This is a genomic window from Shewanella sp. 125m-7 (genome assembly GCF_052977045.1).
Genome location: NZ_JBRILQ010000028.1, coordinates 1 through 57,671, shown reverse-complemented (window position 1 = coordinate 57,671; position 57,671 = coordinate 1). Strand labels below are relative to the sequence as shown.

Annotated in this window: 50 protein-coding genes, 2 tRNA genes and 2 pseudogenes (1 of these 54 running past the window's edge); 43 read left to right on the top strand and 11 right to left on the bottom strand. The window is 44.7% G+C overall.

All coding sequences use genetic code 11. From position 1 onward, the window contains the following. A protein-coding gene (gene nhaC, locus ACVBIL_RS13590; RefSeq protein WP_447167504.1) for a Na+/H+ antiporter NhaC crosses the window boundary here: on the top strand, positions 1-861 show its 3' portion. It extends 669 nt beyond the left edge of the window; the window shows 861 of its 1,530 coding nt (coding positions 670-1,530); its start codon lies off the left edge, out of view; it ends in the stop codon at positions 859-861. 394 nt (positions 862-1,255) lie between these two features. On the opposite strand, the gene ACVBIL_RS13585 is transcribed toward nhaC, so the two are convergent. Genes ACVBIL_RS13585 through ACVBIL_RS13575 form a run of 3 tightly spaced genes read right to left on the bottom strand, consistent with a single transcriptional unit; the run spans position 1,256 to position 4,252 of the window. Continuing rightward, complete coding sequence (locus ACVBIL_RS13585; RefSeq protein WP_447167503.1) at positions 1,256-1,840, bottom strand: TlpA family protein disulfide reductase; 585 nt, start codon at positions 1,838-1,840, stop codon at positions 1,256-1,258. Further along, positions 1,833-2,279 (bottom strand): cytochrome c-type biogenesis protein, encoded by a 447-nt coding sequence (locus ACVBIL_RS13580; protein WP_447167502.1) that lies wholly within the window; start codon positions 2,277-2,279, stop codon positions 1,833-1,835. The genes ACVBIL_RS13585 and ACVBIL_RS13580 overlap by 8 nt, the downstream gene beginning before the upstream one ends. Continuing rightward, the gene (locus ACVBIL_RS13575) at positions 2,276-4,252 is read right to left on the bottom strand and encodes a heme lyase CcmF/NrfE family subunit (protein ID WP_447167501.1); all 1,977 of its coding nucleotides are present in this window, start codon (positions 4,250-4,252) and stop codon (positions 2,276-2,278) included. Before ACVBIL_RS13575 ends, ACVBIL_RS13580 begins: the two co-directional genes overlap by 4 nt. 555 nt (positions 4,253-4,807) lie before the next feature. Between ACVBIL_RS13575 and ACVBIL_RS13570 the strand changes: the two genes are divergently transcribed. The 11 genes from ACVBIL_RS13570 to ACVBIL_RS13520 all read left to right on the top strand — a co-directional run bounded on the left by ACVBIL_RS13570 (position 4,808) and on the right by ACVBIL_RS13520 (position 16,280). Next, positions 4,808-6,838, top strand: coding sequence for a multiheme c-type cytochrome (locus ACVBIL_RS13570; protein WP_447167500.1), 2,031 nt, complete (start codon positions 4,808-4,810; stop codon positions 6,836-6,838). Positions 6,839-6,904: 66 nt separating this feature from the next. Continuing rightward, positions 6,905-7,333 carry a rhodanese-like domain-containing protein gene (locus ACVBIL_RS13565; RefSeq protein ID WP_447167499.1) on the top strand — a complete coding sequence of 143 codons (429 nt, stop codon included), beginning with the start codon at positions 6,905-6,907 and terminating at the stop codon, positions 7,331-7,333. Between the two features lie 38 nt (positions 7,334-7,371). Next, positions 7,372-8,175 (top strand): FKBP-type peptidyl-prolyl cis-trans isomerase, encoded by an 804-nt coding sequence (locus ACVBIL_RS13560; protein ID WP_447167498.1) that lies wholly within the window; start codon positions 7,372-7,374, stop codon positions 8,173-8,175. 31 nt (positions 8,176-8,206) lie between these two features. After that, entirely contained in the window at positions 8,207-8,932 is a 726-nt protein-coding gene (locus ACVBIL_RS13555; protein WP_447167497.1) for a tetratricopeptide repeat protein, read from the top strand. 87 nt (positions 8,933-9,019) lie between these two features. Then, positions 9,020-9,727 (top strand): 4Fe-4S dicluster domain-containing protein, encoded by a 708-nt coding sequence (locus ACVBIL_RS13550; RefSeq protein ID WP_447167496.1) that lies wholly within the window; start codon positions 9,020-9,022, stop codon positions 9,725-9,727. Positions 9,728-9,729: 2 nt separating this feature from the next. Continuing rightward, a complete protein-coding gene (gene nrfD, locus ACVBIL_RS13545; RefSeq protein ID WP_447167495.1) occupies positions 9,730-10,677 on the top strand; it encodes an NrfD/PsrC family molybdoenzyme membrane anchor subunit in 948 nt (315 codons plus the stop codon). A 359-nt stretch (positions 10,678-11,036) separates the two neighbouring features. After that, the gene (locus ACVBIL_RS13540) at positions 11,037-11,525 is read left to right on the top strand and encodes a nitrous oxide reductase accessory protein NosL (RefSeq protein WP_447167494.1); all 489 of its coding nucleotides are present in this window, start codon (positions 11,037-11,039) and stop codon (positions 11,523-11,525) included. Between the two features lie 54 nt (positions 11,526-11,579). Further along, positions 11,580-12,959, top strand: coding sequence for a nitrous oxide reductase family maturation protein NosD (nosD, locus tag ACVBIL_RS13535; RefSeq protein WP_447167510.1), 1,380 nt, complete (start codon positions 11,580-11,582; stop codon positions 12,957-12,959). Further along, on the top strand, positions 12,959-13,924 hold the full coding sequence (locus tag ACVBIL_RS13530) for an ABC transporter ATP-binding protein (RefSeq protein ID WP_447167493.1): 966 nt from the start codon (positions 12,959-12,961) through the stop codon (positions 13,922-13,924). Before nosD (ACVBIL_RS13535) ends, ACVBIL_RS13530 begins: the two co-directional genes overlap by 1 nt. A gap of 1 nt (position 13,925) precedes the next feature. Further along, on the top strand, positions 13,926-14,771 hold the full coding sequence (locus ACVBIL_RS13525) for an ABC transporter permease (RefSeq protein WP_447167492.1): 846 nt from the start codon (positions 13,926-13,928) through the stop codon (positions 14,769-14,771). Between the two features lie 225 nt (positions 14,772-14,996). After that, positions 14,997-16,280, top strand: coding sequence for a winged helix-turn-helix domain-containing protein (locus ACVBIL_RS13520; protein ID WP_447167491.1), 1,284 nt, complete (start codon positions 14,997-14,999; stop codon positions 16,278-16,280). Positions 16,281-16,344: 64 nt separating this feature from the next. Here the strand turns inward: ACVBIL_RS13520 and ACVBIL_RS13515 are convergent, their stop codons facing one another. Further along, positions 16,345-16,620: a hypothetical protein gene (locus ACVBIL_RS13515; RefSeq protein ID WP_447167490.1), complete on the bottom strand. Its 276-nt coding sequence runs from the start codon at positions 16,618-16,620 to the stop codon at positions 16,345-16,347. Between the two features lie 289 nt (positions 16,621-16,909). On the opposite strand from ACVBIL_RS13515, the gene ACVBIL_RS13510 reads away from it, so the two are divergent. The 24 genes and pseudogenes from ACVBIL_RS13510 (at position 16,910) to ACVBIL_RS13395 (ending at position 43,782) form a co-directional block, all read left to right on the top strand. Then, a complete protein-coding gene (locus ACVBIL_RS13510; RefSeq protein ID WP_447167489.1) occupies positions 16,910-17,743 on the top strand; it encodes a DUF2971 domain-containing protein in 834 nt (277 codons plus the stop codon). A 543-nt stretch (positions 17,744-18,286) separates the two neighbouring features. After that, positions 18,287-18,532: pseudogene (locus ACVBIL_RS13505) on the top strand (transposase); the annotation flags it as partial. Between the two features lie 86 nt (positions 18,533-18,618). Next, the gene (locus ACVBIL_RS13500) at positions 18,619-19,596 is read left to right on the top strand and encodes a transposase (RefSeq protein WP_447167488.1); all 978 of its coding nucleotides are present in this window, start codon (positions 18,619-18,621) and stop codon (positions 19,594-19,596) included. Between the two features lie 345 nt (positions 19,597-19,941). Continuing rightward, complete coding sequence (locus ACVBIL_RS13495; RefSeq protein ID WP_447167487.1) at positions 19,942-21,372, top strand: leucine-rich repeat domain-containing protein; 1,431 nt, start codon at positions 19,942-19,944, stop codon at positions 21,370-21,372. 62 nt (positions 21,373-21,434) lie between these two features. Further along, positions 21,435-21,560, top strand: a pseudogene (locus ACVBIL_RS13490) (IS4 family transposase); the annotation flags it as partial. Positions 21,561-21,767: 207 nt separating this feature from the next. Further along, positions 21,768-21,944 (top strand): hypothetical protein, encoded by a 177-nt coding sequence (locus tag ACVBIL_RS13485; protein WP_447167486.1) that lies wholly within the window; start codon positions 21,768-21,770, stop codon positions 21,942-21,944. A 234-nt stretch (positions 21,945-22,178) separates the two neighbouring features. Next, a complete protein-coding gene (locus tag ACVBIL_RS13480; protein WP_447167485.1) occupies positions 22,179-25,022 on the top strand; it encodes a hypothetical protein in 2,844 nt (947 codons plus the stop codon). A 731-nt stretch (positions 25,023-25,753) separates the two neighbouring features. After that, the gene (locus ACVBIL_RS13475) at positions 25,754-27,784 is read left to right on the top strand and encodes a multiheme c-type cytochrome (RefSeq protein WP_447167484.1); all 2,031 of its coding nucleotides are present in this window, start codon (positions 25,754-25,756) and stop codon (positions 27,782-27,784) included. 73 nt (positions 27,785-27,857) lie between these two features. Beyond that, complete coding sequence (locus tag ACVBIL_RS13470) at positions 27,858-28,286, top strand: rhodanese-like domain-containing protein (protein WP_447167483.1); 429 nt, start codon at positions 27,858-27,860, stop codon at positions 28,284-28,286. 60 nt (positions 28,287-28,346) lie between these two features. Next, positions 28,347-29,132 (top strand): FKBP-type peptidyl-prolyl cis-trans isomerase, encoded by a 786-nt coding sequence (locus ACVBIL_RS13465; RefSeq protein ID WP_447167482.1) that lies wholly within the window; start codon positions 28,347-28,349, stop codon positions 29,130-29,132. A gap of 72 nt (positions 29,133-29,204) precedes the next feature. After that, positions 29,205-29,918 (top strand): tetratricopeptide repeat protein, encoded by a 714-nt coding sequence (locus tag ACVBIL_RS13460; protein WP_447167481.1) that lies wholly within the window; start codon positions 29,205-29,207, stop codon positions 29,916-29,918. Positions 29,919-29,980: 62 nt separating this feature from the next. Further along, a complete protein-coding gene (locus ACVBIL_RS13455; RefSeq protein WP_447167480.1) occupies positions 29,981-30,691 on the top strand; it encodes a 4Fe-4S dicluster domain-containing protein in 711 nt (236 codons plus the stop codon). A 2-nt stretch (positions 30,692-30,693) separates the two neighbouring features. Next, the gene (gene nrfD / locus ACVBIL_RS13450) at positions 30,694-31,641 is read left to right on the top strand and encodes an NrfD/PsrC family molybdoenzyme membrane anchor subunit (protein WP_447167479.1); all 948 of its coding nucleotides are present in this window, start codon (positions 30,694-30,696) and stop codon (positions 31,639-31,641) included. Between the two features lie 171 nt (positions 31,642-31,812). Further along, on the top strand, positions 31,813-32,301 hold the full coding sequence (locus ACVBIL_RS13445; RefSeq protein ID WP_447167478.1) for a nitrous oxide reductase accessory protein NosL: 489 nt from the start codon (positions 31,813-31,815) through the stop codon (positions 32,299-32,301). A 128-nt stretch (positions 32,302-32,429) separates the two neighbouring features. After that, positions 32,430-33,674, top strand: a complete 1,245-nt coding sequence (nosD, locus tag ACVBIL_RS13440; RefSeq protein WP_447167509.1) for a nitrous oxide reductase family maturation protein NosD — start codon at positions 32,430-32,432, stop codon at positions 33,672-33,674. Between the two features lie 87 nt (positions 33,675-33,761). Further along, a complete protein-coding gene (locus ACVBIL_RS13435; protein ID WP_447167477.1) occupies positions 33,762-34,670 on the top strand; it encodes an ABC transporter ATP-binding protein in 909 nt (302 codons plus the stop codon). 1 nt (position 34,671) lies between these two features. Further along, positions 34,672-35,499, top strand: a complete 828-nt coding sequence (locus tag ACVBIL_RS13430) for an ABC transporter permease (RefSeq protein WP_447167476.1) — start codon at positions 34,672-34,674, stop codon at positions 35,497-35,499. A gap of 275 nt (positions 35,500-35,774) precedes the next feature. Continuing rightward, positions 35,775-37,058: a winged helix-turn-helix domain-containing protein gene (locus ACVBIL_RS13425; RefSeq protein WP_447167475.1), complete on the top strand. Its 1,284-nt coding sequence runs from the start codon at positions 35,775-35,777 to the stop codon at positions 37,056-37,058. A 693-nt stretch (positions 37,059-37,751) separates the two neighbouring features. Continuing rightward, entirely contained in the window at positions 37,752-38,171 is a 420-nt protein-coding gene (gene rbsD / locus ACVBIL_RS13420; protein WP_447167474.1) for a D-ribose pyranase, read from the top strand. A gap of 17 nt (positions 38,172-38,188) precedes the next feature. Beyond that, a complete protein-coding gene (gene rbsA, locus ACVBIL_RS13415; protein WP_447167473.1) occupies positions 38,189-39,694 on the top strand; it encodes a ribose ABC transporter ATP-binding protein RbsA in 1,506 nt (501 codons plus the stop codon). Next, on the top strand, positions 39,691-40,665 hold the full coding sequence (gene rbsC, locus ACVBIL_RS13410; RefSeq protein ID WP_447167472.1) for a ribose ABC transporter permease: 975 nt from the start codon (positions 39,691-39,693) through the stop codon (positions 40,663-40,665). Before rbsA ends, rbsC begins: the two co-directional genes overlap by 4 nt. A gap of 86 nt (positions 40,666-40,751) precedes the next feature. Continuing rightward, on the top strand, positions 40,752-41,651 hold the full coding sequence (gene rbsB, locus ACVBIL_RS13405) for a ribose ABC transporter substrate-binding protein RbsB (protein WP_447167471.1): 900 nt from the start codon (positions 40,752-40,754) through the stop codon (positions 41,649-41,651). 124 nt (positions 41,652-41,775) lie between these two features. After that, entirely contained in the window at positions 41,776-42,693 is a 918-nt protein-coding gene (gene rbsK, locus ACVBIL_RS13400; protein ID WP_447167470.1) for a ribokinase, read from the top strand. 84 nt (positions 42,694-42,777) lie between these two features. Next, positions 42,778-43,782, top strand: coding sequence for a substrate-binding domain-containing protein (locus ACVBIL_RS13395; protein WP_447167469.1), 1,005 nt, complete (start codon positions 42,778-42,780; stop codon positions 43,780-43,782). 91 nt (positions 43,783-43,873) lie between these two features. Here ACVBIL_RS13395 and fre read toward each other — a convergent pair whose 3' ends face one another. Both fre and ubiD read right to left on the bottom strand, forming a co-directional pair. Then, positions 43,874-44,584 carry an NAD(P)H-flavin reductase gene (fre, locus tag ACVBIL_RS13390; RefSeq protein WP_447167468.1) on the bottom strand — a complete coding sequence of 237 codons (711 nt, stop codon included), beginning with the start codon at positions 44,582-44,584 and terminating at the stop codon, positions 43,874-43,876. Positions 44,585-44,692: 108 nt separating this feature from the next. Beyond that, positions 44,693-46,174 carry a 4-hydroxy-3-polyprenylbenzoate decarboxylase gene (gene ubiD, locus ACVBIL_RS13385; protein WP_447167467.1) on the bottom strand — a complete coding sequence of 494 codons (1,482 nt, stop codon included), beginning with the start codon at positions 46,172-46,174 and terminating at the stop codon, positions 44,693-44,695. Positions 46,175-46,407: 233 nt separating this feature from the next. Between ubiD and ACVBIL_RS13380 the strand changes: the two genes are divergently transcribed. Both ACVBIL_RS13380 and ACVBIL_RS13375 read left to right on the top strand, forming a co-directional pair. Beyond that, positions 46,408-46,938, top strand: coding sequence for a hypothetical protein (locus tag ACVBIL_RS13380; protein ID WP_447167466.1), 531 nt, complete (start codon positions 46,408-46,410; stop codon positions 46,936-46,938). A gap of 131 nt (positions 46,939-47,069) precedes the next feature. Then, complete coding sequence (locus tag ACVBIL_RS13375) at positions 47,070-47,615, top strand: hypothetical protein (protein WP_447167465.1); 546 nt, start codon at positions 47,070-47,072, stop codon at positions 47,613-47,615. 67 nt (positions 47,616-47,682) lie between these two features. Here ACVBIL_RS13375 and ACVBIL_RS13370 read toward each other — a convergent pair whose 3' ends face one another. Further along, a complete protein-coding gene (locus ACVBIL_RS13370) occupies positions 47,683-48,207 on the bottom strand; it encodes a GNAT family N-acetyltransferase (RefSeq protein ID WP_447167464.1) in 525 nt (174 codons plus the stop codon). Positions 48,208-48,237: 30 nt separating this feature from the next. Continuing rightward, a complete protein-coding gene (locus ACVBIL_RS13365) occupies positions 48,238-48,729 on the bottom strand; it encodes a TlpA family protein disulfide reductase (protein WP_447167463.1) in 492 nt (163 codons plus the stop codon). Between the two features lie 540 nt (positions 48,730-49,269). Here ACVBIL_RS13365 and tyrP point away from each other — a divergent pair. The 3 genes from tyrP to ACVBIL_RS13350 all read left to right on the top strand — a co-directional run bounded on the left by tyrP (position 49,270) and on the right by ACVBIL_RS13350 (position 51,367). Next, positions 49,270-50,472: a tyrosine transporter TyrP gene (gene tyrP, locus ACVBIL_RS13360; protein ID WP_447167462.1), complete on the top strand. Its 1,203-nt coding sequence runs from the start codon at positions 49,270-49,272 to the stop codon at positions 50,470-50,472. A gap of 163 nt (positions 50,473-50,635) precedes the next feature. Next, positions 50,636-50,726: transfer RNA gene (locus tag ACVBIL_RS13355), tRNA-Ser, on the top strand. 550 nt (positions 50,727-51,276) lie between these two features. Continuing rightward, positions 51,277-51,367 (top strand) — tRNA-Ser (locus ACVBIL_RS13350). A 393-nt stretch (positions 51,368-51,760) separates the two neighbouring features. Here ACVBIL_RS13350 and ACVBIL_RS13345 read toward each other — a convergent pair. Further along, positions 51,761-53,962: an EAL domain-containing protein gene (locus ACVBIL_RS13345; RefSeq protein ID WP_447167461.1), complete on the bottom strand. Its 2,202-nt coding sequence runs from the start codon at positions 53,960-53,962 to the stop codon at positions 51,761-51,763. Between the two features lie 8 nt (positions 53,963-53,970). Then, the gene (locus tag ACVBIL_RS13340; RefSeq protein WP_447167460.1) at positions 53,971-54,798 is read right to left on the bottom strand and encodes a PstS family phosphate ABC transporter substrate-binding protein; all 828 of its coding nucleotides are present in this window, start codon (positions 54,796-54,798) and stop codon (positions 53,971-53,973) included. Between the two features lie 449 nt (positions 54,799-55,247). On the opposite strand from ACVBIL_RS13340, the gene gdhA reads away from it, so the two are divergent. Further along, entirely contained in the window at positions 55,248-56,591 is a 1,344-nt protein-coding gene (gene gdhA / locus ACVBIL_RS13335) for an NADP-specific glutamate dehydrogenase (protein ID WP_447167459.1), read from the top strand. A gap of 115 nt (positions 56,592-56,706) precedes the next feature. Here gdhA and ACVBIL_RS13330 read toward each other — a convergent pair whose 3' ends face one another. Next, positions 56,707-56,832 (bottom strand): hypothetical protein, encoded by a 126-nt coding sequence (locus ACVBIL_RS13330; protein ID WP_447167458.1) that lies wholly within the window; start codon positions 56,830-56,832, stop codon positions 56,707-56,709. A gap of 36 nt (positions 56,833-56,868) precedes the next feature. Between ACVBIL_RS13330 and ACVBIL_RS13325 the strand changes: the two genes are divergently transcribed. After that, positions 56,869-57,207, top strand: coding sequence for an aspartate/glutamate racemase family protein (locus ACVBIL_RS13325; RefSeq protein ID WP_447167457.1), 339 nt, complete (start codon positions 56,869-56,871; stop codon positions 57,205-57,207). Positions 57,208-57,671: the final 464 nt, after the last annotated feature.

Here is a 57,671-nt window from a genome sequence, read left to right as displayed (position 1 = left end):
ATAATCGCTATGATTGGCTTTTTAATCTTAGGCTTTAACACTGAAGTGGGAGTCGATAATAATAACTTTGAAACAACCTTATCGCTGATTGATACCCAATTTAATCCAGGTATTCACTTGCTATTGCCGCTACTGGTGGTGTTGATCTTGGCTTGGAAAAAAATTCCCGCTTTTCCAACTGTGATCATCGGTACTATTGCCGGTGCAGTATGCGCGGCACTGTTTCAGTTTGATAATGTGGTCAAGTTTGCCGATGATGCCAGCCTAACGCCTGTAGTTGCACTGGTGAAAGGAATTTGGGTTGCAATGTTTAATGGCTACACTGCGAGTACAGGTGATGAGGTGTTAGATAATCTTCTTAGCCGCGGTGGTATGAGCACCATGATGAATACCGTCTGGTTAATTCTATGCGCCATGACCTTTGGCGGCATTATGGAGGTGACGGGGTTGCTCAAGCGAATATTAAAAAGTATTTTAGGCTTGGTTAAATCCAGTGGCAGCTTAATTTTAACGACGCTTGCCAGTGGTATCGGCGCCAACTTGATTACTGCCGATCAGTTTATTGCCATCGTGCTACCTGGACGCATGCTTAAAGTGGAATACGCTAAGCGCGGCTTAGCCCCTGTTAATCTAAGTCGTGCGCTAGAAGACTCAGCCACGATTACCAGTCCGCTTATTCCGTGGAACACTTGCGGCGCCTACATGGCCAGTACTCTAGGGGTGGCAACGGTGGCATATCTGCCTTATGCCTTCTTTAACTTAGTCTGCCCGTTGATTAGTGCAGCCTATGCTAAATACGATTTTAAAATCGAGCGTTTACCTGAGGCTGAAGTGCCGCAGGCACAAGAGGCCGTTGCTTAGGCAGGCGTAAGACAATCATAAGATAAAAAAGCCTTGTCGGTTAGGAGTCGACAAGGCACTTGGCGTAGCTATTAATCGAATTATTAATAAGCCAAGTTTCACCATGGAGAGGTGAAAATCATTTTAGGACCTAGGACCTAGGACCTAGAACCTAGAACCTAGAGCACTCGCATACTCCTTTCGAGGACGCTTCGCGGCTAGAACGGACTTCGTCCTGCTATACAGTCAAAAGACGGCATAAATGCCGACCTACAAAAGACTTTGATGGCGGCAGTTCTAACTTTTTCCTACAGTTTCGGCTTTTATCGTCTTGGCCTGTTCCGTCTCAGCTCCTATCGGCAGTATCGTCTTCGTTAGGACCTAGGACCTAGGACCTAGAACCTAAAGCCTACAACTAACGCTTCGCGTATTTTGCCGTTAGCTTTTCAAGGTACGGCTGCACCTCTTTGTCACCCCAATCAAGATAACCACGCAAGAAACCAATAAGGTTGCCTGAACCGTCAAATACATAAGTGGCTGGCACCACGTCGGCAGGCATAATTTGGTCGATGGTTTTCTTGGGATCTAACCAGGTTTGATAGTGGCCAAGTTCATGACGTTCTAAAAAGGCCTGCACCTTGTCACTTTCTTCATCAATAGAGATAGGCACTACCACCAAGTCATTATTTTTGTTCACTTGACGGATATTTTCCATCTGTGGAATTTCTTTAATACAAGGTGCACACCATGTTGCCCACAGGTTCACTAACACTAGCTTACCTTTATATTGCTTGAGGCTGATCTGCTCGCCTTTGGTGTCGGTAAACATCACCTCAGGTACTGAACGCGCCGACTGCATTTCAATAAAACGCGACATAATCAGCGGCTTTTCGATGGCCTTGCCAGTGTTATAAACCTTGGTTGAGGCGACTTGAGCTTGTGCTGGTATGAGCAAGGATGAGAAAACCAATAAGCAGCTCAGTAAATGTGTTTTATTCATAGGTGTTAGCCTTAATATTTTGAGGTTTACGTTGTTCGCGGATCCAAATCGCCGCGAAGGCGATAATGCCGAATAGCAGAATTAATGGTCCGAACCAAAGCACAGCTGTCGCGGCTGAAAGGCTCGGTTGGTAACGAATTTTTTCACCATAGCGCTGCACTAAAAAATCAATAATGGTCTGCTTAGACTCACCTTGCTCGAGCATCAAAAAAATCTGTCCTTTCAGCTCACTGGCAATCGGTGCCCCTGAGTCAAATAGATTCTGGTTTACTGACATTGGGCAGCGCAGTTCGTGGGCGATTTCAAATCCTAAATCGCGAATTTGGTCTTGGGTGTAATGGATTTTGTCGCTAGCGGCTTGGGCTGTAACGCTGATGCATAATAAGATGGCAAAACCTGCCAGTAAGCGTGTTAGTGTTGCTGTGTAAGCTTTGCTCATGCTAATTCTCCAGCTTTACAAGCCGTTGCTGTATATGGCGCATTAGCAGTTTGTGTACGTCGTTGACGCAGTTGGTATAAAGCTGATATCGCTGCCATCGCGCCGCCGAGCATCATCATCAGGCCGCCAATCCAGATCCAGCAAGCTAACGGTTTATGGCTTATGCGCACTAAGTATTCTGTTTCACTCAGCTGCTGGCCGCTCGATACATACAGGTCGCGCACTAGATTGCGCATAATACCTGCTTGAGTTGTCTCCATGGCGTTAGTCTTAAAGGTCTGGCGCTGCGGTGTAATGTAACCAACAAAGTTGTCATCGCTATCTGTGACGCGAATATTAGCTTGAATCGCGGTATAGCTTTTGGCGTCGACATCAACCGTATCTTCATACACAAAGGTGTATCCAGCCACGACTTTACCTAGCCCAGGTCCCATTCTTAATAGCTCTTGGGTTTCAAAGTTAGATACCGCAGTTGCACCAATAATCGTGACGGCGACACCTAAGTGCGCAACCATCATCGCCGATTTTTTAGCTATTACAGCCGCGCCTTGTTGGCGCAAGTTAAAGATTAAGTAGCCTAATGTCAGCACCACCCAGCTTGCCGCGGTGGCACCAAGCCAAACCCAAGGGTTAAAGCCATCGCGAGTTTGCACCGCAACCAGTACACCGCTCACCGCAGCGACAGCAAATAACCCCAATAACGGGTACAAGCGATTTGATGATTGCTGCTGCCACTTAATCAATGGCGCAGCGCCCATCAGTAGTACGGCGATGAAGGTTAGTGGCACAAAGATACTATTAAAATAAGGTGCGCCGACCGACAGCGTGCCTAAATTAAGTAGCTCAAATAACAGTGGATAGAAGGTGCCAAGTAGTACTGAAATAGCTGCGACCACCAATACGATATTGCCTAGTAGCATCACAGTATCGCGTGATAGTAGCGCAAACTCAGATTTCGACTTAATCAAGTTAGCTTTTAAGGCAAATAACGTTAGCGCGCCACAAACAAATACCCCAAGTAAAAACAGAATCGACATGCCGCGAGTCGGATCTGATGCAAAAGCATGCACCGATTGCACTATGCCTGAGCGCACCAAGAAGGTGCCTAATAAGCTCAGTGAGAAAGCGAGTAAACACAGTAATAAGGTGGCAATCTTAAAGCTGCCACGTTGCTGACTGAGTACTACGCTGTGCAGCAAGGCTGTGGCTACAAGCCAAGGAATGAACGAGGCGTTTTCTACCGGATCCCAGAACCACCATCCACCCCAGCCCAGCTCGTTATAAGCCCACCAAGAACCAAAGGCATTGCCGCCGGTTAAAAATACCCATGCCATAAGCGCCCAAGGGCGCAGGTAACTCGCATGCTGCTGAGTAAATTGACCGCCAAGCAGTGCGGCAATAGCAGCAGCAAAAGTGACGGTTAACCCCACGTAACCTAAAAACAGCATAGGTGGATGGAAGATAAGCCCTATGTCTTGCAAGATGGGGTTAAGGTCGCGGCCTTCTATAGGGAAGTTAGGAAGCAAGCGGGCAAAAGGGTTAGAGGTGAACAGCATGAATAAGTTAAAGCCGGCAATCACAAACGCTAATATGGCAATCATGCGACCAATAAAGAGTGGGTCTTGATAGCGCGATGAGAACACGATTAAGCAAGCCCAAATAGCAATCGAGACGACCCAAAATAGCATTGAGCCTTCATGGCTTCCCCATACCGCAGCGACCTTATATAAGGTCGCGAGTTGGGTATTAGAGTGGTTAGCAACATAGGCAACTGAGAAGTCATTAACTAAAAACGAAATCAATAAGCATAATATAGAAGCACTAATCGTTATCGTCATTAATGCCGTCAGTGTTTTTACATAACTAAATAAATAATTATTTTTAGTATGCGAAGCATAGAGCGGAATAAACGCAAGTAACACAGCGGTTACTGTGCTAATGATAAGGAAAATAAGTCCTAGCTCTGGGATCATCTTATTTGCTTCTCTATTTATGAACTTCTATTACTTCAAACGCTATGTATAAAGTCATTGTTTGAAAATTAGGTTTTTATCTATCATTTAAAGCTGCGCTTAGCCTTTTATATAAACCGATTTTTCTAGCAGTAATTAATGCTCAACAACGTACTGCAATTTAGCTACGCCTGTTTTACGCCAATAATCGCAAGGGTAGGTTATATTAGCGAAGTGTTTTGTGACCTCTCTAGCCTTTATGGTAACCCATCTTTCTGGTGATATTTTTTCACGTCTAAATGCGCTTTTTTTAGATCTTTTTAGATGTCAAAAAATGCTATTACAAATGAAAAACACGCTCGGTTAATTTGCTTAAGATGCTGTATTTAATCTATTTTCACTGGTTTTTTACTATCTGTGTTTTTCTAGGTCTCATTTCTTGGTATGGCGCATATTTTTCGCAAAAAAGATGTGGAAAATAGTGTCAACTCAATTGTGCAGTTGTTCAGTTAACAAGAGAGTGACTTAGTTGAATGATGATGAAAATACTATAACTAGATATATCTAGGAGTGATGATGAAAAGTTGGAAACTTAAAGCAGCCGCAAGCGTGCTGTTTTGTTTCGGCGCAATAGGTAACGCTAGTGCTGCTGGTGATAAGTACAATAGCATCCCAGAAATGGGTGCGTCTGCTAAAAATGCAATCGCAAACTATGCTGGTACAGAAGAAAGAACAGGTGTTAAATCACTGCACGATTATATTGTTCAAGAAGATGAGTTATTTGATTTCTTATTTCAAAACCATCCAATGTTCAAGTATCAAGAAGAAGGTAACTTAATTGGTGATTACCATATTAGTGACCGTGGTGAAGAGTATTTAGATACTGGCGGAAGTCAGGCCTATAGTAAGCGGGTGGGTCGTCCAAGTGCGGTTCAGTACCGCCTAGGCGCTAAATCAACATTAGATTTCCCAAACAACTTCGTTGGTCCAGAGAAGTGTGGTGAGTGTCACGCGACTCAGTATGAAAAATGGCAACGTTCGCGTCACGCAAACGTGATTCGTTTCCCAAGCGAAATTACCGATAAAGAAGTACCAAATGGTGATTTGAATGCAAAACTTTATGGTAGTGATGCATCAATGCTGCCAGACGGTGTTCGTGCTGACGATGTGTATGCCATTATTGGTACGCCACGTACTAAGTACGGCTTCATGGATAGTTGGTTAGTACGTGGTACGTACCATATTCGTGATGGTTTGCTATCAGAAGGCACAGGTAAGATGGTCGCTGGTGGTAACCAGTTCTCTCGTGGTTGGGCTGAATGGCTAACGCCAGAAATGGCTAAGAAAATTAATAAAGCTATCCCTGAGTTCCCAGTAACGCTAGAAGAGTTTGGTTCATCGGGTTCGCATCAGTGGGGTATGACTTCATACGGTGCTAAGTACGAAAAAGAGATGCTATTCCAACCGGGTAGCTCTTACTGTGAAATGTGCCACACCTACAAATTTGACTTCCAAAACCAGCAAGAGTTCTTTGATGCACTTGGCGATGCTAAGAAGCTGCAAGAGCACACTATTTCTAAAGGTATTGCTTGTGAAGAGTGTCATGGCGCAGGCGGTCACTTAGATGGCGGTACTGGCGGCATGCAGTCTAACTGTGAGCGTTGTCATCAGCGTTTCTTCTTTGTTGACGCATTAGCGGATACAGAGCAAGCACAAGAGAAAATGGAATACGCGTTTGGCGTATACATGAAGTCTGCTTGTCCATCTTGTGGTACTGAAGGTTCGCAAATGTTTGCTTCTTCTCACTACGAGAAAGGCATGCGTTGTACAACGTGTCACGATCCACACGAAGTAACAGACGGTGACTTCCTATCAGGTTTCTCTACGCCAAAGCTGAAGAAAGACTGTGTTGACTGTCACGAAGCGCAAGCAACGATTGCAGACAACACTGATACTCACAGCAAGCAAACTTGTCAAAGCTGTCACATGCCAAACATGGGTAGCTGTGAAAACTTCGCTGCGATTCAGTTCCCAGATAATGCAGGTTTTGACGCGGTTCGTCGTTCACACATGTGGAAGATTGATATCGACCCAGAGCGTAAGACACTTAACCCACCTGAAGGTCAACCACGTGATTCAAGCGTGAAAGGCTGGACTGTGGCTAAGAACGAAGAAGGTCACAACTACTTAGACTTAATGTGGTCATGTGCTCGTACCGCGATTTCTGACAAAGACGTAGTGGATAACAAGGGTTGTCATAGCCCGTTCCAGTCTGAGCTAGAAACAGGCCTACATTACAACGACCAGATGGAAATCTACGGCGAAGTAATGAAGATGCAAACTCCGGTTAAAGAGGTGTACGCACAAGTTGAGCAAGCGCTTGAACGCATCGATACGCTACTAGAAGTGACTAAGTTGTCTACTGCAGACAAGACTGAAGTGCTAATGCTAGCTGAGAAAGCGCAAGAAACTATTGACCTAATTAAGAAAGATGGTTCATGGGGTGTGCACGGCTTCCGTTACAGCAGTAAGCGTCTAGACGCAGCACTGACTTATGTTACCCAAGCTCAAAACATTCTTGACGGTGTTGGTTACAGCGCTAAATAAATGTAATTGAGTTAATACCGACCTCAACCTAGGCGTGCTTAGGTTGAGGTAACAAAGAGAGAAATTATGAATAGAGTACTGGGAAGTGTCGTTTTCACCGTCTTGTTATCAATGCTATCAGCGGGCAGTTATGCCGGTGGTGGTCAAGAGATGGGCCCTGCTAAATATTATGAGGATCCGCTACAAACGATCACCATGATGGAAGCACAAACCTTAGTGGGCAAAGAGGGAGTTTACTTCTTTGATGTCAACACCTTGGAATTATGGGCAGAAGGATTCATTCCAGGCGCTGTTTATTTCAACGTAAAAAATTGGAAAGACTTGCTGCCCAAAAACAAAGATGCACTCATGGTTTTCTACTGTGCAAACCGTCTTTGTAATGCCAGTGAAATTGCTGCTCGACATGTGATGAAGCTGGGTTACACCCAGGTACTTCAGATGCCAGATGGAATATATGGCTGGCGTTTAGCTAATCGAGTAACAGAAAAGCCATAACGGATTATGTAAATTTATTTTTTAGTGAGATTGATTATATGAAAAAGCTTAAAAAAAGTGTCTTGGCCGTTGTGTCTTGTCTAACCCTATCAGTATCTATGTCGTGTTTTGCTAATAGCGATTTGACCACTGACGTTGAAAAGGAATCGTACAGCATAGGCGCGTCATTTGGTCACCATATCTCTAGTCAGGTATATGGCCAAGCTCAGTTAGGTGCAGAAGTTGATATGGGGCAAGTGGTTAACGGTTTACTCGATGCTTTGAAAGATGAGACAAAAATGTCTAAAGAGGAAATTGTGACTTACCTAAATCAACGTGCTGAAACGCTGAATGCGGCCAAGCAAGTCAAGTTAGATGCACTGACTGCTAAGAACTTAGCAGCGGGTGAATCTTTCATGGCTGAAAACGCTAAAAACAGCGATGTTAAGCAAACAGAATCAGGTCTGCAATATGAAGTGATCACCATGGGTGACGGCGCAATGCCACAAGGCAATGACGTGGTAACCGTGCACTACAAAGGCACTCTGATTGATGGCACTGAGTTTGACAGTACTTATGATCGTGACGAACCGAACCGTTTCTCTTTAGTTACCGTTATTGAAGGCTGGCAAGAAGCGCTTGCACTTATGCCTCAAGGGTCAAAATTTAAGTTAGCAATCCCCCCTGCACTTGCTTACGGCGACCGTGTTGTTGGCATGATCCAACCTCATTCTACTTTGGTATTTGAAGTTGAATTGGTCAAAGTTGAAGCGCCTGGTGAAGGCGCTCATGGCATGGGTCTTAGTGGCATGGGTATGGGTGGCATGATGGGCGGCTCAATGGGCGCCAATCCACACAACTAAATTTGATATTAATTATTGATGTAGAGCCAAAATGAATACTGTACTGATAAGTATCTCAATTATTTTATTCTGTTCGACAGCGTTCCTTTTTTGTCACCATTTAAGGTACGACAAAAAAATCTGCGAACTGGAATCAGATGTTGGGCACTTTTTTGGCTCTACGATTAACTTCGACTCAGTTGAGGTTAATCAAAACAATAATTATTACTTTGTAACCATTGGTTTATTTCTTATTAGTGTTTCAGCTTTACTTTATTTAACAGTTGGCAGTTATCAGAATTTGGACTCAGCCAAGGTTGATTACAATATTGATTATTTGCTCGTTGCAGATATTAACAAAGGCCAGAAACTCGCAATAGAAAACCCCGGTGAACCACTAGTGCTATTAGGGCTAGCCCAGTCATATGTTGACGGAGGCTTATACAACGATGCGCTAGGAACCTTAGACCAACTATTGGCGATAGACGCCGAAAACACTGAAGCGTTAGGGCTTAAAGCAACGTCTATGTACTACCGCGATGACCGCGTTATCAACATGGACACTTCTTTAGTGATCGCGAGGGCGCTAACTCTGCATCACCAAGAATTACATACCCGATTATTAATGGCTAATGATGCTTACCTTAACGGTAATTATCAAAAGGCGATTGATAACTGGAATATTGTTTTAACCAATAAAGTGCAAGCGTTTAATCATGGTGCAATTCAATTCGCCATCGACAAGTCTAAGGGCAAATTAACGCAAGTTAAATCCTAGTGGTTAATAACCCCAAATAAACGTACTAGCAAAAATATTAAATATAAAAATTACGTGTCGGTGTTAAACCGATAATCGGAGGATGCTGTGAGTGAAAATCTAGAGAGGCGGAGGTTCCTGAAAGGTCTAGGAGCTAGCTCTTTGATATTGGCACCGCTAGGGTGTAGCTCGGTCAAAGACAAGGAAGATACCAACAAGCCTCACTACGTTATGGTTTTCGACCAAAACAAATGTGTTGGTTGTGGTGAGTGTAAGGATGCTTGTAACAAGGCTAACCACTTACCAGAAGGTAAATCACGCCTGTTAATGGAAGAGCAATCAAGTGCGGTTGAAGGTCAACCTTGTCCACATTGTGGCAAAACGGGTGACTGTGGTTGTCAGCGCAAGTTTGTGCGTGTTTCATGTCAGCAATGTAAGAACGCTCCTTGTGTAACAGTTTGCCCAACTGGCGCTGCACATCGCGATGAGAAGACTGGCATTGTTACCATGGACGCGTCTAAATGTGCCGGCTGTAAGTACTGTATTGGTGCTTGCCCGTATGACGCACGTTTTATCAACAAAGAAACTGACGTAGCCGATAACTGTGACTTCTGTCTAAACAGCAAACTTGCCATTGGCGAGCTACCTGCTTGTGTGCAGCAGTGCCGTTACGATGCGTTGATTTTTGGTGATGCAAACGACCCAACTTCATATGTGAGTAAGTTATTAGCAGTGAAGGACTCGGTACGCATTAAGCCGGGCTTCGGTACTGAACCTAGCTTGCGCTACATCCCTATTGTGAAGTTAGGAGTATAGTCATGGACGGTAATATTGAATTTACCATGGGCCTGTCACAAGGCATCGCTTGGCCTTGGCCAATTGCGGTTTACCTGTTCTTTGCTGGTATCTCTGGCGGCGCACTATCGGTTGCTCTGTTCATTCGTTTCTACAAAAAACAAACTGAAAACACGCCTTTCTTAAAGGCGGCGTCTTTGGTTTCGTTAGTCACGATTGCACTAGGTATGCTATGTCTGGTTTTAGACTTAACCAATCCGCTGTTCTTCTGGCGAATCTTGGTGTTCTACAACCTAAACTCAGTGATGTCAGTAGGTGTTATTGCACTATCTGCCTATATTCCGTTAGTCGCGTTAGTGACCTTGTTTGCGATGGAAGAAGAGATCAAAGCATTTAAGCCTTTGAACTTCTTACTACCAATCATCGACAAGTTACGCGGTATTCGCGCACCATCTGAAAAGCTAGTCCTGGTACTTGCTATGTCAGTGTGTGCTTACACGGGTTTCTTGATCTCTGCACTAATCCGTTTCCCAATTATCAATACTTCAGTATTGCCAGCGCTATTTGTTGCATCAGGCCTTTCTGCGGGTGCCGCTGCTGCCAAAATGATTGCAGTATCAGTATTCAAAGAAGACTTACACAGCAAAGACATGCACACATTACATGGCTTTGAATGGCCAGTTATGGCGGCTGAAGCTCTGTTCCTATTCATGATTATCATGTCTTTAGCTACCGGTAATGAAGGTGCACAAGCTGCATTTGCTGGTTTCCATACTGGCGTGTGGGCTAACGTGTTCTGGATTGGTGTTGTGGGTATCGGTTTTGTGGGTCCTCTATTGCTTAACTTCGCCACAGGTAAGGCCTTTAGCCATTCAGCTAAAGCGTTTTACATGTCTGGCATGTGTGCAGTAGTAGGCATGATGTGTCTGCGTATGTTTGTTATTTACGCCGGCCAGCTAAATGCCATTTAGTCTAATGAATTCGATAGCCGTTTAAGTTTCCCCGACTTAACCTGTGCCTCGATTTTATAGACGAAAGTGAGTAGCGAGTTTGCGGTCACTGACTCTTCAGTGCGCTTGAGCTTAGCCTTTAGTGCTGAGCTTAGCGCGGGAGTGAGTGACCCCTAACTCAATACAAATAATGTTAGTCGTAGTGGTTGTGGTAAAGAAGCCGCAAGTCTTTGAGCGCTTTCCCTATGGGTGCTTAGTGATCTATTCGCTTCATTATTACAGCCATAAATTAGACTAGCTGTGAGTAAGCTAGCCCTTTGGTGTCGCCCCTGCAAGGCAATTGAAGGGCTAGCCTGAAAGCACAGTGATTTGGAATTATCATGAAAAAGTTAATCTGTTTACTATTTCTTTTACCGTTTTTGAGTGCGTGTAGCGAAAGCAGCGCAGATGCCAAGCAATATACGGCCGAGGCCATCCATGAGCATGACCGCTGCCATCTGTGCGGCATGATGATCACCAAGTATCCAGGCCCTAAAGGTCAGGTTCACCTTAAGGGACAAACTGTTGTACCTAAGTTTTGCTCGACTCGTGACATGTTTAACTTTGCACTGCAACCGGAGAACAAACGTCAAATTGAAGCGCTATTTGTGCATGATGTAGGGGCAACCGATTGGGAACACCCAACAGATGACGCCTTTATCGATGGCAAAACCGCTTGGTATGTTTATGGCACCAGTAAAAAAGCCGTGATGGGGCCTGCTGTGGCCAGTTTTAAAAACCAAGACGATGCGGTTAAGTTTGCCCAAGAGTTTGGCGGCGCCGTTCTGCCTTATGAAAAGATTGATATTGAGCTGCTCGCTGGCGAATAACGAATCTTAACTTGTATTCATTAGGTTTTAAGGTGAGTGAGTGCTTACCTTTTGTTGAAATTATCTATGAAAAATGTCAGCTGCAGCAAAAAGTTGAGCCAGGTATTAAATCGATTACAGGTTACAGTCAAGGTAGCTTGTCTGTGTTTTGTGTTCAGCCCTGCGAGTTTCGCAGCCACGTATGTGGTGGCCAATGCAGAGATGCTTACTCAGCAGCTAGAAAGTGTCGCTGCGGGCGACACGGTTTTACTTAAAGCGGGCACTTATCTTGGCCGGTTTGCAGTCCATCAGCCAATCACCTTAACTGGTGAGAAGGGCGCGATTATTGATGCTGAGGGGCGTGGCAGCGCGATCACAATTTTTAGCTCAAATGTCACTATTTCAAGCGTGCAAATTCAACATTGGGGCGGCGATCTTTATGAGCGCGACTCTGGTATTTTATTGCAAGATAACGCCAACCATGTACGCATTGAGTCAAACCGGCTCAGTGGTGATGGCTTTGGTGTCTATTCAGAAAACGCCAGCCATATCACCGTGGCTCACAATGTTATTACTGGTAACCCTGAGCTATATAAACTCGACCGAGGCGATGGTGTCTATCTTAAAGGGTTTGATGCATCAGTGGTGCATAATAATGAGATCGCCAATGTGAGAGACGGTGTGTATCTCGAAACTAGCACCAATAGCTTAGTGTTCGATAATCGCTTCCACTCTGCGCAGTATGGTATTCACTACATGTATACCAAGCACGATGAAGCCTATGGTAACGCGGCTGACAACGTCGATGGTGGTTACGCCATTATGAGCTCCGAATTCGTAAGTCTGCATAATAATCAATCTTCTAACACCCTAGACTTTGGTGTACTGCTTAACATAAGTAAGCACTGCAACATCAGTAACAACCGTATTTCACTCGCCCATAATCCTCAAGGAACCGCCGAGCTAGGCAACGAGGGCAAGGGTATTTTTATCTACGGCGCTCGTGATAACCAAGTCACTCATAACCTTTTTTCAACCAGTGACATTGGCATCTATATGGCCATGGGCGGTGAGGGCAACCAGGTTTACGGCAATCAGTTTGTTAATAACCAAATTCAAGTGAAATATGTAGGTGACTCGCTTTTAGAATGGAGCCATCAGGGCAAAGGAAATTACTGGAGCGGCTATATGGGCTGGGATGCTAACCATGACGGTATAGGAGACAAGTCATACCGTCCAAATGACAGTCTAGATAAGCTTTTTTGGCTCTATCCAGAGGCACGGTTTTTAATGAATAGTCCTGTTGTTGCAGTGCTGCGTTGGGTGCAAGAGCAATTTGACGTTGGCACCGCGACTGGCATTGTCGACAGTTTCCCCTTACTTAGCTTCCCAGCGCAAAGTTCCTCAACGCAAAGCCTAGGCGATGAGTACCACTTCAATAAGGTATCGATGTAATGAGTATTGCTACGCCAAATGACAGATTTAAAGATGGCTGCAACATTGAGAATCAGATGTCTGAACTGCCGATAAAGTTAATCGATGTTAGCCTCAAATATAATGATTTTACCGCACTAGATAAGGTTAGTTTTGAGGTGCATGCCGGGCAGACGATGGCATTGCTTGGCCATAATGGGGCGGGTAAATCGAGCATAATTAAGATTATATTGGGCCTGATTGCGCCGACCTCGGGCATTGCTAAAGTCATGGGGCAATGCGCAGCGTCAAGCAAAGGTAAGCACAAGATCAATCTTGGCTATCTTCCTGAAGATGTTAGCTTCTACGACAAGCTCACAGGTCTTGAGGTACTCAGTTATTTTGCGGCGTTAAAGGGGAGCGGTAAAACACGTATCGACTCGCTCATTGAGGAATTTGGGCTCGAATATGCCCAGCATCGACAACTAAAGACCTACTCAAAAGGCATGAAGCAACGTCTTGGTGTGGCGCAGGCTATTTTATCAGAGCCGAAGATTTTACTGCTTGATGAGCCAACCGTCGGACTCGATCCACAGGCATCGCAGTTCCTCTATGGCAAGATTCATCAACTTAAACAGGCAGGCTGCGCCGTGGTGATCTCGACCCACGAGCTATCTCTGGTGGAGTCTCATCTGGATCGGGCTTTGATTATGGCCAAAGGTAAGCGGGTCGCATTAGGCACCTGTAGTGAGCTGAGCCGCGGCAGTACATTAAAAACCAGCATCAAGTTTACAGAGCTCAGCGAAAGAGTTAAGTCCAATGCCTTTCTACAGCAATTTTATCAAGATGGCGTGCTGCAGTTTCAAGCTGATAGTAAAGCTGACATCGTTAAACACTTAGTCTCTCAATGCCAAATATTTGATTTTGAAATCAAAGAGCCACGGCTGGAAGATATCTACCACGATTTAATGGGGCAGGCCTTAGGCTCCCCAGTAGGGCAGTCATAAAATGCAGATGAATAGACTTAAATCCCCGATTTTGATTATTGCCTATAAAGAGATCTGCGATAGTTCACGCAATCGGTGGTTAACCTTTATGGGCAGTATATTTCTACTGCTTTCCTTAAGCGTCAGCTTCGCCGGTAGTGCAGTGACGGGCAGCCTATATTTGCCCGAGCTTGATAGCCTAATGAGTAGTCTCGCGACCATCTCAGTCTTTATCATTCCCTTAGCGGCAATTTTACTGTGTTACGACAGCTTCGTGGGTGAGGAAGAATCTGGCACCTTGCTATTGCTGCTATCCTATCCGTTAACGCGGATGCAAATTTTATTTGGTAAGTTACTCGGTCATGTGACGGTCATGTTTGTTGCCACTGGCACCGCCTTTGGTTTAACCGCAATACTACTCATGCTGCTAGGCGAGCATTACAATAAAGGCCAGCTCATTAGTGCTTTTGTACAGTTTTTGATTAGTAGTAATCTGCTCGCGCTAACCTTTATTTTAATCAGTTATATCGTCAGCCTTAAAAGCACCGAGAAAGCCAAGGCGATTGGCGGTTTACTGCTTATCTGGTTTTTGTTTGTGCTTATCTACGACCTGTTGCTATTAACGATATTGGTATCGGATTTCTCTTTCGCCAATCAGTATGTCATCAACGCCTTGATCGCCATGAGTCCCACTGACCTTTATCGCGCAATTAACTTAGTTGCGATTGATGGAGGCAGTGCCAGCGGCAGTTTAGCCATGATAGCGACTACAGATTGGGGCTTGCCGGGAATGTATGGATTAATGCTGCTGTGGATTTTATCGCTGACGGCTATTTCTCATCAAATATTTAAGCGTAAGCCACTTTAGGCGTTTTAAGCTCTAGGGAAAATGGCAAGCGGAGGGGGAAAACGTGTATTACTAAAGAGGTAATATTATTAAGTTCTAAATTTGTGAACACTAGCGATAATTACCCCACTTACCTAGACTGTTTTGAGCCAATAATCACATTCTGCTTAATTACTTAGTTGTAGAATTTGTAACGATGATAAATTTGTAAAAATCAATTACGTATATAAGTAGTAGAGGTTAATTGTGTTGAAAATCACTCCTTATTTGGAGTTAGATACCGAAGCTAACCAGTTAGTAGACCATGTGAGTGGGACCAATGTCAGTTTGACCTTTTCTGAGTCAGCTGTACTACACCGTCTTTTACTGTCTTCAAACCCTGTTTGCTCAAAAGAAGAGTTACTTAGCGCCGGCTGGCCCGATCGTGTAGTGGCCGTGACTTCTTTAACTCAATGCATTAGTACTTTGCGTAAAAAGCTTGATGGTTATCGTGAAGTTCAGTTAAAAACCATTGCTCGGCGCGGATATCAGCTGCATATCTCGACCCAATCCCATGTGAAAATGTTGGCGGTCAATGACGCAGAGTCGATGCGCGCTGCATTTTTTGACGTCTCTCTTTTAGTCAAAGTTTCCGGCGTCGTTATTATCTTGCTGCTTATTGTGCTCGCTTGGTATTTTAGCGATTACCATAAGGTTAAGCAGAATTTATCTCGCTGGAATAGCGATAGTCAATTTGAGCTAAAAGTAGGTGGCTTAAAAGGCAGTGCTCAACTGCTTTATAAAGACGATGCCCCGCATTTGCACCCGTTCATGTGGGAGAAACATCTAGAACCCGATACTAACTTCTTAACTTGCCATGAAGATTTTAATGCCTTTGCTGCAACGGATGGTGACAATTACTCTATCGCATTATGTCCGGGTAATGATAAAGAACAGTGCGCTGGTAAAGGCTTAATTAACTTAACGTCAGTGGATTCAGAGCCTGCAAAGCTTAATCTACAAGAGTTTGTTGACCTATCGAGTGCCATGGAGCAGCGCATCCGTTACAACCGCGTGATGCTACCAGAAAGCACCGATACCAGTGGTGCGCTGCTTGAGCATAACTATCAAGCCGATGTGTATTTTCCGGTGAAAGATGAGTTACTTATTCGCGCCGATATTAATATGTCACTGATCTATGATTCAGCTGATACGGGGGAATTCCACTCATCGACCTGTATTACCGACCAAGACTGTTTAACCACGCCGATTAAATACAAGGTGCGTGGTCAGTTTACCCAATACTCGGGCATGATTGATGGCCTTGAGGCCGATATCTTTCAGGTAAAAGTTGAGCAGAAAGACTTAGTGGGTCCAGATAAGCTCAATGACTCGGCGGTGCGTTTTTATCGCGATTTGAGAAAACGCGATATTAAGGATAAAGAGCTGTATTACATTCGAATTCATCAGGATCACAAAACGGCGGTTTGGATTATCCCGCTGTTTGGGCAGGTTACGGCTTGGTACCATTATGAGAGGTTCGATATCTAACTTGATATCGAGGTCAAGTTTGGTGAGGCATCAGGCTGCGCCTGACTTATAAGTTAGACTGCGTCTAACAGTTACTAGCAATCAAGCTGCGCTTGATAAAGGTCGTGGCGCTTCGCTCCACATTAGGGGCATCAGGCTGCGCCTGACCAAAGTCGTGAGCTTCCAGCTCACACTCGGGCAAAAGGGGGACAACAGCTTCCCCCTCTTGCATCTCCCGAGCCGCCCCGACGAAGTTACATGCATTAGATACGGGCCTCATACTCCAATAAAAATCGCCTAACGGCTCAGATGGGACATCCATGTCCCGCCGAGCCTGAACCATCATCCATGATGGCTCCATGGCATTTTCATCTGCGTATTTCGGCAACTTCGATGGGGAGTGGTGTTTTCTGTGAGTTCAGTATTACATCAAGCTCATCATCAAATTAGTGGCTCTAAAAGCACATTATGCTGCATGGATAATGTCCAGCACGTTTTGTTGTTATCTTTTAAAACAATAGGTTATATTTTGGCTTAGAACATTATCAAGCTGCACAGATAATTGTTGAAAATGCAGCAGCGATAACAAGGTTATCGCTGCTGCATTTTAATAAGACGTTAGCTTGAATATCGCAGGGAGGAGGTAATCGATGATTTTATATAAATATGTTTCTTTTAGTTCCGCAACAAAGATCATTAAAGGTGAATCCATTGGTTTTACGTGCTTAGAAGATTTAAATGATCCATTTGAAGGAACAAACTTTGGTTTCTCTTCATTAGGTGACGTAAAGCCGCAATCAGCTACAAGAGTGTTTAAAAGTAATTTCTCTCGGAGATATGCACTTTTATCTCTTACTAGAAATCCTCTGAATCCACTCATGTGGTCACATTATGGTGATTCACATAAAGGAATTGTAATAGGTATCGATATAGAGTCAGCTGGCTTAATTTCTACTGACGAATTTGTTATCCCAGCCCAATTGGGGGAAATTACTTATGTGGCAACAAAAAATAAAGATCTAAATGGTATTCCGTCAATCGAAAAACTTAATGAGATCAAAAAGGATGACTTGAGTTTCACCTCCGAGATTAAGAATTATTTAAAACAGGCTTTTTTATATAAATCTTTAGAGTGGGGCTACGAAGAGGAAGTCAGAGTCATTAAATCACTTTCAAACTTCAAATTCTCATATCATAGTGAGTACGATGAAATTTTAAGTAATTCCGTAGGTAGTACCTGGAATAAGATCAGGAACAGCGCATTAGGTCAGCCATTATTCTGTTTTAAAATTCCAAGTCATGCTATCAAAGAGGTCTATCTAGGTACAAATTTTTATCGTAATGCGTGTCGCACTAATGAAGGCAAAGATAAGCAATGGTTTGATGAGCAATTGGAATATTTCAAGGCACAAAATTTTGAGCTATATGCCTGCGAACCCGATTATAGCGGTTGGAATTTGAGTGCAAGACTACTTTCAAGCTAGAAAAGTTGGGTCAGAGTAAACTATTCAGAGCCGGTGTTTGCTTCTCAAAAAATCGGGGCTAAGTAAGGTTTTTACTTTGGACTCATTCAACGCTCAAAACTTACAAAAAACACCTAATTCCCCATCGAAGTTGCCGAAGTACGTTGGAAACTCTTTGTAAACCAGAGTCGCGTGATGCCGACAGGGATGTAGGCGTAGCTTTCGCGGGGCAGGCCGTTCTATGGCATCCGTGCCATCACGGCATTTGTGAATCCATTCACATCAGATGCCCCATCGGAAGCGTTAGCGATTTATCCATAAGTATGAGGCCTGTATCTAATGCATGTAACTTCGTCGGGGCGGCTAGGACTCTTTATGAAAGAAATGGCCAAGAGGGGATTGCTGTTGATCCCCTCTTGGCCGAGTGTGAGCTGGAAGCTCACGACTTTCTTCGGCCGATAGGCCGCATCTTGGCAATGGAGCCCCATCATAGACACCCATCGTTAATGGCATGTTTTGTTGCCTCTTACTAAGCTTTAGTTATTGCTGAAGTAGGAGGTTGTTATGCCCCGCGCTAGAAGTACGCTAATTAGTCTTGAAGACACGCCTTATTATCATTGCTGCAGTCGGGTGGTTCGACGGGCTTTCTTGTGTGGTGATGATAAGTACACAGGCAAGAATTATGACCATCGACGAGGTTGGGTTGAAGCGCAAATACTCAAGTTAACAGAGGTATTTGCAATTGATGTAGCAGCTTATGCAGTGATGAGTAATCATCTGCATGTGGTGCTCTATATCGACCTAGAAACGGAAGCCCCATCAAAGACACCCATCGTTAATGGCATGTTTTGTTGCCTCTTACTAAGCTTTAGTTATTGCTGAAGTAGGAGGTTGTTATGCCCCGCGCTAGAAGTACGCTAATTAGTCTTGAAGACACGCCTTATTATCATTGCTGCAGTCGGGTGGTTCGACGGGCTTTCTTGTGTGGTGATGATAAGTACACAGGCAAGAATTATGACCATCGACGAGGTTGGGTTGAAGCGCAAATACTCAAGTTAACAGAGGTATTTGCAATTGATGTAGCAGCTTATGCAGTGATGAGTAATCATCTGCATGTGGTGCTCTATATCGACCTAGAAACGGTAAACAACTGGTCAGATAGAGAGGTGGTCGAACAGTGGCATAAGTTGTTTAATGGGACGGGTTTAACTAAAAAGTTTGCTAAAGGTGATGTGATTGAAGAGTGTATGGTCACAACGCTAAAGCGTCTTATTGCGACGTACCGTTCACGACTTTGTGATATTAGTTGGTTTATGCGTTGCCTCAATGAGCCTATCGCTAGGCAAGCTAATTATGAAGACAACTGTACAGGTCATTTCTGGGAGGGGCGATTCAAGAGCCAAGCATTACTGGATGAAGCTGCAGTGCTCGCCTGTATGGCTTATGTAGAGCTTAATCCTATTAGAGCTAAGATGGTCAAAACACCTGAAAAGTCGGACTACACCAGCTTACAATTAAGAGTTAATGCGGCTCTAAAAGGTAAGCAGCCTGCTAAGTTACTGCCGTTTATCGGTAACGAGAGACAACACCAAACCAAAGGTATCAACTTCTCTCTTCAAGATTATCTAACACTTGTTGATGAAACAGGTCGAATGATTCGTGATGATAAACGAGGGGCCATTTCTCCTAGCACTGAAAAGATACTCAATAGGCTGAATATCCCCTGCGATAACTGGATAAAAGTCACCACCGAGTTTGGCAAGCTGTTTCATGGCCCTGTTGGCTCGTTGCAGGAGCTAACTCATTATTGCGAACATTTAGATAAGCGACGACGGCACTTCGCTAATAGCTGTCACCATCTACAAGTCGGCTAAGAATTTCTAAACAAATTACTCGTTATACCGTTCTAGTTCGGTTGGATTTTTACGCTCGTTTTTTAGCTTATTTACTCTAAACCCCTCAGTTTTATCCAGTTAATCACTAAATTATTTGCCTGCCATCAAATAATGCTACACCTCATGTTTATAGTTTGAGAAAGATTTCGTTATAACGGTTATATTGTTGATTATTAATGGGTGGCTTTGCTTAAAGCTATGGTTTGAATCACAATCATGTTGAGCAAACACCGAACATTCGTGATATTACCCTGCATCTATAGGGATTCCGCGGATTTTTAGCTCTTAAAGTATCAGCTGTAGGCTGATTTATTGTAGGAAAGTATGACCAAATATTTAATTACTTTTTTAGTAATGTTTTCCATATTTGCATGTAGTAGCGATACCACTAGATTAACCCAATCGCATATCCTTACATTGAATGATGTAATATTTGATAAAAACACAATAGTTCGTTACACCGCTGATTATAAAGATATTATTGTTCCAAGTGATTTTAATGGTGTACCAGTAACCTTTATCGAAGATAGAGCGTTTGCTAAAAATGCCCTGACCAATATATCGATCCCTGATTCGGTTGCGCATATAGGGGAAGAGGCCTTTGCTGAGAACGCTTTAATAAGCGTCACTATTCCTGATTCTGTTACACATATCGGAAATTGGGCGTTTGCTAAAAATGCCTTGGCTAGCGTCACTATTCCTCATTCTGTTACGCATATTGGAGATTGGGCGTTTATTAATAATGCCTTGGCTAGCGTCACCATCCCTAATTCCGTTACATATATAGGATTTAGGGCATTTAAAAATAATGAGCTTGCAAGTGCTTACATCCCTAACTCAGTTACCCATATAGGAAAAGAGGCGTTTAGTAACAATGCCCTGACAAGCATCACTATTCCAAGTTCCGTTAACTCTATTGCAGATGATGCGTTTGCTAATAATGCCCTGAGGAGCGTCACTATTCCTGATTCTGTTAACTCTATCGGAGATGATGCGTTTAGTGGCAATGCCCTAGTGAGCGTCACCATCCCTAATTCCGTTAACTCTATCGGAGATGATGCGTTTGCTAGCAATGCCCTAACGAGTGTAACCATTCCTAATTCCGTTACCTTTATAGGGAAGCGTGCGTTTAGTCACAATGCCCTGACGAGCGTCACTATTTCTGCTTCCGTTACCTCTATAGCAAGTGGCGCGTTTAGTGGCAATGCACTGACGAGCGTCACCATTCCGGGCTCCGTTACGGCGATAGGATATGCGGCGTTTTCTCACAATGCCCTAACGAGCGTAATTATCCCCGATTCCGTTACCTCTATAGGAAACAAAGCATTTTTTTACAATGCACTTACGAGCATCACTATTCCTGGTTCCGTGACCTCTATAGGATATGCAGCGTTTTATAAGAATGCTTTGACGAGTATTAGCATTCCCAGTTCAGTGACCTCTATAGGATATACCGCGTTTGCTAACAATGCCCTGACGAGCATTGCCATTCCCGATTCCGTTACCGTTATCGAAGATGAGACATTTATTAATAATGCTTTGACGAGCGTTAGCATTCCAAGTTCGGTTAGCTCTATAGGAGTTGCAGCGTTTGCAAACAATAGCCTGAGGAGTGTCACCATTCCCAATTCCGTTACGCATATCGGAGATGATGCGTTTGGTAACAATACCCTGGTGAGCGCAACCCTTCCTAATTCCGTTACTTCTATCGGAAGCAGGGTGTTTGATTGGAATGTTGCAATAATAAGGAGATAACCACGCCCCAATCATAGAGGTGCAACCAAAGACTGCAACCAAAGACAGCCATGTTAATGGCACTCTCAAACCAGTTTATAGGCTTGAGAGCATATAAAGACAGGAAGTTGAGGCTGCTGAAGTCGCATTGGCGAACGGCCATTAAGACACTGCAAGGCTTAGTTCGGGATCCACAAGCATGCTATTAAATTCCTGGGGATCCCTCAGGGTCAGAGTAAACTATTCAGAGCCGGTGTTTGTTTCTCAAAAAATCGGGGCTAAGTAAGGTTTTTACTTTGGACTCTTTCAATGCTCAAAACTTACAGAAAACACCTAATTCCCCATCGAAGTTGCCGAAGTACGCAGATAAAAATGCCGTAGAACCATCATGGATGATGGTTCAGGCTCGGGGGGACATGGATGTCCCATCTGAGCCGTTAGGCGATTTTTATTGGAGTATGAGGCCGGTATCCAATGCATGTAACTTCGTCGGGGCGGCAGGGGCTCTTTATGAAAGAAATGGCCAAGAGGGGATTGCTGTTGATCCCCTCTTGGCCGAGTGTGAGCTGGAAGCTCACGACTTTAGTTGTTAGACGAAGTCTAACTTTAGAGTCAAACGGAGTTTGATTGTTTATAAGCTCAAGCGCAGCTTGATTGCTTAAAACAAAGTTCGTTAGACCTAGCCTAACGTCAAGGCGAAACCTGATCTGTGACACCTCCCCATATCCCACCACTTTGATTCGCATTCCCCTGTGCTACGGAGTACTCTTCTCTCCATCTATCTATCTATTTGTTTTATAGTTCTATTCAATCGCCAAGGATGTTGTATGGCCCAGTTTGATAAGTATGTTGCTATCGTTGTCGATCCTAATTCTCCCGAGAGTATTACCAATGCATTAGCCGAGTATCGTCAGCGTCTAGCAGACGGTTCGGCGTTTCGCTTAACCATGAACCTGTTGCTCAATGTGCAGTTTGTTAAGTCTGATGGCAGTACTCTGAGCTTGGACGATGCTGGCGATAACCGTGCTTTGGTTGAGCAGGCCATTAATACTTGCCGCTTTGACGAGAAGCTGAGTTATATCACCGAGCCAGTTTTGTTTGGCGCTGCACTGAACTTCCCTGAGTTAATGCCTGCGGTGGCTGAAACGGTTACAGCTTTGGTTGAGTTTTCTCGAAGCCGCAATGATTCTAATGATCTTTGGATTGATGACTACAACGCATTGGGTATCGAAGCCCTGTATATGCTGATTGCAACCGAGGTTAGTTATAGCTGGATGTTAGGGCGCTTCCTAGTGCCTTACTGGGATACGCAAACCATGACTGCGCCGCTGTACTTGCTCAGTGGGTTAGTCGGCAAGCATGGCTGGTCTCGCGATTTGATCAAGGCTTATGTCTGGTGTGATGGGGCAGATGTGCGCCGTTACTTCTATGAAAGCGACTCTTTTGAAAGCGATTCTTTTGAAGAGGGTTATGACGCGGCGCAGTCAGATTTATTAGCGCACCTGCAGTCTCACCCTGACGATTACAGCTATTTTAAAAGTGAGCTGCTAGCTCGGCTGCAGAGCAGTCCTATTTTGGTGCTTGCGGACGCAACGAACTCGCTAACACAGATGTTGTTTGAGTATTACGACAGCATGGGCGCTTGGTCTGTGGGATGCTCGCGCTGGGAGCTGGAAGAGCAGCAAGAAGAGTGGCAAGACAGGGTTAAGCAGCAGCGGATTGGTGGCGCTAAAGTCGAAGATGAAATTATCGCGCTAGCGGCAAGCCTTACTGAAACTCGCAGCGAATCGGAGTTTTTTGCTATAGCCGAAGCGCAGCGCAATGGCGTTGATAACGCTTATCAAGCTTGGATGCAGCCTGCTGAAGCTGAGCAAGAGATTGATACTGCAGCAGAACCAGAAGTTGAAGCAATCCAGTGGGATGAAGCAACTGGGCGTAGATTCTTTACCTGCTTGAACCCAAGAACAGACTTAATCAGCCAAAATCGTCTTGATCGTCTCAGTGATGAGCTTGGCTATCGTGGCGGTCAAGAGATCATCGAAGCCTTGCCTTATATGCCGATACATCTGGGAACTAGTGCTTATTTAGCGCAGCGGTTACATCATGATCCCAGTTTTGCCGAGCGTGATGCGATTGTTCTATGGTTTGAGCAGCACTTAAGTAAGCTACTCACTGACTTTGTTCTTAAATATTGCGAAGTACCAGAAGAGGCTAGCGAGGCACTGCATCAGTGGCTTTGCTGTGCTGAGTTTGAAGCAGATTCTGGAGCTGATTCTGGAGTTGACTCTGGAGCTGACAGTACAGAGAGTCTTGACGCACAAATGATCGAGATTGTGCGCGCAGGCATGGCTAAAGACGGGGGAAAGTCAGGGCCTGAAATCAGTGCTAAGCAGGCGGCTTATTGGACCTTGTTTACCCATGATGGTGGGCAGCGTGGGATGCTCACTATGCTGTTATTACAAAGCGCGAGCAATCTAAACCCGAGTGAAGGGTCTAGCCAGCTAGAGCCGTCGAGTCAGATTGTGCTGTTAGCTAAAAGGCATTGGCAACTCTGGCTGTCGATTGCACCTCAACGTGTGATAAATCGCATCGTTAAGTTTAAGGCCGATTATTCGCTTTACGCGGCGATGGATGATCAAGATGCCGAGACCGCTTTATTCGATTTATTGCAGCAACAGGGCGTGTCAGACGCCATGCAAGAAGCTTTTACTCTGATGACGGATCAGCGAGTCGCTGATTACCGTCCAGCGAACCCTAGATTTGCCCGTCGCTACGCGGAAAAAGTGGCTCAATATGCGCAGTTAGATAGTGCAGATACCTCTATGATAGGACGCCAGCAACTGCAGCAATTTGAGGTGTTATTGCAACAGCTTGAGTACTGCCGTGAAGATCAAGCCTTGGCATTTTACCAGCATCTTAGGGCGGTGAATCCAAATACTGTGCTGCCGATAATGCCGATGTTTGAGACCGCCTTGCTTAACACCTTAAAAGAAGATTTTGACGACGCCACAGCGCACACAGTGTATGACAAAGTCATGGCTTATCTTGCCAGTGGTGAAGGGCTAGAGGCCTTGAGCCCACAGGCGCTTAAAATGCCAAAACTGCAGGGCTGGAATCCATACCCAATGCACAGCAGTAAAGTGGGGCCGGCTGATTTTGTCTGGTTGCTGCCGACCGAGATGGCGCAGCGCCTAGCGCTGTTTTTAGCACAATTAGGTAAGCGTGGCCTGCATTGGTTGGGGCGCAGCTCTGTAGAGGAAGCTTATGTTGCTAGTCGAATCCAATCTGGTGAGATTGAAATGGCGGAGCGCTGGAGTCATTGTGAAGTAGGCAATGAGCGACACGCAGACTGCGACATGGGCAGTTCGCTCGATGTAGCGAAACAAAGCTGGGTACTAAATTGGCTCGACAGGGCTGGCGTGCCAGAAACATCACTGGTGTACTTTGCCGTGCATGAGGGTTATGAGCAGCAGGCGTTTGTGCGCATGTTAGCCGCTGAAAATCGTCTGCCTGATATGCAAGACTGGCTAACAGCTGATGAACGTGTGCAGTTGCTTGAGATGTTACAAGGCGCTGAATCACTGACCGACGCTACCACTCAGAGTTTTTTACAGGATTGCTCTAGCGCTGTGAAGCAGTTGGCTAATAAGCTGTTTGGTAACCGAATTTAGCAGCAATAGAACTGGGTGGCTGTGTTGCTGCCACCCATCCCCCTTTCTTGTAAGGGGCTCTTTTTAACATGAGCATTTTTACTTAATAACTGATTGGCCACTCTTTAACTGTTAATTGTTGAATACCCCGCTGCAAATCTATAATCAGCTCGCTGAGCATGTTTCATCAATCACAGTCTAACCACACCTCTTCATAATGGTTCTAAGCATTATTCAGATGCTAATAATCCACACCGCTCACTTCTCAAAATAGCGCTTTAAAACATGTTTTAAAGCCTTTAGCGCTCGACTGAGTGTTTAGACTGATATCTATTTACTATTTTGCGCAGCACACCGAGATGGGGCTACCTCTTTATGATTGTAACTGCGCCAACTCTTATACCGCCTGAGCTAGCGAGATTTAGCTATTAACGCTTGCTTGGTTTTTAACCGCTCCGTTGTAACTTTTTTGCGATTTGAAAAACGTAAACTTGTTATTTTTATATCTAAAAACATCTCTCCGTCTGTATTTATCTTATTGTTTTTTAATGTAAATGTTGTTTTTACATCTAATTGCTTCTAATGCTTTTTCTAGTGTGCTGTAGCGCAGGTTTTTACTGTTTTTTATATGGAAAATAGACATCGCTCAGTTGTTTAGCTCAATCGGTGAACGGTTAGTTTTTAAAAAAGTAGGCTTAAACAAGCCTGCAAAAACAGTGAAAAAAATAAAATAATATAAGTAGGAGTGAATGATGAGACGGTGGAAACACAAGGTAGCATTAAGCATGCTGTTTTGTTTTGGTGCCATTGCCAATGCGAACGCTGCTGGAAAATATGACAGTATTCCCCAAATGGGTAAAACCGCTAAAGGGGCAATAGCTGAATACAACGGTATGCAACAAGTCAACGGCGTAAAAACGCTGCAAGACTATATTGTTCAAGAAGAAGAGTTATTTGATTATTTGTTCGAAAACCACCCAGTTTTTAAATATCAGCAAGCCGGTAACTTAATTGGTGATTACCATATCAGTGACCGTGGTGAAGAGTATTTAGATACGGGTAAAAGCCCAGATTATAGTGAACGTGTTGGCGCACCTCGCGCAGTTCAGTACCGTCTAGGTGCTAAATCAATTCTAGATTATCCAAACAACTTCGTTGGCCCTGAAAAGTGTGCTGAATGTCATGCGACTCAATATGAGAAGTGGCAGCGTTCGCGTCATGCTAAAACAATTCGTTTCCCGGGTGAACACCCAGAAGTGGATAACGATATTGAAAAAACCATGTACAACACTAAAGATACCTCAATCTTACCTGACGGTATTACCCCTGACATGATCTATGCAACTGTGGGTACACCGCGTACCAAATACGGTTTCATCGATGCGTGGCTTGTACGTGGTACTTACCACATCAGAGACGGTTTATTACGTGACGGTACCGGTAAAATGGTAGCGGGTGCTAACCAGTTCTCTCGTGGTTGGGCTGAATGGCTAACGCCTGAAATGTCTAAGAAAATTAACGATGTTATTCCTGAGTTCCCAACAACCCTAGCGGGCTTCGGTGGTTCAGGTTCGCACCAGCAAGGTATGAGTTCATATGGTGCTAAGTACGAAAAAGAGATGTTGTTCCAACCTGCGAGTTCTTACTGTGAAGTGTGCCATACGTTTAAGTTTGACTTTCAAAACAAGCAAGAGTTCTTCGATGCATTAGGCGATCCTAAGAAGCTTCAAGAGCACACGATTTCTCGTGGTATCGCTTGTGAAGAGTGTCATGGCGCGGGCGGTCACTTAGATGGCGGTACTGGCGGCATGCAGTCTAACTGTGAACGTTGTCACCAACGCTTCCAGTACGACCCAACACTTGCTGACACGCCTCAAGCACAAGAAAAGCGTGAATACGCTTTCGGTGTGAAGATGAAGTCACTCTGTCCATCATGTGGTACAGAAGGTTCACAGATGTATAACTCTGTGCACTACGAGAAGGGCATGCGCTGTACGACTTGTCACGATCCACACGAAGTGACTGATGGTGATTGGCAGTCTGGTTTCACTACTCCGAAGCTGAAGAAAGACTGTAAAGATTGTCACGAAGCGCAAACATTGATTGCTGAAAATTCAGATACTCACAATAAGCAAACTTGTCAAAGCTGTCACATGCCTAACATGGGTAGCTGTGAAAACTTCAAGGCACTGCAGTTCCCTGACCAAGCTGGTTTCGACGCAGTACGTAAGTCTCATATGTGGAAGATCCAGGTTGATCCAACACTGAAGACACTTAACCCACCAGAAGGTGAGCCACGTACTCAAGGTCCTAAAGCGGGTAAAGGTTGGACTGTGGCTAAGAACGAAGAAGGTCGTAACTATTTAGACTTAATGTGGTCTTGTGCTCGTACCTCAATCTCTGACCACGACGTGGTAGAGAACAAAGGTTGTCACAGCCAGTTCCAGTCTGAACTTGAAAAAGGCCTACATTACGAAGACCAGTTAGAGATTTATGGTGAAGTGCAGAAGATGCAAACACCAGTTAAAGAGGTGTTCGCAAAAGTTGAACAAGCTCTTGTACGCATCGACCAGTTATTAGAAGTCACTAAGCTGTCTACTGAAGATAAGACTCAAGTGCTAATGCTCGCTGAAAAAGCACAAGAGACTGTTTCTCTAATCAAGAAAGATGGTTCTTGGGGTGTTCATGGCTTCCGTTATAGCCAGAAGCGTCTAGATGCTGCACTTACTTATGTTACACAAGCGCAAAACATCTTAGATGGAACAGGTTACGCAGCTAAATAAGCCGCCTAACTCGTTAACCGCCTCGGCATGCATTGCAGCGCAATAATTGCCGAGGCAATTAAAGAGAAAGATTATGAAAAAAGCACTGGGTCAAATTCTGGTAAGCCTCACGTTAATTGCAAGTTCAGCAAGCTGTTTCGCTGGTGGTGGTTCTTCGATGGCACCTGCTCATCGTTACGAACACCAGCTCAACACCATCAGCATGATGGAAGCTGAGACCTTAATCGGTAAGGAAGGTGTTTACTTTTTCGATGTGAATACGCTTGAACTTTGGGCTGAAGGGTTCATTCCAGGTGCTATTTACTTCAACGTTAAAGATTGGAAAAAGTTACTGCCTGCTAAGAAAGATGCAGTGATGGTGTTTTACTGCGCCAACCGCCTTTGTAATGCCAGCGAGATAGCGGCACATGAGGCGATGAAGATGGGCTACAGCAATGTTTTACAGATGCCAGATGGAATTTATGGATGGCGACTTTCAAATAGAGTCACAGAGAAGCCATAACAGCAGGATGTTGGGTAACAGAAGTTAAACGCAACTAGTTTATTTAAAGAGATGATTATTATGAAAAAATTCACAAAAACTACCCTAGCTGTTGTGACAGGTTTGACCCTGTTTATGTCTGCAAATTCAATGGCTAATACCGAGCTGACATCTGATGTTCAAAAAGAGTCTTACAGCATTGGTGCATCATTAGGTAAGTACATTTCAGGCCAAATTTATAGCCAAACTGAGCTGGGTGCTGAAGTGGATGTCGATCTTGTGATCGAAGGCGTTGTTGATGCACTTAAAAATAATCCACAGTTTTCAGATGAAGAAATCCTGACGTTCCTTAATCAGCGTGCCGAGATCCTCAATACTGCCCGTGAAGCGGCTGAAGCAAAAATTACGTTAGCTAATATCACGGCAGGTAATAAATACCTGGCTGAAAACAAAAATAGAGACGGTGTAAAAGAGACTGCATCAGGTTTGCAATATGAAGTGATCTCAGAAGGCGAAGGGCGTAAGCCTGCTCCACAAGATGTCGTCACAGTGCACTACAAGGGTTTCTTAATCGATGGCACTGAATTTGATGATTCACACAAGCGTAATGAGCCTAATCGTTTTGCACTAATGAGCGTGATTGATGGCTGGCAAGAAGGGATCCCGTTAATGAATGAAGGGTCGACGTATAAGTTTGCTATCCCTGCAGCACTTGCTTATGGCGACAAGCAAGTTGGCATTATCCCACCAAGCTCAACGTTAGTGTTTGAAGTGGAGCTGGTAAAAGTTGAAGCACCCGGCGATAACGCACACGGCATGGGTCTTAGTGGTATGGGCATGGGCGGCATGATGGGCGGCGGTCACTAGTTTTAGTTGATGGCGTTATTGCCAAGGTTTTAAGTTTATTGTTTTAGTTAGTTTGGTTTGTAGAGAGTCACTATGAATAGTTTAGCTATCGGCATTACTGTCACCTTATGCGCAGTTATCACCTTAATTTGGCGTCATCATCACTCTTGTCAAAAGCATGGTGTAACGCCGGTAGCTAACTCTTTTAATGATGATAGTAGCAATAAAGAGGGGGATTTTAAGGTTGCGACTGGGATGGTTGTTGTACTTATCAGCGTGACTTTACTTATGTACTCACAATTAGGCCATTTCAAAGATTGGAATAAAGGAGCGGTAGACGCAAATATTGATTATCTGATCACCGCAGAAATCAATAAAAACGCAAAGAAAGTCAATGAGCAACCTAGCAATCAAATTGCATTATTAAATTTGGCTCAATCCTATGTGAATGGCGGCCTGTATAGCGAGTCAGTACAAACCTTCGATGAGCTACTGAAACTCACGGGTGATGATGCCGGCATTTTGGGAATGAAAGCCAATGCCATGTATTACCGCGACAAGCGTGAAATGAGTTTAGACATTGATTTGGTTATCGCCAGGGCCATCGCGCTCGACGAATTTGAGCCGCAATCTCGGTTGTTACTTGCGACCCATGCTTACCTAAATGGTGAGTTTGAACAAGCCATTGAGCAATGGCTGACGTTACTCGAAAGTGACAACCAGAGCATTAACCGAGCCTCAATTAATAATGCAATTTATAGAGCCGAGCAAAAAATAGCTAATCGTTCAGTGGCTGCATCTGAGTAGAGTCACGTAAAACCTAATAAGTATAAATATATCAGCAAAATAGCTGATAGCTGGAGGATGCTGTGAGTGAAAATATAGAGAGACGGAGGTTCCTTAAGTGCTTAGGAGCCAGCTCTTTGATAATAGCGCCCTTAGGGTGCAGTTCTGTCGAAGAGGGTGAGTCAGATGCAAGCAAGCCCCATTACGCAATGGTGTTTGATCAAAACAAATGTACTGGCTGCGGCGAGTGTAAAGAGGCCTGTAATCTAGCCAACAATCTACCCGAAGGTAAGTCTAGATTGTTGATGGAACAGCACTCTGGCGGCTTAGAAGGCCAAGCTTGTCCGCACTGCGGTAAGACCACTGAATGTGGTTGTGAACGTAAGTTCGTCCGCGTGTCGTGTCAGCAGTGTCAAAATGCTCCTTGTGTCACCGTTTGCCCAACAGGCGCGGCGCACCGAGATGAGAAGACCGGCATTGTGACCATGGACGCGGCTAAATGTGCGGGTTGTAAGTACTGTATTGCGGCTTGCCCATACGATGCACGTTTTATTAATAAAGAAACTGATGTCGCCGACAACTGTGATTTCTGCTTAAACAGTAAACTTGCCATTGGCGAGCTACCTGCTTGCGTGCAGAAATGCCGTTATGACGCACTGATTTTTGGTGATATTAACGATCCGACATCCTATATCAGTAAGTTATTACGAGTGAAAGACTCTGTGCGTATTAAGCCTGGGTTTGGTACTGAGCCAAGCTTACGTTACATACCTATTGTTAAGCTGGGAGTATAGATATGGACGGTAATATTGAGTTTACAATGGGGCTATCCGAGGGCCTAGCATGGCCTTGGCCTATTGCGGTTTACTTGTTCTTTGCGGGTATTTCCGGTGGTGCGCTAGCCACTGCGTTATTCTTGCGATTCTACAAGAAGCAGACAACTAACACGCCATTTTATAAAGCGGCGGCATTGATCGCGTTCGTGACGATTAGTTTAGGTATGTTGTGTCTGGTTTTAGATTTGACCAACCCACTGTTCTTCTGGCGAATTTTGGTTTATTACAACCTAAGTTCAGTGATGTCGATTGGTGTTATTGCGCTATCGGTGTATATCCCGTTAGTGGCTGTGATTGCACTATACGCATTCGAAGAAGAGATCCGCTCGGTACCGGCACTTAAGGTGTTAGTTCCTGTCGTTGAAAAGCTTCAAGGTATCCGTCGTCCATGTGAAGTCACGGTATTAGTATTGGCATTGGCTGTTTGTGCTTATACCGGCTTCCTTATTTCGGCTTTGGTACGTTTTCCTATCATCAATACCTCGGTACTACCGGCATTATTTATTGCCTCTGGTATTTCAGCGGGTGCTGCTGCTGCCAAGATGGTTGCGGTATCGGTGTTTAAAGAAGACCTACACAGCCAAGATATGAAGGTACTTCATGGCGCTGAGTGGCCAATCATGTTTGCTGAAATCCTGTTCATCTTCATGATTGTGACTTCACTAATGACGGGTAACGCGGGTGCACAGAGTGCATTTGAAGCGTTCCATACGGGTGAGTGGGCGGCTGTGTTCTGGTTTGGTGTGGTAGGCCTGGGTTTTGGAGGCCCGCTACTACTTAACTTTGCCAGCGGTAAGGCGTTTAGCCATTCAGCTAAAGCCTTCTATTTATCGGGTGTGTGCGCCGTTGCCGGCATGATGTGTCTGCGTATGTTTATTCTGTATGCAGGTCAAACCTTTGCTATCTAGTCGATAGACTCGTTAGCAATGTAAGCCAATTGTTCGCTCCTAATACGCCGTCCCTGCAAGGTGAGTATTAGGAGTCGAACCGCGGCTGAACAACTAAGCTTGCAGCCTTGCCTATGATTTAAGGCAAGGCAGTAAGTGCCTCTGTTTCAATATCTTCGAGTTGAACCCGCTATGAAAAAACTGCTGCTTTGCTTGCTATTTATCCCGCTAATGTATGCCTGTAGCCAAGGCGATGCATCTTCGCGGTCGACACAAGCTCAAGCGATTCATGAACATGAACGCTGCCATTTATGTGGCATGATGATCACTAAGTATCCAGGCCCTAAAGGTCAGTTAGGCTTAAAGAACGAAACCATAGTGCCAAAGTTTTGTTCAACACGAGACATGTTTAACTTTGCCTTGCAGAGCGAGAATCAACGTCAGATCACGCATTTGAAGGTGCATGATATGTCGGTTACAGATTGGGAACATCCTGATGATAAAAGCTTTATTGATGCGACCTCGGCTTGGTATGTTTATGGCACTAGTAAAAAAGCGGTAATGGGCCCTGCTGTTGCATCATTTTCGACTGAAGAAAGTGCAACCCAGTTTGCGACTGAGTTTGGTGGTGCCGTGCTCGCTTATGATCAAATTACCATTGAGCTGCTCGCAGGCGAGTAGACTGCAGGTGTTGTATGGTATGTCGTGACAAAATTAACGCAGTGAGCAGTGTGTCACTCATACGGCTCACATTGCGTAGCATCTCCAAGCGAGTGTCTCTCACATTAGTCAAACTAATGCTTACCTTGATGCTACTCCCTGCGTTAGCGGTGAATGCTCAAACTCTTACCGTAACGGATACCGCCAGCCTTAATCAGGCGTTAGTTGACGCTAATGCCGGCGATAGAATTGTGCTAGCGGCGGGTCACTACCAAGGCCCTTTATACATTCGGCAATCAATTATCCTTTCTAGCCGTGGTAACAGCACTATCGACGCCAATGGTGTAGGTAGTGCGATTCAGGTGTTTGCTGCCAATGTCGAAATTGCTGGTTTACACATTGAAAACTGGGGCAATGATCATTACGAGCGTGATGCGGGTATTTTAGTTGAACCTGGCAGTCATGGACTGAAAATTCATAACAACAGTTTGAAAGGTAACGGTTTTGGTATTCGTGCTGATGAGCTAAACGATATTAAGATCCACAATAACGTGATAGTGGGCAATAGCAGCTTATATACCTTAGACAGAGGTGATGGCATCCATCTGCAACATGTTACAGATGCCGAAATATGGGGTAATACTATCTCTGGAGTTCGTGACGGGGTGTATTTGGAGTCGAGTAGCCAAAGTAAAGTTTACGATAACCAGTTGTTCGACCAGCAGTACGGCATTCATTACATGTATACCCATGATGACGAAGCTTTCAATAACCAAAGTTATCGGGTCGATGGTGGCTATGCCTTGATGGATTCAAAGCGTATTTACTTACACCGTAATCAGGTATGGGATGCGACTGATTTTGGCATCTTACTCAATATGACCAAAGACTCGCTGGTGGAGTCTAATCGAGTCGAACAGATTATTAACCGCAACGAAAACCAAATTCAGGGCCAAGAAGGTAAAGGCATTTTTGTTTACGGTGCTCGGGACAACACCATTTCTAATAATCACTTTGCTAATAGCGATATTGGCTTTTATATGGCGATGGGCGGTGAGGGTAATCAGGTTTACGGCAATCAATTTGTAGATAACTTTTCTCAAGTTAAATATGTAGGAGACGCCGTGCTGGAATGGAGTCAGGGCGGTCGTGGCAATTACTGGAGTGGCTACCTAGGTTGGGATCACAGTTCCGATGGCATTGGCGATACGGCTTACCGACCTAATGATAATATTGATAAATTATTTTGGCTCTATCCAGAAGCTAACTTCTTGATGGGCAGTCCTATTGTTGTCGTGCTTCGCTGGGTGCAACGCCAATTTGAAGTTACAGAGCCTAGCGGCATCGTCGACAGTTTTCCATTGCTGAATATTAACTCTGCTTTGGCTGATTAAGGCTGTTTTCGGAGCCTATCTGGTTTGTCAGTTTTAATGATTAAGCACTAATTGTAGAGTGCAGAATATGAGTTGTTCGGAGAGTTAATGAATTCATGTTTAGCGGTATCAGCCAGTCATATACGGCATCAGTTTGGCGATTTTACCGCGCTAAATGATGTGAGCTTTGAGGTTGAACGCGGCCAGACTATGGCTTTACTTGGTCATAACGGTGCGGGTAAATCGACACTAATCAAAATCTTACTGGGGCTGATCAAGCCGACCTATGGTGAAGTAAAAGTATTGGGGCAAGACTTGGCTCATTTAAGAGAGCGCGCCGAGCTGAAAATTGGCTACTTGCCAGAAAACGTAAGCTTCTATGACAAGCTTACCGGTAAAGAGATTTTAAGTTACTTCGCTGCGCTTAAAGGTGTCGGTAAAAAAAGAGTCAGCCAACTGATTGAAGAGTTTGGATTAGAGTACGCCCAAGACCGAGCACTAAAAACCTATTCAAAAGGGATGAAGCAGCGGCTTGGCTTCGCTCAAGCAATTTTATCTCAGCCTGAGCTTTTGCTACTTGATGAGCCAACGGTGGGGCTTGATCCTGTCGCGTCGCAGTTTCTTTACGGCAAAATAGACGAGCTTAAACTGCAAGGTTGTGGGGTGATTGTGTGTACCCATGAGTTGTCACTGATTGAAAACAATATCGACATAGCGCTGATCTTGGCCAAAGGTAAGGCGCGTGCAACCGGGAGCTTAGCCGAACTGAGGCAAGCGAGTGGTTTAAAGACGCGTTTAACCTCACCACAATTGGCAAACTTAGTGACGTTACACCCTTATTTAGCGGCACTTTATGCCGACAATAGTCTGCTATTAGATGGTGAGTCTAAACCTAAGGTGTTGCAGTTGTTGACCTCTGAATGCCAAGTTTTTGATTTTAGCCTTAAGGAGCCTGCTCTGGCTGAAATCTATCATTTTTATATGCGTCAATGCGCTCAAATTGAAGTGGTGAGTTAGTATGTTGCGCCAATCTCCTGTCATCGTTATCGCTAAAAAAGAGATCCAAGATAGCCTGCGCAATCGTTGGGTGTTGTTTATCTCATTAATATTTTTAATCTTGTCTTTGAGTGTGACATTTGCTGGCTCTGCAGTAGCGGGTCATCTGGCTTTGCCTCAATTGGATGCGTTGATATCGAGCCTGTCGACTATCTCTGTGTTTATCATTCCGCTAGCAGCCATGTTGGTCAGTTATGACGCCTTTGTGGGAGAAGATGAGTCGGGCACCTTATTGTTATTACTGTCTTATCCTATTACGCGTGTACAAATTCTGATGGGCAAGCTGTTAGGTCATAGCTTGATTATGAGTGTCACCATTGGCTTTGCCTTTGGTCTGACAGCATTATTATTGCTGGTATGGGGTGATTACGATGCTAACCAAGTATTAAGCCTGTTTGGTCAGTTTATTATCAGTAGCATCATGCTGGCCATCGCCTTTATTTTGCTGGGTTATATTGTCAGCCTTAAATCGACAGAGAAAGCGAAAGCCGTTGCCAGTGTTTTATTTGTTTGGTTTTTGTTTGTGTTAATTTATGATTTGCTGTTATTGACGATATTGGTTGCAGATTTGGCTTTTTTTAATCAGTATATAATCAATATCTTAATTGCACTAAATCCTACCGATCTGTATCGAGCGATTAACCTTATTGGCACAGATGCGGGTCACGGCAGTTTGTCTATGCTCTCTGCATCAGCTTGGGGTAAGTTCGGCCTTTATGCCATCATGATGCTATGGATTTCAGGCTTAGCATTTGCTGCTAGCCAAGTATTTAAACGTAGAGTGTTATAAGCGTTTTGGCTTACTAAGTTGGGTGTTTTCAATACGCGACAAGCCTTTGTTTGTTGATTTAAAAGATATTTCTAATGAATGTTTTGTGCTGAACATTGAAATTAGTCGATTGAGCCAAGCATTAAAATGTTAGATATGTGAGCACTAACACCCAGAAGTCATATAGCGGATTTGATTTCTGGGAGGCGTCACGTTTTTAATATCATTTTTTAGTAAACTAAGATTAAGTTTTGTTAATTACTCAGTTACAGTTAATTGATTTTTAGGGGTTTAAGGTGCAGAAAGTTACTCCATATTTGGAGTTAGATGAAGAGGCTAAACAATTAGTCGATCATGCAAATAATAAAACTATCACTCTGACGGTATCGGAGTCGGCGGTATTGCATCAACTAATTCTCTCCATGAGTTCGGTATGCACTAAAGAAGATCTATTAGCAGCGGGTTGGCCCGATCGTGTGGTTGCTGCAACCTCGCTGACTCAATGTGTTAGTACGCTTAGAAAAAAGCTTGAAGCCTATCCTGAGGTGGTGCTCAGAACCATTGCGGGTCGCGGCTATCAGCTTAATGTCTCCACTCGTTCTCATATTAAAATGCTAGCGGTTAACGATGCCGAATCGGTGCGCGCTGCCATTGTCGATGTGTCACTGCTGGTTAAAATAAGCGGTATTGTTATCGCGGCGCTGATCATTTTATCTTTATGGTATTTCAGTGATTATCATGGCGTTATAAAGGCCAAGAATAGTTGGAATGCCGATAAAAACATTGAATTGAATATTGGTGGTATTAAGCAAGAGGTTCAGCTTATTCATAAAGAGGATGTGAGCCATCTACATGCTTCCATGTGGCAAAAGCATCTTGCGCCCGAATCGAACCACTTAACTGACATTAACAAGTTTAATGGCTATGCGGTAACTGACGGTAACTATTATTCGATGGCGGTGTGCCCCGAGGCTGATACCTATGGTTGTTTGGGTAAAGGTTTAATTAATATTACCGCGATTGATTTAACGCCAGCGGGTTTGAATATGCAAACCTTTACCGAGCTAACCCACGAGATGGAGCAGCGCATCCGTTATAACCGCGTCATCATCCCGCATGATGAGCCCGGTACCAGTGGCTTTATTGAGCACCATTATCACGCCGATGTGTATTACCCAGTGCAAGGCAATATGTTGGTGCGTTCAGACATTAGCCTGTCACTTATCTATGATGGTGAAAACCACGGTAAGTTTTACTCTGCTGCCTGCGTGACCGATGAAGAGTGTAAGACCACACCGATCAAATATAAAATCAAGGGTGATTTTACCCAGTATCAGGAAAAAATTAATGACTTAGATGTGGATGTATTCCATGTAAAAGTCGATCAAAAAGAGTTGATTAAACCTGACCAAGTGAGCTCGTCGGCGATGCACTTTTATCGTGAGATCCGAAAGCATGAGATCATCGATAGCGATCTGTATTTCTATCGTATATACAAAGACGCAGACACCGCAGTTTGGATAGTACCGATTTTAGGTAACTTAGTTGCTTGGTATGAGTACGACAAGGTGAAGCTTTAATAGCTGTTAAAAGCAGGTCCTAGGATTAAGAGAAGGTTCTAGGAAAAGCAGGTTAGAGTTAAGACGGTATAAGCTAAGACGGAAAAACAAAGATAACGGTGTGCCTTCTTTTGATTATATAGCAGGACGTAGTCCGCTCTAGCCGCGCAGCGTTCTAGAATCTAGGTTCTAGGGGCTAAGAAAGCAGGTTAGAGCTAAGACGGTATAAGCTAAGACGGAAAACAAAAGATAACGGTGTGCCTTCTTTTGATTGTATAGCAGGACGTAGTCCGCTCTAGCCGCGCAGCGTTCTAGAGTCTAGGTTCTAGGAAGAGCAGGTTCTAGCAAAAGCTAACAAGCGGAAAAGGCGGTGCTTTTGTCTTTTGCTGTTCCTAGTATGGCGTAGCCCGTCCTCGCAGCGAAGCGCCCTAGGATCTAGCCCCTTCTTTTTACCCTGTGTTGCCTTTTTTTGTATTGTTTGACCGAGTGCTAAACTCAGAACTTCCGCTTCTAGTCACTCCTTTACTCATCACTCTCTCCACTGATCGCAGATATTTCTGTTAGATCCTTCACAGATCTCATTACTGCATCATGCATTATCGAAACGTTTCGATTACTCTTGCCTGGCTGCCATCGAAACGTTTCGATGCTGCTGTGCTAGATAATCCAGATATAGGCCTGCTACGGCCTAATACCAACAGTTTAGGTTGATAGATGAACAAACACGCTTTGCTCAATGCAGATATGAATTACCTTGCAGCCACATTGGGACATACCGATGAAGTCACTATTTGTGATGCAGGCTTACCTATTCCGGCGCAAGTTAAGCGTATTGATTTAGCGCTAACCCATGGCGTGCCAAGCTTTATTGCTACGGTAAAGGTTTGGTTAGCAAGCTCGCAAATCGAAGGCATTGTGCTGGCAGAGGAGTTTGCCGATGTTAGCCCTGAGTGCCATCAAGCACTATTGGCTGAAATTGAAGCCGAGCAGCAAGCAACTGGCCGAACATTTAGTGTTGAATACGTTAGCCATGAAGCATTTAAGCAACGCACAGGGAATAGCCGCGCGGTGATCCGCACTGGGGAGTGTACCCCTTATGCCAATGTGATTTTTAAAACTGGTGTTGTATTTTAAGCTTATCGGAGTCACGTATGACCCAAGCAATATTACAGTTACAAGCGATTGAAAAGTCTTTCCCGGGGGTTAAAGCCCTAGATAAAGCTAGCTTAAATGTTTATTCAGGCAAAGTGATGGCTTTGATGGGAGAAAACGGCGCGGGCAAATCGACATTAATGAAAGTACTCACTGGGATCTATAATTTAGATGCTGGCCGTATTGTCTATCAAGGTAAGGTACGTAGCTTCGATGGTCCGCGTGATTCACAACAAGCTGGCATTAGTATTATCCATCAGGAGCTTAATTTACTCCCAGAGTTAACCATTGCCGAAAACATCTTTCTTGGTCGTGAAATCACCTCACGTTTTGGCCGCATTCTTTGGGATGAAATGAACACCAAAGCCGCGGCACTATTAACGCGTTTATCTGTATCTCATACGCCGCAAACATTGGTTGGCAAGCTGAGTTTAGGTGAGCAGCAGATGGTTGAAATTGCTAAAGCTATCTCGTTCGACTCGAAAGTTATCATCATGGATGAGCCGACAGATGCACTCACCGATATTGAAACTCAATTACTGTTTAAAGTGATTAGTGAGCTACGTGATCAAGGTTGCGGTATCGTTTATATCTCTCATCGAATGCAAGAAATTTTCACCATTTGTGATGCGATTACAGTGCTTAGAGATGGGGCTTTTGTTCATGAGTGCGCGATTAGCGACATTAATGAAGAACAGCTGATCGAGCGCATGGTAGGCCGTAAGCTCGTCGACCAATATCCCCGTATCGCCATTACTCATCAAGGCTGCAGACTCGCAGTAAACCAACTATCAGGCCCAGGGGTTGAAAACGTCAGTTTTAACCTTAATCAAGGCGAAATATTAGGTTTTTCTGGGCTAATGGGCGCAGGGCGTACCGAGTTGATGAAAATGATCTTTGGCGCTGGCGCTAAAACTCAAGGCCAGATAGCGTTAAATGGCTGTGATATTAAGATTAATAATCCGCAGCAAGCGCTTGATGCTGGTATTGCTTATATTTCAGAAGACCGCAAAGGTGATGGCTTATTGCTAGATCTGTCGGTTAAAGAAAACATGTCTATTTGCGCATTAGCCAAGTTAAGTTCTGGGCTACAACTGCGCCACCGTGACGAAATGGTCGAAGTCGACCGATTTATTGATGCTTTTAATATTAAAACCCCAAACCGAGATGCCCGTATTGGTAACTTGTCGGGTGGTAATCAGCAAAAGGTATCAATTGCCAAAGGTCTAATGACTCTGCCGCAGGTGCTTATTTTAGATGAGCCAACTCGAGGTGTAGACGTTGGAGCGAAAAAAGAGATCTACGATCTTATCAATAGCTTCAAGGCTCAAGGCATGAGCATCATTTTGGTGTCATCAGATATGCCTGAGCTGCTAGGAATGTCGGACCGTATTTTAGTTATGCACCAAGGCCAGATCCGTGGCGAATTTGATGCCGCGAAAGCAAGTCAAGAAACCATTCTTGCCTGCGCCGTCGGTAAAATAGTAAACAAGGACATTGCATGAGTCAGTTAATTACAGCGCAGCCATTCTATAAGCGAATTAATAAAGAGTGGTTGATTGAGCAAAAATCGCTTATCGCCCTATTTAGTCTTATTTTTGTGGTGTCGCTACTGAGCCCGAATTTCTTAACCCTTGATAACATCCTTAATATTTTACGCCAAACCTCAATTAACGGCATTATTGCGGTGGGGATGACGATCGTGATTCTTACTGCGGGTATCGATTTGAGTGTCGGTTCGGTATTGGCATTAAGCGGGGCGATAGTTGCGACCTTAATTGGCATGGATGTGCCAGTCATGATTGCGTTGCCTGTGGCTTTGATTGCGGGCGGGGCGTTAGGGGCTATCAGCGGTATTATTGTCGCCAAGGGTAAGGTGCAGGCTTTTATTGCCACGCTCGTGACCATGACGCTATTGCGCGGCGTTACCATGGTATATACCGATGGCCGCCCGGTACCAACGGGTTTTAGTGAAACAGCAGACAGCTTTACTTGGCTGGGAACGGGCTATGTGCTGGGCATTCCAGTGCCTGTATGGTTGATGGCAATGGTGTTTACAGCTGCTTGGTACTTGTTAAATCATACCCGTTTTGGCCGTTATATTTATGCGGTTGGTGGTAATGAATCTGCGGCGCGTTTATCGGGTATTGCGGTTGATAAGGTCAAGATTGCTGCCTACGCCATTTGCGGCTCGATGGCCGCTTTGGCTGGCATTATCGTGACAGCGCGTTTGTCTTCAGCGCAACCGACTGCAGGTATGGGATACGAGCTCGATGCAATCGCTGCTGTTGTTTTAGGTGGCACCAGTTTGATGGGCGGCAAAGGCCGTATTGTGGGCACCTTAATTGGCGCGTTAATTATTGGCTTTTTGAACAATGCCTTAAACTTGCTCGATGTGTCGTCTTATTATCAGATGATAGCCAAAGCCAGCGTGATCTTGCTTGCGGTACTTATCGATACTAAGCAAAAAGCCTAGACTCCTTATTGGCAGAACTGAGCGAACACTCTCACAAGAGCGATGCGAGTTCTGCCTTTGCATTTACTGTATTGAAAAGGTTTACCATGAAGCGACTTGCCAATCACAAAGTGTCAGTTATGTTGTCGGTAGCATTATTGTCAGTTAGTGCGCCCTTTAGCGCCAATGCACAAGATGCGATTGCTATCGTGCTGTCGACAATGAACAATCCATTTTTTGTCAGCATGAAAGAGGGTGCTGAAACGAAAGCCAAAGAGCTGGGTTATAAACTCATCGCACTGGACTCGCAAAACGATCCCAGTAAAGAGCTCGCTAACGTTGAAGACTTAACCATGCGCGGCGTTAAAGCGATTTTAATTAATCCTACTGACGCTATGGCGGTGACGAATGCTATCCGCACCGCAAATCGCGCTAATATTCCGGTGCTGACACTAGATAGAACCGCAGAGCGGGGCGATATCGTTAGTCATATTGCCTCTGATAATATTGCGGGTGGCGAATTAGCAGGGCAGTTTATAGCCGACACCTTAGGGGCGAATACCAAGGTTATTCAGCTTGAAGGCATTGCAGGTACCTCTGCCGCCCGTGAGCGTGGTGAAGGTTTTATGAATGCGGTGAATGCCACAGGGCTAACGTTGTTATCGAGTCAGCCTGCAGATTTTGATCGCTCGAAAGGCTTAAACGTGATGGAAAACATGCTAGCTGCGAATGGCGATGTACAGGCGGTATTTGCCCAAAATGATGAAATGGCATTAGGGGCACTGCGGGCGATTGAAGCTTCGGGCAAAGATATCATGGTAATAGGTTTTGATGGCACAGATGAAGGGATTGCAGCAGTCAGGCGAAATCAGTTATCGGCAACTATTGCTCAGCAACCTGAGCTGCTCGGTGCTACGGCAATTGTGATGGCCGACAAGATCTTAAAAGGCCAGCAGGTTGAACAATCGATTCCTGTTGCGTTAAAAATCATTACTGCAACACAGTAATTTCACTCATAATTTGTCACACTAGTGTGCTGCGCTTTTTGAGCTAGATTCAAGGCGCATTTTGCTCTGAGACCAACATGACAATAGGTTGGCAACGACTCAGAGAACATTAAGGAATAAGTAAATGTCTCAGTTAATCGTTTTAGGCAGTGTGAATGCCGACCATGTACTTCAAGTTTCCTCTTTTCCGCGTCCAGGAGAAACCTTGCATGGCTACAATTATCAAATTATCCCTGGTGGTAAAGGGGCTAATCAGGCTGTTGCTGCGGCGCGCTTAGGGGCTGATACTGGCTTTATCGCTTGTGTGGGAGACGATGGTTTTGGCAAAAACATCCGTCATGCCTTTGAGCAAGATGGTATGGAGGTATCGGCGGTACACATGGTGGCCAATACCCCAACAGGTATTGCGATGATCCAAGTCGCGGATAGTGGCGAAAACAGCATCTGTATCGCGGCGGCGGCAAATAATGCCCTGACCGCAGACATTGTTGAGCAGCATAAGGCGAAGATTGCACAGGCTAAATATTTACTGATGCAGCTAGAAACACCGCTTGAGGGGATTGAACTTGCGGCGAGCATTGCTAAAGCTCAACACACCCAAGTGATATTGAATCCAGCACCAGCACGCAGCTTACCTGATACTTTATTGGCGATGGTTGATATCATTACGCCTAACGAAACAGAAGCTGAAATTCTAACGGGGATCAAGGTTGATGATGCCGATAGCGCCGCGCAAGCTGCAAACGTGCTGCATGATAAAGGCATCGCCACAGTGATGATCACCTTAGGTTCTAAAGGCGTGTATTTAAGTGAGCAAGGTGAGGGTAAGATTATTGCTGGCTTTAAAGTACAAGTGACCGATACTACCGCTGCCGGTGATACTTTTAACGGTGCATTGGTAACAGCCATGCTTGAGGGGCAAACTATCGATAACGCGATTGTATTTGCTCACGCATCGGCGGCCATCTCAGTGACTCGCTTTGGCGCCCAAACCTCGATACCAAGCCGTGATGAAGTTGAGCAATTTATAGCTGCGCACTAATTGTTAGCTGCACATTAATATAGTTGTAAAGCTCGCTTTTTAGATTGTCATTAATTCCGTTTTTCAGATAGGAAATTAACACTCATGGCCACCATGAAAGATGTCGCCAAACTTGCAAGCGTATCCACTTCAACAGTGAGCCATGTGATGAATGGTACTCGTTTTGTAAGCGATGATATTGCCAAGCGAGTACAAGATGCCGCCCAGCAATTGAATTACCATGGCCCATCGGCGGTGGCGCGAAGTCTCAAGCAAAATTGCACTAAGACAATCGGCATGTTGGTGACGACATCAACCAACCCATTTTATGCTGAAGTGGTACGCAGTGTTGAACAAGCCTGTTATCTGCAGGGCTATAACCTTATCTTGTGTAATACCGAGGGTGACGCTCAGCGGTTAAAGCGTTCGTTAACCACCTTAATTGAACGTCGCGTCGACGGCTTAATTATGATGTGCGCTATGCTCGAGGGAGATGATGCGCTGATTTATCGACGCCTAGATTCATTACCTGTCGTGGTGATGGATTGGGGGCAGGTGGATTTTCCTTGTGACAAAATTCAAGGCCATTCTCGCCAAGGCGGTGTATTGGCGACTCAGTATTTAATTGATAACGGCCATACCGACATCGGCTGTATTACTGGCCCGCGAAATCGTCAGCAAGCAGATCTGCGTTATCAAGGCTTTGTCGATGCCATGCAAGCTGCCAATTTGCCAATTAACCCTGATTGGGTGGTAGAAGGTAACTTTGAAACCGAAGGTGGCAAGGCCGCGTTTGCTAAGTTGCAACAAGCTGGCGAGTTACCTAGCGCGGTATTTGTGTGTAATGACATGATGGCCATTGGCGTATTACATGAGGCGCAGCGTACAGGCGTGCAGATCCCGCAGCAGTTATCGGTGATAGGCTACGATAATATTCAGCTCGCTAAGTTTATGACCCCAGCGCTCACGAGTATTCATCAGTCGAAAGCGCGCTTAGGTGCGGCAGCGGTTAATGCGCTGATTGCACGTTTGCATGACCCAAGTCTGCCACAGCAGTTTATGGATATTGAGCCACGGGTGACAGAACGCGCCAGTGTCAGTCAAAAATAAAAGCGCCTAAAAAAGGCGAATGAATCCGCTATTGGTAATAGTGATTCAATCGCCTTTTCTTATAGTGTTATCGAGCTCAGGTTTATACGGCTTACTTAATAAACGCGAACGCATCACCGTAGAGGTGATCTTCTTCAACGCCCATGGTGCGGAACACTTCACGCGCTGCGCCAACCATGTCAAAACGACCCGCAATATAGATGTCGTAACCGCTTAGGCTGTCAAAATCATGTTTAATCTGCTCTAGCAGGTTAGCTTCTTTACCTTTCCAGTCAGCATCCGCTTCTTCAATCACAGGCACAAAATTAAGCCATGGGTGGGCATCATGCCACTGGCGAGCAATGGTTTCAAAGTACATCGCTTCTTGGTTACGGCAACCCCAGTACAGGGTGGTTTCAATTTCTTGGCCTAAAGCGATTTTTTGCTCAACAATACTCTTGATATAAGAGAAGCCTGTACCGCCGGCAATCAGTAGGCGAGGGCGCACGCTTTCAGCGCGTAGATGGGCATCACCACCGGGCACTTCAATTTCAATAGTGGCGCCTGTGCTTAAGCACTCTTTCAAACGCTCAACCACTTGCATCGGGTAGCTCTCACTGACAGCTGCGCCGATATGTAGCTCAATATGCTCAGCATCAGGGGCTGAGGCTATAGAGAATGGCCGCTTGTCTTTCTCGCCCATGACCACGCAAAGATACTGGCCCGCTTTAAAGTCAAACGCAGTGCTAGGCTTTAAAATAACTTGATATACCGCGTTATTAAACGGCGCTACTTTTTCAATCGTACAGCTAATAGTGTTCATCTTTATTCCTTGATGCGCCTCTCTTTGGAAGCTTATTCGATATAAATTTACGCGCCTGCAGACGTTCTGCAGGCAATAAAAAATCTAACTAATTATGTGGCACAGTGATTACAGCGTCGGTGCATCATCGATACCGAGAACATCCCAGATAGCATCCACTTTCTGCTTAACCGCTTCGTCCATCACGATAGGAGTGCCCCATTCGCGGTCGGTTTCACCTTGCCACTTATTGGTTGCATCCATTCCCATTTTTGAGCCAAGACCCGCCACTGGCGAGGCAAAGTCGAGATAATCGATAGGGGTGTTTTCTATCATTACGGTATCGCGCTTAGGATCCATACGGGTAGTTATCGCCCAGATCACATCGTTCCAGTCGCGGCAATTAACATCTTCATCGACCACGACGATAAACTTAGTGTACATAAACTGACGTAGGAATGACCATGCGCCCATCATCACGCGCTTAGCGTGTCCTGGGTATTGCTTGCGGATTGAAATTACCGCCATCCGGTACGAGCAACCTTCTGGTGGCAAGTAAAAGTCGATAATCTCAGGATACTGCTTGCGTAAAATCGGCACGAATATCTCGTTCAATGCCACACCTAGCATAGCGGGTTCATCTGGTGGACGGCCGGTATAGGTGCTGTGGTAAATCGCATCTTTTCGGTGAGTAATGTGGGTCACGGTAAACACTGGGAATGAGTCGGTCTCATTATAATAACCAGTGTGATCGCCGTAAGGGCCTTCCTCAGCTGTCTCGTCAGGATCGATATAACCTTCTAAGATAATTTCGCTGGTGGCGGGCACTTCTAAGTCGCAGCTTAAGGCTTTACAGACTTCAGTACGTTCGCCACGTAAGAGTCCGGCAAAAGCATACTCGCTCATCGAATCTGGTACGGGGGTGACGGCACCTAAAATGGTCACAGGATCGGCGCCCAATGCCACGACTACAGGATAGCGTTCACCCGGGTGCTTCTCTTTAAAATCTTTAAAGTCGAGTGCGCCGCCGCGATGATCGAGCCAGCGCATGATTAACTTGTCTTTACTCAGCAGCTGCTGACGGTAAATACCCAAGTTTTGACGCTTTTGGCGTGGTCCTTTGGTGATGGTGAGTCCCCAAGTGACCAGCGGCGCAACATCGCCAGGCCAGCAGTGCTGGATTGGTAGCTTAGTTAAGTCGACCTCTTCGCCGGTTTTAACCACTTGCTGGCAAGGTGGATTACGCACGGTTTTAGGCGGCATGTTTAAAGCTTGCTTAAACATAGGAATTTTTGAGATAGCGTCTTTAAAGCCACGTGGTGGCTCTGGCTCTTTTAAAAATGCCAGTAGTTCACCGACTTCGCGTAGCGCAAGAGGATCTTCTTTACCTAATGCCATCGCTACTCGTTTTGGGGTGCCAAATAAGTTAACGAGTACTGGCATGTCGTTGCCGACTGGATTTTCAAACAACAGAGCGGGGCCTTTAGCGCGCAATACGCGATCGGCTATCTCTGTCATCTCTAAATGAGGATCAACGGGATGACTAATACGCTTAAGCTCACCATTGGCTTCTAAGTGGTCTATAAAGCTGCGTAAATCCTTAAAACTCATAGGGGAATTCTCATCGCTATAAACTGTGATATGGCGCGCACTATAGCACTATTCGAACGTGCGTTAAACGCTTGTTCATCACAGCGTGGCTTCAAAATAATTCAAAGGATACTGATGCAATTATGTTTGTTAGCAAGCGCTTAGTTCACGATATTGGTTTAGTACTTAATTGAGCGTAAACTGAACTAAGCTCATTGAGGTTGGTTGAGCTGCAACGACGAAGGAGAATAGCGATGAATACACTTAAATTAAGCTGTTATTTGGCATTGTGTTTGGGCTGTTCAGCTACGGCGCTGGCAGTGCCTGTTACGACTGTACCGCTAACGGCGTTAGCAAGTTCATGGGTGATGACGAATGTGAGTGTTGGGGTCGGCTTTGGTAACAATAACTATCGCGATCCTTGGCGCTGGAATGTTGGTGTGTCTAATAGTTGGTATGGTTATCCTTATCGCAATGGCTATTACAGACCCGGATGGCGACCTGGTTATAATTGGGGAGTCGGCTCTCGTTGGCGTTACCCATATAGTTACAGCAATCGTTATTACTCACCTTATCGCTACGACAGGCAAACCTATAAAGCTCCTGAGCCTAAAGTAGTGCGGCCGCCAGAACGAGTGACCACCAGTGTAAGTTATTCTACCGGTCTTAATCGATTACCCGATAATGCAAGGGTCATTCAACGTGATGGTCGCACGATTTATGAGTGGCAAGGTGTTGAGTATGTATTTGACTGGAATACTAAAACCTATAAGAAGATAAACTGAATGCTTGTTGTGCGAATCGTGTTATCAATCGCATAATCTTGCTACTCTGAGCGATGATAAAATCGTCAATACAGGGAAGGGTACCTAATGAGCTGGATGCAATTTATTATTGAGTTACTGGATAAACTTGTTTGGCCTACAGTACTCGTGTTTGCTGTATCGCCTTAAAACGACCGTTATCCAAGCTTATTCCGCTGGCAAAAAAGTTAAAGTTTAAAGATCTCGAACTGGAGTTTGGGCAGGGTTTAAAAGCAGTCACTCAGCAAGCTGAAGGTGTGTTTCCTGAGTTAAAGACAGATAACAAAACCTTGCTCATAGCATCGACCCGTCATCTGCCCAATTCGGCCATAATCGAAGCGTGGGAGCAGGTGGATCTTGCAGCCGAGCGGTTGATTAAGTCTCACTGTGATAACATCACCTTAGATAAGAATACTCGCTATAAACACATTGAAAATATCTTGATCAGTGAACAGCTGATTAACACTAAGCAAGGCAAGTTATTTAGTGAGTTACGACAATTGCGAAATCGCGTTGCTCATGCGGTCGGTTATGAGGTGGATAAAGCGGAGGCGATTCAATATATCGAGCTATGCTTCAAGCTTATTGAGCATTTAAACAGCTTAACGCCGTCGCATATACGTGTTTGTGCGTCTCAGGTTGAAAAGGTGGCGAGCTAGCTTCTGTACATGATAAAAGCCCCCCATCAAATGAGATCTTGATGGGGGGAATTGATTGGGTGAAGGGTTAGCCTTTGTTTTTAAGGTATATATCATAGCGATTAATGATAAAGCCCATCTCTTGGAATGTTTTATTAAAGCTCATGCCTAGCTTTAGTAATACATTAATTGAGGCTTGGTTTTTCTCAACCACGTCGCCAACAATATAATCTAAATCCATGTGCGCTTTAGCGTAATCAATACAAGCTTGATTTGCTTCTGTAGCGTAGCCTAGGCCCCAATGCTGAGGCGCAAAGCGATAGCCTATATCGGTTTCATTGATGCGATAATCATTTTTAAAGCCACAAAACCCAATGACTCTATTGCTCTCTTTTAGGGCAACAGCCCAGCGTGCGTAGCCAAACTGCAAGTATTCGGTAAGCCAAATATCGCGAATGATCCGCTCGGCATCGGCAAGTGATTGCACTACGCCAGCATCGCCAGTATAGAGATTAACTTTCTCATCAGCATTGAAATCGTAGACGGCTTGTACGTCATCGAGATTAAACTCTCTAATAATTAACCTCGGTGTTTCGGTAATGATCTTGCTCATCGACCTTCCTTGTTCTGTCTGTTACAGCGACTACCACACAACCTCTGTGATCGCATTTTCCGTTTCACCAATAATGGTTTTAACCACTTTATTATCAGCATCTAATAAGATCAATCTTGGTATCCCACTATTGGCAAACCGTGAGTAGATGGCTCTGTCGGTATCGGCCACTAATGGAAAGTTTAACTCGTACTCAAGGGCAAACTTATCTAATGCTGTATTGGTTTCTTCACGACCAATACCTATGATGTCGACATTTGGGCTCAGGTGAAGATTGGAGTTAACCAGATGCTTCATCGTGCGTTGTGAGTCGTGGCACCAAGTCGAAAATAGGATTAACAGCTTATTGTTTTTTGATTGGGTTAAATCAATGCTGCTGCCCTGAGTATCGACAAACTGAGTAACAGGAACATTATCGCCCGCTTTCACATAGGTAAGGTATTCTGGTTGGCTTTCGGTCGTGGCGCAGCCTGTTATGGTCAATATTAGTAAGCTGGTCAAAATTAGTTTAAGGGTTCTCATTGGTATCCAATTTTTTTAAGTGTGCTTAGCGTGATTGAACATGCTGACTTGTTGTCGTGAGATAAGGCAGCTTTGTAAACATATCAGTCGTAAAGTGTGTTAGTTCTAATTCGCACGCTCTACTCTGTTAAATTAACAGAGGTATAATCGAATGTATAAGGTTGGCTTGCAACAGCATGTAACTGAGGATTGGATATTCAGGGGGTTATTGAGCAATTGGCTTATTAAAGCGTGTGAAACCTTCTTTTAACAATAAATCAGTTATGTTTATTGACAGTAGAACGAGGACACCCTATCGTGGAGGCTTACTCGCTATGCTGTTTCCTAACTCATTGATTAACAGCAGCTACCAAGGAAATTCACGTGTTATTAACACCGATCGAGGCTTATTACTATCTATAGCCACAATGGCGTAGATAGAGGTTATTTTTATTCCCCCCTCATGTTTTAAATCACTCCATTGTGGCAATTCCATTTTCGGAAATCGGCCGCTATCAATGCCCGTTCCGAAGTCTTTTTCTCTTATTTGGAACACCATAAATGAACAACAGTAAAATCTTCGGCAGCATGTTAATTATTGCAGGTACCACAATTGGTGCCGGTATGTTGGCATTACCTCTTGCGGCGTCAGGGCTTGGCTTTGGTATGGCGAGTATTATCATGCTATTGATTTGGTCTTTGATGACCTACACCGCCTTACTCATGATTGAAGTGCATCAGTTTGCACCTGTCGATGCCACACTACACACACTGGCGCACAAGCTATTGGGAAGGAAAGGGCAGGTGATTGCCAGCTTTGCAATGATGTTTCTTTTCTACGCCTTATGTGCAGCTTATATTGCGGGTGGCGGTGAGCAGATCCACAGTAAACTAACCAGCTGGTTTGAGTTAGAACTACCGGTGCAAGCTGGTGCTATTATCTTTACCTTGCTGATAGGTACGGTTGTAGCCATAGGCACTCGCTCGGTCGATATGATTAATCGAAGCCTGTTCTCACTCAAGCTTATCGCATTAGTGGTGATGTTGTTCTTATTATTGCCCCATGTTTCAGTCGATAACTTAGTTGCGCTGCCAGTGCATCAAGGCTTAGTGTTTGCCTCATTGCCTGTGATATTTACCTCTTTTGGTTTTCACGGCTCTATTCCATCAGTGGTGCGCTACTTAGGTAAAGACACCAAGGTACTGCGCTGGATTATTGTTGTGGGCTCGGCATTGCCGCTGATGATATATGTGTTATGGATGCTAGCGAGCCAAGGCGTGTTACCTCAGCAGGACTTAATGGCTAGCCAAAGCTTAAATGGCTTTATCGGCTCTCTGAGTAGAATGCTACATAACCCAATGATTGCCAATGCGGTCTCGATCTTTGCCGATCTAGCGTTAGCGACATCATTCCTTGGGGTGAGCTTAGGCTTATATGATTTTCTTTCAGACCTGTTTAAACGCAGTGCTAAACCTAGTCATAGGGTGCAAATTGGATTAGTGACATTCTTACCGCCACTTGGTTTCGCGTTGTTTTATCCGCAAGGCTTTATCACCGCACTCGGCTACGCAGCTTTTGCCTTAGTTATTTTGGCTGTGTTTCTGCCAGTGGCTATGGTTACGGCGCAGCGTAAGCAAGTGGGATTGGAAGGATACAGAGTTAAAGGTGGCAAAGCTGGATTAATCATTGCGACGCTGGCTGGTGTACTGATTATTAGCGTACAACTTATGCAGATGTTTAACCTACTACCAGCAGTTGGCTAGGTTTCACGCCAACAGAGTTACTAGCGGCAATAAGATTTAAGAGAGTCATTGGCTGAAAAATAGCTATTTAAGCTGTAATTTTCTATTTTGGCTGGTTTTTTGGTCACTTGAGTCAGATGAGGCTTTACATTGACGTCGAGTATCCCTATTATCTGCGGCGTTCGGAGGGATGGCAGAGTGGTCGAATGCACCGGTCTTGAAAACCGGCATGGGTTTATAGCCCATCTAGGGTTCAAATCCCTATCCCTCCGCCACATTCAAGATGAAGGGCTACTCGAAAGAGTAGCCCTTTTTCGTATGGTTAAATTAAAAGGCCGAACCCTAGGGTTCCTGTTAGTTTAAAGCCAGCTATCCTCCGCCACATTCAAGATGAAGGGCTAGTCGAAAGACTAGCCCTTTTTCGTTTGGGTAATTTAAGCTGAATAGAACCCAAGGGTTCCTATTGTGTAAAGTCAGCTATCCCAACTGTACATTTAGAGAAAGGGCTTCCATTCTTAATGGTTGAGAGGGAAGGCCATTTTCGTTTCAGATATGAAATAGATTAGAACCCTAGGTTCCTATTCGTTGAGACCAGCGATCCCTACGCCATATTCGGAGAAAGGTTTTCCACTTTTTATTAAAGGGCTATAGCCATCTAGATTACGTGTGATTTAGTCGAGCCTGAATATGAAGCCTTATCTAGACTATATTTGCAGCGGATATTAGTGAAAATGGCTAGTTGCGCTGAGTTTTTGTGCAAACTAACCAATTGAATGAAATTAGGCTTTACATTGACGCCGAGTATCCCTATTATCAGCGGCGTTCGGAGGGATGGCAGAGTGGTCGAATGCACCGGTCTTGAAAACCGGCATGGGTTTATAGCCCATCTAGGGTTCAAATCCCTATCCCTCCGCCACATTTAGAGAAAGGGCTTCCAGTAATGGAAGCCCTTTTTCGTATGGTTAAATTAAAAGGCCGAACCCTAGGGTTCCTGTTGATTAAAGTCAGCTATCCCAACGCCACATTCAAGATGAGGCCCTAGCAGAAATGCTAGGGCTTTTTCGTATGTTCAAATAAAAGCTGAACCCTAGGGTTCCTATTATTCAGAACCGGCTATCCGTCCGCCACATTTAGATGAGGCCTCAGCAGAAATGCTGAGGCCTTTTCGCATTCTGGAAGCAACATCCTGTTGCTTATAGTGAGTCAAAGCCAGCTTTCCAGCGCTGGGAGATGTTTTGGTGGTAAGGTTTGCTGGACTCGCTAGCGCGATTATTGCTAAGCGCTGATAGCGTTGAATAGTTAAAGTGAGCTAAGGCTGCTTGGTGGTATACCCGTGAGCAAAATCCACTCCCATACTTTTAAGTAATGCTAATGTCGCTTGGTCTTCAGCATATTTGGCTACCGTTTTCTTACCTAGTTTGTGAGCAATACGGTTGATTGCCATCGTCATTTCTAGGGCGACTTTATCACTGGCTATATCACGAATATAGCTGCCATCAATTTTAAGATAATCAACGGTTAACTCCCGTAGATAGCTAAAGGAAGATACACCAGCACCAAAGTCATCTACAGCAAAACGGAAGCCCAGCTCTCTGCAGGCGTTAACGATTTCGTTGGCGCGGACCATATTGTGGATAGCTAGCGTTTCGGCTATTTCAAAACAGATCTGGCTCGGATCGATTTTATTGCTGTCGGTAGCTTGTTGAAGTAAAGGTACTAACCAGTCACCAGCAATGGATGCAGCAGATAGGTTGATACTGATCGTTAGTGGTTTGCCGCTGAATTTAGCTGTTATTTGCTGGAAGTTTTGATAAAGATAATTTATCACCCAGCGATCAATATTACCGGTAAGATCAAAGCGTTCAGCTGCTGGTAGAAACTGTTCTGGGAGTATGATGCTACCATCTTCGTCTATCATACGCAGTTGAAGCTCTATATACACATCATGGTTTTGCGCCGCAGCTTCGCTTAGTGGGCAGTAGCTTTGATAGTGGATGACAAAGCGTTCTTCATTAAGCGCTTTAGTCAAACGCGATGCCCAAGAGGTTTGCTCGCGTCGACTATTAAGTTCTTCTTCAGATGATAGAAACAGGCATACCCTATCTCGGCCATTTTCTTTAGCAAGATAACAGGCGGAGTCGGCTTCGCTTTGGGCTACGGCTGCATTTGGTGTTTCTGGGGTGATCAAGGTTAAACCCACACTTAGACCTACGGTGAATTGCTGCCCTTTATAGTGGAATAGGTAATTGGCCACGGCCTGCCGCATAGTATTGGCTATGGCTTCTCCTTGCTGAAGTGTGCAGTTTTGCAGTAGCAAGGCAAACTCATCTCCACCAACTCGCGCAAGTGCATCGGACTCTCGAACGCAAGATTGCATCAGTGCTGCCAACTCTACTAGCAGTTGATCACCCGCGCTGTGGCCGCAGGTATCATTCACTATCTTGAATCTATCAAGATCGATATAACATAATACATGGGTGCTAGCACTGGCTTTGCCGTCTAATAGCGCTCTGTCTAGACGCATCTCGAATTCACGACGATTGATTAAGCTTGTCAGCTGATCATGGGTTGCTTCCCAAGTTCGCTGTTCGATATATTGACGTTTTTCACTGACATCTCTTAAGCAGAGTACGCCGCCTAACACTTTGCCTGTTCGACTAAATAAAGGTGTAGCGCGCTCTTCAACGGGTAAGAGCTTACCGTTCAATTGTCGCAGAGAACTATTGCCATCACAGGCACTTTCAATACCAAGTTTAAGAGCACGGGTAAGTGCGCTGTCGACCTCCTCTTCGCTACCAGCTCGCTGCAGCTGTAGGACAGTTTCAAAGGGGCGTCCTTGCAATTGTAACAGTGTGCGATTCAGCATTTTTTCGGCTGTAGGATTCGCATAGGTGATACGGTATTGAGTATTGACCGTGAGAATCGCATCGCCGATGGATTGTAATGTCGATGAGGCCAGTTCTTTGGCTTCTTCAGCGGTATCCTCTGCTCGCTTAAGAGCCCGTAGCGGAATACGGCCAAAGGTGATAAACACGATTAGTGCCATTATTAAACCTAGAGCCAGAGCCAATAAAACATCAGTGCTGTGATTGGTTATAGGGCTTTTAAGTTCAACCCAAGCAACGGTTTTACCCATATCCTGAATAGGAGCCTTTTGGGTGATATATAGCTGTCCAGAGTGTGAGCCCAACTCGGCCAGTACTTCATTATCAAGCGATAACACTATTGCTGATTCGTTGCCTAGTTCAAATGAACCGCGCTGTAATATACCGGTAAGGCGATCAATAGAATATTGCCACCAGTGAGGGCTTTCAGCTGCTAATTGACTGACATGTTCCGCTTTGATTCTGGCCTTGAACAATAATTCAGATTTGGCATTGTTATAGTGAACATAACTCAGGCTTACAGTCACCGTCAGCATGATCAACAGGGAGATAAGCTTGGCGGTCTTGTAAATTATATTGTGAGCCAGCATTTGGCTGTCTTGGACTGGACGTAAATTAAATATCATAAAATGACTTAAAGTAGAGTGAAGTGGCCGAATTGACTTAGGATGCTATGCCCAGCTTCTGAACTCACAAATTCAATGAAATCTGCAACGTGTGGTTCAGGAGCTGTTTGGCTGACTAGGTAAAAAGAGTAATACATAGGATATTTGGCTGATGCTAGGTTTTCTGGGGTTGCAGCAATGCCATCTAGGCTTAAAAGCTTAAGCTCTCTATGTTCACTCAGGATCAGTGAAAGGCTCAGTAAACCTATGGCGCCTGGTTGGGACTCTAGGGTGGTCGCGGTATGTTGATCATTATTGCCAAAAGGAAACTTCATATTTTTTTGAGCGCTGGCCATTGCCTGTGTCATTTCAGGTGTCAGGCTTGACAGCAGTCTGGTTGAGGCATCATAAGGGGAACGCACTAAAGGCCGAATGTTACTTCCATCTGGCCAAGTTTGTATCTTGTCTGAATAAATGCCGGCAAGCTGTTGCTGCGTAATATCAGTTGCTTGAGTTGCAGGTGACGTAGCCAATACCGCCGGCGAGCGAGTAAACTCTGCTGAGTGCAATATTGGACTTTGCTCCGCCGCTTTTAGAGGCCGCCCAGCGATACCCAGATGAATAGCGCCAGCCTTAACCGCCTTGATCCCCCCGCTGCTGCCAATACTAGGTAAAACAGTAATCTTAATATCAGGGTGTTGCGCAGAATAGGCTGCAGACAGCTTTTTCATTGTTCCAAGACCGTTTCCTGTCCCCCCGATAATGATTTCTTTAGCTAGAGTGGCTGAACTAATAAACGGCAACGTCAATACAGCGATAAGCTGTAAGGTTCGAGGGCGAAGGGTTATAAAGTGCACGATATTTAAGTCGTTGAGTAAAAGTGCGGCGGATGTTAGCAGGCTTTACTTTTTCAGCAAAGTAATCCTTGTCGGTAAAAGTCGATGCTTAGTTGTAAATACCTGTTAACGCCTGAATTTTAGTTATAAGCTCTGTCGTTGCTGATTTTTAAGGCCAAACTTAGGGTAGTTTATTGTAAGGCGATTCTAGGTTTCACTCACTGAGTTAGACTGAACGAGTACGGGGGGAATTATTGACTTCTCATTTTTGTATTACATTTATTAAGGTATTCTTAGCGTTAACAAGTAATGTTCAAATTTCTTGAATCAACACGCCGCTTTAGTAATGAATTGTATTTATTAACTATTAATATCCTGATATAAATCTTTCCACACAATAAACTGCGGGTGTGCCGTGTGCATCCCAAGCAGTAGTAATCTCAATTCTTTGTATACCCTGGAGCACCTAAATGAGCTGCGATATGACTCTTGATAGTTTTCTTTCAACCGTTGCTGAGCGTAACCCTAATCAACCTGAGTTTTTGCAAGCAGTAAAAGAAGTTTTAACGTCTATCTGGCCGTTTGTTGCTGCACACCCTGAATATTTAGATGCCGGTATTTTAGAGCGTCTTGTTGAGCCTGAGCGCTTAATTCAGTTCCGTGTTTCTTGGGTTGATGACCAAGGCAAAGTGCAGGTTAACCGCGCTTTTCGTATTCAGCACAACTCAGCTATTGGCCCGTTTAAAGGGGGGATGCGTTTCCACCCTTCGGTTAACCAGTCAGTACTTAAGTTTTTGGCTTTTGAGCAAACCTTTAAAAACGCCTTAACGACCTTGCCTATGGGCGGCGGTAAAGGCGGTAGCGACTTCGATCCTAAAGGCAAGAGTGATGGCGAAGTTATGCGCTTTTGCCAAGCATTAATGTTTGAACTACATCGCCACTTAGGTGCAGATACCGATGTGCCAGCAGGTGATATTGGTGTAGGCGCGCGCGAAGTGGGTTACATGACCGGCATGATGAAAAAGCTGACTAACAGCGCTGAATGCGTGTTCACTGGTAAAGGGTTAACATTTGGCGGTAGTTTAATTCGTCCAGAGGCAACGGGTTACGGGGTATTATATTTCGTTGAAGCCATGCTAAAGGCAAAAGGCGAAACATTAGAAGGCAAAACCGTGACCGTATCGGGTTCTGGCAACGTTGCGCAGTATGCAATCGAAAAAGCGATGGAGATGGGCGGTAAGGTTATTACTGTATCAGACTCTAGTGGTGTGGTATTCGACCCTGAAGGTTTTACTCCAGAGAAGCTAGCTAAATTGATGGAAGTGAAAAATGATCGTCGCGGCCGTGTTGCAGATTACGCCTATGAAATGGGACTTGAGTATGTGACAGGCGGCACGCCTTGGCAGTTTGCTGCAGAAGTTGCTCTACCTTGTGCGACTCAGAACGAATTGGATGCTGAGCACGCTAAAATACTGATTGCTAATGGCGTACAGATTGTTGCTGAGGGCGCTAACATGCCAAGCACAGCTGAAGCGATTTTGCTTATGCATGAAGCAAAGGTGTTATTTGCACCAGGGAAAGCGGCTAATGCTGGTGGCGTGGCAACTTCAGGTCTAGAGATGAGCCAAAATGCACTGCGTTTAAGCTGGAGTCGTGAAGAAGTGGATATGCGCTTGCGTGATATCATGTACTCAATTCATGCGACTTGTGAGCAATATGGCCGTGAGGATGAGCATATCAACTACGAGTTAGGCGCAAACGTAGCAGGCTTTGTTAAAGTCGCTGAAGCAATGAAAGCACAGGGCGTTTACTAAGCTTTAGTTGGTAGTTTATATAAAGGGCCTAACGGCCCTCTTTTATTGTGCGTATCAGTTCTGATCATTACCTATCATCTTGCGTGACGATGCAAAACTCCAGCTTTCAATCGTGTTAGAAAGTAAATGACGTTTGAATGACTGCGCCTAACTCTTTGTCGCTGGCATAGCTTGCTGACAAATCAATATGAAAGGTATTGAATGGCGACAAGCCAAAACCTGCAATAAATTGGTCAGCCAAATTATCCGATAAATCTATTTGATAGCCTGCACGAAGTTGTGCTCAGTCAAAAGCGTTAAACTCAACACCAATACCCACCATCTGCTTATTATCAGTATTGGCATTGAAGTGCTAGTGCCTAATGATCACGATAGATCGGTAGTGCATGAAATTATCTATGAAGAGCTATGTCTAGGCGTGATCAAGCTAGAGTTTAAAGGGGGATACTTGCGGATTGTAGATGACCTTTATAATAAGGGGGCACAAGCCATTATATTAGGTTGCACCGAAATCGCTTTGTTGATCCAACAGCAAGACACTCAAGTACCTTTATATGACACTACTGAGATACATGCTGCCAAGGCGGTTGAGTTTGCATTAGCTGGAACCGCATAAAGAACTGCTGTTGTTTAGATTGATTCATTTATAGATCTTTCTATTGTCTTTTCTATATATAGTGGGGGCATTAATTGAAGTCGCCTTATTTACTTATTCAAGCTTACTACAGCGAGGAGGCAATCTTTGTTAGTTACTTTTGCACATAAATGTACCTAGTTTAAAAAGGTCGAGCAGTTATTTATAGTTCACCATGGCCGATATCGCAGTAGTAGCGCATCATCAATAGATATTATCCCCTTGGGGCCGCACATGTAGAGGCTGTTTTTTTGCGCACAACCCCTTGTTTTGTGGGTAACTCTGAGGATAACTAGTGACTAAGTTGTGCTTAAATAAGAACATTGAAAAAAGACGTATATTTATGAAAAAAGCACTTGCGCAGATCTGAAATCTCCCTATAATGCGCATCCACTGACACGGCACAGCAGGCCATTCGCTCTTAGCAAAAGCTAGATAGAACGGGA

Coding starts and splice junctions, on each gene's coding strand:
- ACVBIL_RS13575 (WP_447167501.1), bottom strand. CDS start 4,252: ATGATCCCAGAGCTAGGACTTATTTTCCTTATCATTAGCACAGTAACC.
- ACVBIL_RS13370 (WP_447167464.1), bottom strand. CDS start 48,207: ATGAGCAAGATCATTACCGAAACACCGAGGTTAATTATTAGAGAGTTT.
- ACVBIL_RS13485 (WP_447167486.1), top strand. CDS start 21,768: ATGGATGTCCCATCTGAGCCGTTAGGCGATTTTTATTGGAGTATGAGG.
- ubiD (WP_447167467.1), bottom strand. CDS start 46,174: ATGAGTTTTAAGGATTTACGCAGCTTTATAGACCACTTAGAAGCCAAT.
- ACVBIL_RS13380 (WP_447167466.1), top strand. CDS start 46,408: ATGAATACACTTAAATTAAGCTGTTATTTGGCATTGTGTTTGGGCTGT.
- ACVBIL_RS13585 (WP_447167503.1), bottom strand. CDS start 1,840: ATGAATAAAACACATTTACTGAGCTGCTTATTGGTTTTCTCATCCTTG.
- rbsC (WP_447167472.1), top strand. CDS start 39,691: ATGAGTCAGTTAATTACAGCGCAGCCATTCTATAAGCGAATTAATAAA.
- gdhA (WP_447167459.1), top strand. CDS start 55,248: ATGAGCTGCGATATGACTCTTGATAGTTTTCTTTCAACCGTTGCTGAG.
- ACVBIL_RS13540 (WP_447167494.1), top strand. CDS start 11,037: ATGAAAAAGTTAATCTGTTTACTATTTCTTTTACCGTTTTTGAGTGCG.
- ACVBIL_RS13525 (WP_447167492.1), top strand. CDS start 13,926: ATGCAGATGAATAGACTTAAATCCCCGATTTTGATTATTGCCTATAAA.
- ACVBIL_RS13445 (WP_447167478.1), top strand. CDS start 31,813: ATGAAAAAACTGCTGCTTTGCTTGCTATTTATCCCGCTAATGTATGCC.
- rbsD (WP_447167474.1), top strand. CDS start 37,752: ATGAACAAACACGCTTTGCTCAATGCAGATATGAATTACCTTGCAGCC.
- ACVBIL_RS13460 (WP_447167481.1), top strand. CDS start 29,205: ATGAATAGTTTAGCTATCGGCATTACTGTCACCTTATGCGCAGTTATC.
- rbsK (WP_447167470.1), top strand. CDS start 41,776: ATGTCTCAGTTAATCGTTTTAGGCAGTGTGAATGCCGACCATGTACTT.
- rbsB (WP_447167471.1), top strand. CDS start 40,752: ATGAAGCGACTTGCCAATCACAAAGTGTCAGTTATGTTGTCGGTAGCA.
- ACVBIL_RS13580 (WP_447167502.1), bottom strand. CDS start 2,279: ATGAGCAAAGCTTACACAGCAACACTAACACGCTTACTGGCAGGTTTT.
- nrfD (WP_447167479.1), top strand. CDS start 30,694: ATGGACGGTAATATTGAGTTTACAATGGGGCTATCCGAGGGCCTAGCA.
- ACVBIL_RS13495 (WP_447167487.1), top strand. CDS start 19,942: ATGACCAAATATTTAATTACTTTTTTAGTAATGTTTTCCATATTTGCA.
- rbsA (WP_447167473.1), top strand. CDS start 38,189: ATGACCCAAGCAATATTACAGTTACAAGCGATTGAAAAGTCTTTCCCG.
- ACVBIL_RS13560 (WP_447167498.1), top strand. CDS start 7,372: ATGAAAAAGCTTAAAAAAAGTGTCTTGGCCGTTGTGTCTTGTCTAACC.
- ACVBIL_RS13365 (WP_447167463.1), bottom strand. CDS start 48,729: ATGAGAACCCTTAAACTAATTTTGACCAGCTTACTAATATTGACCATA.
- ACVBIL_RS13510 (WP_447167489.1), top strand. CDS start 16,910: ATGATTTTATATAAATATGTTTCTTTTAGTTCCGCAACAAAGATCATT.
- nosD (WP_447167509.1), top strand. CDS start 32,430: ATGCTACTCCCTGCGTTAGCGGTGAATGCTCAAACTCTTACCGTAACG.
- ACVBIL_RS13500 (WP_447167488.1), top strand. CDS start 18,619: ATGCCCCGCGCTAGAAGTACGCTAATTAGTCTTGAAGACACGCCTTAT.
- ACVBIL_RS13430 (WP_447167476.1), top strand. CDS start 34,672: ATGTTGCGCCAATCTCCTGTCATCGTTATCGCTAAAAAAGAGATCCAA.
- ACVBIL_RS13480 (WP_447167485.1), top strand. CDS start 22,179: ATGGCCCAGTTTGATAAGTATGTTGCTATCGTTGTCGATCCTAATTCT.
- ACVBIL_RS13345 (WP_447167461.1), bottom strand. CDS start 53,962: ATGATATTTAATTTACGTCCAGTCCAAGACAGCCAAATGCTGGCTCAC.
- ACVBIL_RS13530 (WP_447167493.1), top strand. CDS start 12,959: ATGAGTATTGCTACGCCAAATGACAGATTTAAAGATGGCTGCAACATT.
- ACVBIL_RS13465 (WP_447167482.1), top strand. CDS start 28,347: ATGAAAAAATTCACAAAAACTACCCTAGCTGTTGTGACAGGTTTGACC.
- tyrP (WP_447167462.1), top strand. CDS start 49,270: ATGAACAACAGTAAAATCTTCGGCAGCATGTTAATTATTGCAGGTACC.
- ACVBIL_RS13470 (WP_447167483.1), top strand. CDS start 27,858: ATGAAAAAAGCACTGGGTCAAATTCTGGTAAGCCTCACGTTAATTGCA.
- ACVBIL_RS13475 (WP_447167484.1), top strand. CDS start 25,754: ATGAGACGGTGGAAACACAAGGTAGCATTAAGCATGCTGTTTTGTTTT.
- nrfD (WP_447167495.1), top strand. CDS start 9,730: ATGGACGGTAATATTGAATTTACCATGGGCCTGTCACAAGGCATCGCT.
- ACVBIL_RS13565 (WP_447167499.1), top strand. CDS start 6,905: ATGAATAGAGTACTGGGAAGTGTCGTTTTCACCGTCTTGTTATCAATG.
- ACVBIL_RS13435 (WP_447167477.1), top strand. CDS start 33,762: ATGAATTCATGTTTAGCGGTATCAGCCAGTCATATACGGCATCAGTTT.
- ACVBIL_RS13570 (WP_447167500.1), top strand. CDS start 4,808: ATGAAAAGTTGGAAACTTAAAGCAGCCGCAAGCGTGCTGTTTTGTTTC.
- ACVBIL_RS13555 (WP_447167497.1), top strand. CDS start 8,207: ATGAATACTGTACTGATAAGTATCTCAATTATTTTATTCTGTTCGACA.
- ACVBIL_RS13515 (WP_447167490.1), bottom strand. CDS start 16,620: ATGGAGCCATCATGGATGATGGTTCAGGCTCGGCGGGACATGGATGTC.
- ACVBIL_RS13395 (WP_447167469.1), top strand. CDS start 42,778: ATGGCCACCATGAAAGATGTCGCCAAACTTGCAAGCGTATCCACTTCA.
- fre (WP_447167468.1), bottom strand. CDS start 44,584: ATGAACACTATTAGCTGTACGATTGAAAAAGTAGCGCCGTTTAATAAC.